The organism is Armatimonas rosea (assembly GCF_014202505.1).
Lineage (GTDB): Bacteria > Armatimonadota > Armatimonadia > Armatimonadales > Armatimonadaceae > Armatimonas > Armatimonas rosea.
Map to the genome: position 1 here is coordinate 1 of NZ_JACHGW010000005.1, position 56,323 is coordinate 56,323.

Here is a 56,323-nt window from a genome sequence, read left to right on the forward strand (position 1 = left end):
TGATGCTCGGTCTATGAGAAAGTGGGAACTCTTGAGGCTTCTGCGGTGTCCGCTTTTAATAAAAAGCTCCGGCCTTCAGGCCGGAGTATTTTACTGCCCGCCTCATTGCCCGCCCGTCGATCCCCGCCGCCGCCCCACCACAACGAGTGCTACAGCGCTCCCAGCCGCGCAGAGATAGGCCACTAGATCGCCGATCTGGCTCGCAAGGCTCCGTTCCGTCAGGGGGAGAACGCCTCCCGTGACCGCTCCGGTCTGGCCCAGATCCAGCGAGGCGATGACTTTCCCCTCGGGGCTGATGATCGCCGAGACCCCCGTGGCGGCGGCGCGGACGATATAGCGGCGGTTCTCCACAGCACGGGTAATCACGATACCAAGATGCTGGTAGGGGCCGGCGGTCTTACCAAACGACGAGTCCGAGGTGGGCTGAACCAGAAGCTCCGCGCCCTGCTGCACCTCCTGGCGCGCCACCCACGGCAGCACGGACTCGTAGCAGATGATCGTCCCCACTTTCGTGCCATTTGCCAGCGTAAAGACTGCGGGCTTGCTTCCCGGCACGTGGTTCCACTCCGGGGTCGCGCCAAAGCGGGCATAGATCGGGCCCAGGACCTCGTAGAGCGGAAAGAACTCGCCACCGGGGACGAGCACTTGCTTGTCGTAGCGGCCTCCTGTGCTCCCATCGGGCCGCAGGTGCCAGACCGTGTTGGTGTGGGGCCGCGCCTCACCCGAGCCAATCAGCAGGTCTGCTTTCGTCCGAATCGCCAGCTCCGAGAGGTACTTACTGCGCCACTCCGCCCCGATCAGTGGTCCTGCGGCAGCTTCCGGCCAGACGATAAGCTGTGCTTTTGCCCGCTCCGTCAGCGGTGCGTAGTCTGGGACGCCGTCGGATGCCTCCCGCCCTCCCTGAAGTGCTGCCACAGCTATAGTATTACTGGCTTGAGCTTTATGTGCGCTGAAGTCTTGCAGGTCAAACTTGACCGCTGTAAAAAATCCCCAGATCCCGATGCTAACAAAAATAATGCCTGCAAAATAGACAGGCTCCTTTGATCGGGACTGCCATGCCTCGGCGAGTTCACCATTGACCAGTGCGATGGCAAACGAGAGCAGCCACTGTCCGCCGATACTGACGAACTGGAGCCAATACAGGCCGCTACCATGCGCTTGGCTCACAGCCAGGATCATCCACGGGAAGTTCAGGGTTCCGAGACTCCGAACGAGCTCAAAGGTCACCCAGCCCGCCGCGAAGGCAGCGGGGCGGATTGGGGCGGGGAGCTTGGGAAGCGCCCAGCCCGCGAGCGCCGCAAAGATCGCGAAGAAGCTGCCCTGAATCGCCGCGAGGCCGATCCAGGGGAAGAGCTTGTCGGCGGGGGTGGTGCCGTTGAGCTCGGAGATCCAGTAGACGCCGGTGAGAAAGATCGTGAAGCCGAGCCAGAAGCCTAAGCCTCCCCGGTTGGAGCGGGGGGGCTGGAGAGCCTGCGGCTGGAAAGGGCGTGCCGCCCATAAAAATCCCCATGGCCGGAACGGCCTTTGTGTCGGAGCCTGCGACGACAGCAAGACGCCCCCGTTCATGGGGGCGATCAAAGGAGTGGTCAGCGCCCGGTAGAACGGAACCAGCGCCACCCAGGCGAGGGGCCAGAGGTTTGCATTGGGGAAGGCCAGCACCAGCAAGACGCCGGAGAGGGGAGCACTCAGCCAGCTCCAGTTACGCGGTTTCACTCGGGAAGTATAGCACGGACCGAGAGAATCCCTGGCGTCCCTGGTGCAAGTGCCGCCACGACCTTGCCATCGGAGCGGATCAGGGTCGTGAGTCCCGTGGTCGCAACCTGCGCCACGGGACGCTGGTTCTCCATGGCGCGCAGGATCGCCTGGTCCCGGTGCTGGGCGAGCTCGGCGCTCTGGCCAAAGCTCTGATCCGACGTCAGAAACAGCAAGAGCTGGGCGCCTGCCTTGGTGCTCTGCGAGGCCACCCAAGGAAAGGCACTCTCAAAGCAGATTCCCACGCCGATCCGCTGGCCCGACGGAAGCGTGAAGACTCCAGGGGCCGTGCCGTGACGAAAGCTCTCGTGGTGGATACCAAATGCGGCGTAGACCCCCGGAATCCAGCGCTGGAAGGGGTAGACCTCGCCAAAGGGTGCCAGGCGACGCTTGGCGTAGCGCCCGAGCTCACGGCCCTCGCCGTCGATCAGGAGCGCGAGGTTGGTGGGGCGCTGGTCAGGGCCGTCTTCGTAGAGCCCGACCAAGAGGGGGATGCCCAGCTCCCGAGCCAAGGCGCAGAGGCGAGTCGTTCCGAGCTCGGTTGCCGCGCCCTCGGGCCAGACGATCAAGTCGGGGTGGCTCCGTGCCGCTTTTCGGGAGAGAGCGAGGTAGGTCTCGTAGGCGTTAGAGTCGGCGCGCCCGGCCTGGATCAGCGCGAGGTGGAGAAAGCGCTGGCGGTGCGGGGTGGGGCGGGGAATCAGCGCGAGGGCGATAGGGATCAGGAGCACGAGGGCAAAGCGGCCCCGGCGCTGGAGAGCTCCCTCCGCCAGTGTCGCGGAGGTGAAGGCGATCAGAAAACCGAGGCATGGTGCGCCAAGCCAGGTGACCGACGTCGCCAGAGGGATTGCGCTCGGGGCAGCGTGGGCGCTGGCAAGCGTGAACCAGGGAACCGCGTAGGTGCCCAGGCCACGGAGCCACTCAAACAGCGCCCAGAGGAGGGCAAAGACAAGCGGCCGTAGCGCGGGGAGGCAGCGTGGCAGGCTGAGGCCATTGACGAGCCCGTAGAGCGCAAAGAGGGCACCCGGAAAGAGCGGGAGCAGGAGCCAGAGCGGGACGGCCAAGACACGCACCCACTCGGCCCCCAGCAGAAATAGCGCGACTCCAAAGAGATACCCCGCCAGCGTTGCGGAGCGGCGCGTGGAGGAGAGCGTGTAGAGCAATCCGGGCGCGACCCAGGCAAGCGGCCAGAGGCTTAGGGGGGGAAACGCGAGCGCCAGTAGTATCCCTGCCAGGAGCGCCAGCCCGGTGGCTTTCATACCCGTGCCCGTCGGGTCACCGGGTCAGCTCCTGCCGAAGCCAGGCCCCGACCGCTGCCAACCTCACGGGATCAACCCCCGTCGCGATCCCCTGGCCCTCCAGAAAAGCCACGAGGCGCTCGGTGGCGAGGTTCCCCGCAGCCCCCGGTGCAAAGGGGCAACCCCCGAGCCCGCCCACCGCACTATCGAAGCAGCGTAGCCCATAGTCCAGCCCCAGCGCGACTCCCGTCAGTGCCTCCCCGCTAGTATCATGGAAGTGCCCCGCCAGCCGTGCGGGCGCAACAACCTTCGTGACTGCTTCCAGTAGCGCGGCAAAGTCCGCACGGGTTGCGCGTCCCAGTGTCTCTCCCAAGGCGAGCTCATCGGCAGCTGCCAGCCGCTCGGCGACACGGACGACGGCTTCGGGGGCGATATTGCCCTCATACGGGCAGTGGGTGACGGTCGAGAGATAGACCCGGACCCGGAGGCCCGCTGCCTGAATCTCGGGGATTAGTGCCGTAAACTCCGCCAAGGCCTCCGCGACACTCCGCCCCGTGTTCTTTTGCGAAAAACTCTCTGAGGCCGCCGTAAACAGGCTCACGGTCTGGACGGCGGTCTTGTCCAGTCGCTCCCAGCCCTTGCGATTGGGGATCAACACATGGCGCTGGATGCCCGGAACGGCCTGCACCCCCGCGATCACGGCCTCACTGTCCGCCATCGCCGGGACGAGCCTAGGGTGCACCAGCGCGCCCACCTCGATCTCCTGCAACCCTACATCGGCGAGGCGCTCGATCAGCGCGACCTTGGTGGCGGTGGGGAGGAGGATCGGCTCATTTTGTAGTCCATCCCGTGGGCCAACCTCGACCACTCGAACCGTATCGGCGATGTCCATAGGGCTATTCTACCCGCTCAGCCCTCGATCACCCGAAAGTCTCGCAGGCGCTGGAGTGTCTCGGCGACGATCTCAATCAGCCGAATCAACCGCTCTTGCTCGGTCACGACCCCGTAGGTATCACAGGTCAGCAACCCTGGCCCCAGCTCCAGCACAAAGCGCTCCGAGAGCAGCGCCTCCCGGTAGCCAGGAAGCGCCAGCAAGCTCTCCGCCACGAGTGCATGGCTCGTCGCCAGCTCTGTCCCTTGATTCGTCCGCTCCAGACGAAAGGCGAACGGCTTCCGCAAAACACACGCCGCCCCCACCCGCGTCATCGGAATCAGGCTCGTCGGCTCCACCTCAACACGGAGTGTCCACGGAGGCACAGAGACTAACACATGCTCATTAACAAAGAAATCGCCGGGCTGATACTGCCCGGCGAAGTGTTCCGCGGTTCGTTGCCAAACGAGTATTCGAGACACACGAAGCCTTACTTGATGACTTGAAAAGTTACTGCTCCCTGGAAGTCATCATGATCTTGTCCCTGAGGGCTTTCGCAGGCAAAAATAAATGTATACCCACGTGATTCACTTACGTTGATATCACTGAAATCAAAATCAACTGTGGCTTCGATTGATCTTTTTTCTTTTTTTGTTATGTTGAATTCCCATTTGAATGATTTATCGAAATATGAAGATTTAATGGTTTTTGCGTTGCTGTTATCTATATTTGTCACAAAAAGTAGTGTTTTATGTTGTACTAAATCCGGGTCTATGTCTTTTTCGAAGTTCATTTTTAACGTTATTTTTGTTTTTCCTGATGGTTTTATCTTTATTTTTGAGGCAAATGGATGCCTTGTGAAGAGGCCTCCGCCATCAGGATTGACATCGTCTCCTCCCACAATAATAGTAATGGGGAGATGGGGGCCGCCATGAAGGCGAAACTCATTGGTAGAGTCTTGTTTGCGTTGTTGTTCTGTCATAATAGATACTCCTTGAAATGCTTCACTAAGCCCTGGAGAGGTAGTAAAGTGCCTTCAACCACATTTACATGGTAGTGTTCCGCTAAATTTTGTTGTACGGACTCTTGGATGCGATTATAACGATCATCCTCTGATAGTGCAATAGGAGTGTTTTGTTGACTGCGGATCGTCTCGAGCTTTCCGATACAGCGTGCTAAGGTAGCTGATGGTGCTTGGATCTGGTTCAAACAAAAAAGAAGATAGAGAAGGTTTGTGACCATTCCAAGGCCCGTCTCTCCCTCAATATCGATTCTTAACTCTAGTGCCTGGCAAAGAAGTGCAAGTGCTTCGGAAGAACGTCCACACTCCAGAGCTATTATGCCTAGATTATTTAGGGTATAGAGTTCGGTTAATCCATCTTTTAGCTGGTGGCTGAGTACAAGATTCTCGCGCAGGATGGCTTCGGCATCATCAAGATGCCCCGCACGCATCTGTACAGTGCCCAAGTTGAACAGTATGCTAACTAGACGCTGAGGGTGAGGATGAAGTCTGTAGTAAGAGAGGCTCTGCTCCAGATAGAGATGTGCTTTGTCGTAGTCGTGCTCATCACTGGCAAGCGTTCCTAGGTTTCCTTGCATCACAGCCACTTCTGCCGCGTCTTTCTCCGCCGCAAAAAGTTCCAGAGCTTGCTCCATATCTGCTTTAGCCTCTGGTAGACGGTGTAGGTTCATGGCGAGAGAGCCGCGTGAGCGTAAGGCATGTGCACGTAGCAGTGGTGGTGCATCTGGGAAGGCGGTGAGAAGCTCCGTGAGGCGGTTGTGGCCCTCGACCAGATACTCGCGGATAAGCCAGAACCAGAGAATAGACTTTGCAAGACGCAGGGAAAGCTCGCCATTTTGGGGTTTTGCCAAGGCGGCCCGCAGATTCGGATGCTCTGTCTCTAGCCTATCTAGCCAGGCTTTCTGCTCAGGGCCGCGGAGATGGGGCTCGGCTTCTTCGGCGAGGGCGGTGAAGTGCTCTAGGTGGCGCAGGCGGAACGTGGAGAGCTCGTCGGCTTCTTGGAGCTTCTCTAGACCGTACTCGCGGACGGTCTCTAGGATGCGGTAGCGCTCATCAGAATCACTGTCACGTAGCAAGAGAGACTTGCGGACGAGGCCAAAGAGAGCATCGAGGACAGCATAATCGGGGAGGGTATCGTCGGAGCAGACCGCCTCAAGCGACTCCAGCGTAAAGCCACCCGCAAAGACCGAGAGCCGCCGCCAGAGGATGCGCTCCTCGTCGGTGAGGAGGTTGTGGCTCCAGTCGAGAGCGCCGCGGAGGGTCTGCTGGCGGGGGAGGGCGGTGCGGCTGCCCCGTGTGAGAAACCTGAAGCGGTCCTCCAAGCGCTTCTCGATCTGCTCTAGCGAGAGCGCGCTCATCCACGCTGCTGCCAGCTCCAGCGCGAGGGGGATGCCGTCTAAGCGGCGGCAGATTCGGGCGACACTGGCACCGTTGGCGGTGGTCAGGCGGAAGTTCGGGGACGTGGCCGTCGCCCGCTCCACAAAGAGCTGAATCGCTTCATAGCGTAGCAGTCGAGCGGGCTGGGTGAGTGTCTCGGGGGGGAGGGCAAGGCCGGGCAGGGGCCAGGCGACCTCGCCAAAGAGCTCCAGTGCCTCGCGGCTGGTGGCCAGAACCGTGACCGCGGGACAGTGGGCCAGTACCTGCTCCGTGAAGCGCGTGGCGGCGGCGACGACGTGCTCACAGTTGTCTAGGATCAGCAGGAGCTTACGCGGAGCCAGGTGGGCAAGGAGTGTCTCCAGCAGGTCTGCCCTCGCATCCTCCCGCACCCGAAGCGCCGCCGCGACCGCACGGGGAAGCAGGGCCTCATCTGCGACAGGGGCGAGGTCCACAAACCAGACCCCACCCGGGTACTCCATCAGGAGCTCATCCCCCACGCGGAGCGAGAGGCGTGTCTTGCCATTTCCACCTGCGCCAAGCACCGTCAGGAGGCGGGTTTGGGATAAGAGCCGCTCGACCTCCGCGCATTCTTTTTCACGCCCAATAAAGGTGGTCAGCGTCCGTGGCAAGTTATGAGGAGGCAGTGAGGCACTCGCAAGGGGAGGGAAGTCGGTGGGAAGGCCTTGTGCGACAAATTGATAGAGGCGCTCAGGGCGCTCCAGGCTACGAAGCTGCTGTGTGCCGAGGTCTTTGAGCTGCGTGGCTGCGGCAGGCTCCGCTTCCTCGATGAGCCGAGCGGTCGTCTCGGTGAGGACAAGCTGCATCCCATGACTGAGCTCCAGAACCCGCGCCGCCCGGCTGAGCGCCAGCCCAAAGTAGTCGCCGTCTCGGTACTGCGCCTCGCCCGTGCTGAGAACCGTGCGGATGGCAAACGCCTCGCCAAACTCCTGGAAGAGCGCCTGCTGAAGCGCGACTGCCATGTCCCGCGCTGCAAGCGCCGTGGGAAAGGCGATAAAGAAGCCATCGCCCCGTGCCTTGAAGACATCCCCTTGATAGCGTGCGCTGAGCTCGTGGACACGGGCATCGTGCCAGGCAAGACGCTCACGCATGAGTGCCCCATTCTCCTGCCAGAGGCGAGTGCTCCCCACAATATCGGTACACAAAAATGTCACCGTGACAAGTTTGGGATCAAGCTCTCGGGCCATGAGGCTAGTATAGCGGGAAATGGCCTTGCAGGCATAATACCCCTATGATAAAATTTGACTCGCGCCGACATGGCTCAGCGGTAGAGCAGCTGTTTCGTAAACAGCAGGTCACCGGTTCGAATCCGGTTGTCGGCTTATCTACGAAGGGGGGGATTCTGCCCCAGAATCGCCCCCTTCGTTCGTTTTTGACAGTATCTTGCATGGCAGTAGCAGCACCGCTTTCGATGTCTGAAATGAGGTGTGCGTACCGATCCATCGTTTAAAGCAGTAGGCTAATGGCGGATCCATGCCGGTTGTGAACACCAGGCCCCACTCGTTCCCCCAAGTCTTGCCGGTAGATCAGGCACTCGCCATTGCGGAACAAAATTGGGCATACTCTGCCCATGGGTACTCTATGGATGCATCCGTGGGAGCTGGAGCCTTTGCTCCTCCCGCATATCTCTTGGCTGGAAAAAGTGGTTCGGCCGCTTGTGGTCTATGGGTTTCTTCTGGTGGCGTTTCGTTTCTCGGGTAAGCGTGAGCTGGGCCAGGCCACTCTCTTTGATTTCCTAATCCTGCTGCTGATCTCCAATGTGGTGCAGAACGCGATGATCGGTGATGACAACTCCATTGGGGGCTCGTTTGCAGGGGTGGCGGTGCTGCTGACTCTCTCGTGGGGGCTCAATAAAATCACGGCGCGCTCGCCGCTGCTCCGCAAGATTCTGGAGGGCTCCCCGACTCTCTTGGTCCACAATGGCCAGGTCCTCGACAAGGCCATGCGCAAGGAGAGTGTGGCCATCAACGACCTGCTCACGGCGTTTCGGGAGCAGGGGATCGCCTCCGTCTCCGAGGTACGCTACGCGGTACTGGAGCTCGATGGCAAGATTAGCATCATCCGCAACGATGCCCCCGTTCCCATGAGCCGTGAGGACTGCGTGGTCGAAGAGATTCGGGTGCAGGCAGCGGGACTAGAGCCGACGGCTTAGGCGTAGCCCCAGGGTGAGTGCGGAGCCCGCATCAATGGTCTGCACTCCGCGGCCCGAGCGGTCATCGAGCTGGAACTGACGGCCAAACTGCCAGCCGAGAATCAGCGCGGCCGTGGTGTTTCGGTGGGTATAGCCCGCCTCGAAGCCACTGGTAAAGCTGGTCTCGCGCACCACTCCGTCGCGCACCGCCGCTTGGTCGGAGAGGCGCCAGGCGCGGCGCACGTCGAAGCTGGTGACACTGGCGAGGCTCCAGGTGCGGCTAAGAGTCTTGGTGGCACGGAGCTCCTGGCCCTGGAAGAGTACCCGTAGGTCTTGACGGGCTTGCCAGTCGAGGCCAATGGCGGGGATGACGAGAAAGTCGGTGTCCGCCACTTGGGAACGTAGCGCGACGCCATAGGTCCAGGTGAGGCCGGGGCGGGCCACGTGGCGCTCCCCAAGGATCACTCCCCCGGCGATACCTCGGGAGAAGTCTCCTCGCGCCGAGGCGGAACTGTCCACGCTGAGGCCCACCACGCGTGAGCGGGTCTTGCTGCGCGGCGTGAGAAATGTCGCGCCGAGCCGAACCTGTGTGGCATCCTCAAAAGGGTTTGCTGCTCGCGCGAAGTCGAAGGTGCTCCGGTCCACCCGCAGGGTGAGGTTCTGGGTCTGCTTGAGGCCCGGCTTGAGCCAGACCGCATCGAGTGTGGTGCGGTTTACCGAGGCACGGCGATCCAGCCCCGCGAGCTCGGCACTCGCTGTCTGCTGGTGGCGCAGGCCGACGGTCAGGGTGGGCTTGGGGATAAAGAGGGCCGCGTTGGCGCGCTGTGGTTGGAGAAATGACGGGTCCATCGTAAAAAAATCCCCTGATCGGCTAAGACCAGGGGGAGTTGTCTTATCAAAGTGAAGAGCAAATCAAGGAAAAGTGACTAGTTGTCCGCCAGGACGATCGCGGTGAGCGCTTGGTCGACGCTGGGATCGCCCACAGCGACGGCGGTGCGAATCTGACCCGCGGCGAGGCTGAGTGTCCCGCTATCGATGGCGACGGTCTTAGTCCCGGCGGGGGTGATCCGCACCCGGTAGTTCCCAGCGGGCACGGAGAGATAGGGGGAGACTCCCTTGAAGGGGATATTGGTCAGAGTCGGAGGGACGACACTCAGGACGGCATCGGGGACGGTGACATAGATATCGACATTGCCCGCACCCGGAGCGGAGTGCACCAGCCGTAGCTTGACATTGCCTGCCGCAGGTGCCGTGTTGTTGTCCGAGAGAACCAGCGGCTCGATACCGGCCAAGCGCCCGACCGCCAGAACCGTGGTGTCTTTCCCGGTCTCGATGGGGACATTGGCATTGATGACCGACGAGGTCGTCCCGGCGGCATTGACCTTGATATTGCGAGTCCCGGAAAGTAGCGCGAGGTACGGCGACGACGCCTTATAGGGGACACTGGCGAGCTCCCGGTTGTTGTCTACCAAGACATCTACCAGGGGGGCATTGGGCGAGGTGTGAACCACACGGAGCCGCCCAACAGGAACATTGGAGCTCGAGCCACAGCCCGTGAGCGCAAGCCCGAGAACCAGCAAGCCAAGTTTTGTTGTGAGAGAGCGCATTGAGTGCATCTTCCTTTCCTGATAGTTTAATCGCAATATTTTAATCGCGAAAATTGTATCACGAATCGAAACGCATTTCCCGAGATGCAGTTCCCAAAAACGAAGAATTTTTTGGGAGGCATGCCCCTTCCTGGCGTTTGGGACTCGGAGAGCCATAATAGCGGTAGTATGCGTCTTGCCTTTGCGATTCCCTGGCGTGATCTGGGAAGCTGGCTCTTTGAGCACCTGCCTACGGAGCACACCGGAGAGCTGCTCTTTGCCGCCCCGGAGCCCCACCCTGATCGCTCACCGCGTGCCAGCAAGCTCCCGCCCTATCTTGCCGAGTTCTTCTGCCTGCTCGGGCGAGGCTACCGGCTCGCGCACTACGACACGGTCTTCACCTGGGAGCTGCGCTGCGCCCTGGCGACACTTCTCCTGCGACGTCTCCAGCGGGCGAAAACGCCCGTGATCGTGGTAGGGCCGATCCTCAAGGGGGGCGTGCGAAAGTTGCTCCCGCTCCTCCGGCCTCTCCTCGCCGATGCCGCGAAGATTGTCTGTTTCTCCTCGGCGGAGCGCGACGACTACGCGGCGCTCTTGCGGCTCACGGCGGAGCGCTTTGTCTTTCTGCCGACCCCGTGGGCCGCGCCCGACGATGTTCCCGCTCCCACAGATGGCGGTTTTGCGCTCGCGCTGGGGCAGTCAAACCGGGACTATGCGACTCTCTTTCGTGCTGTGGCGGGGCTGGCGCTGCCCGTGACCGTGGTCGCTGCCGATGAGACGCCGTTTGGGGGAGAGGTGCCGCCGCCCAATGTCACCGTGCGCTTCAACACCGACCACAACACCACCAACGCCCTGATCGCCTCGGCGCGCCTGCACGTCATCCCGCTCCATCCCACCGGGTTCTCGTCGGGGCAGACCGTCTTGCTCCGCGCGATGGCGGCCCAGAAGCCCTGCATTGTCAGCCGTGTGGCGGGGGTGACGGACTATATAGACGAGAACCAGACCGCGGTGCTCGTCCCGGCGCACGACGAGCAAGCGCTTCGGGCGGCTCTCACGGCACTCTGGGACGACCCTGTGGAGCGCGAGCGGCTAGGGAAAAACGCCGCCGAGGTGGTTGCCGAGCGCTTCGGGTTCGCGGGATTTCTCAAACACCTGCTAGAATTGAGCTAGTCGCCCCGGAGAACGAGTCTCCGGGCTTACGAGGGCGACGGCTGCCTGCGCAGCCAGGAAGAGGAGTCTGTTGCGACCTGCTGCGTTTTTTGCGGACTATGCCGCCAAGCCGGAGCGCCTGCTGATCGGGCTGATGAGTGGCACGAGTGTCGACAGTGTCGATGTCGCGCTGGTGAAGCTCGCTGGCAGTGGGCGTGTCACGGAGGCGGAGCTGCTGAAGGCTCTGGACTTCCCGATCCCTGAGGCACTTCGTAGTCGCATTCTCGCCCTGAGCCATGGTGAAGGCAACGCCGAAGAGGTCTCCCAGGTCTCGGTGGCGGTGGCCGAGCTCTTTGCCGAGGCGGTCCGCGCGCTAGGTGCAGGGAAAGTCGATGCTATCGCCAGCCACGGTCAGACCATCTCCCACACGCCGCCCCCCCCGCCCCCACATGTGGGGGAGCTTGGGGGCGGCGCGACCCTCCAGATCGGCAGTGCGGCGGTCCTGGCGCAGCGGCTTGGTGTCCCCGTGGTCTCGGACTTTCGGAGCGCGGATGTGGCGGTGGGGGGGCAGGGCGCGCCGCTGATTCCTTATGTCGACTGGTGCCTGCTCACGCACCCCACCAAGGCGCGCGCGATCCAGAATATTGGGGGCATTGGCAACGTAACCTTCCTGCCGCCCAACGCCACCCCCGACCAGGTTGTCGGCTTTGACACCGGGCCGGGAAACATGCTCATGGACCGGGCCGCGCAGTGGGCGAGCAACGGCGATCTGCGCTGCGACACCGACGGCAAGCTCGCGCTTAGTGTGGAAGAGCCGGACTACGAGCTTCTGGAGTGGCTCCTGGAGCACCCGTTTCTGGCGCAAAAGCCACCCAAGTCCGCCGGGCGGGAGGAGTTTGGTGAGAGTTTCTACAAGGAAGTGTGCCGCCGTGCACAGCTCTCACCAACATCGCTGGAGCAGCAGGTACTACGGCGCTACCTGCCCTTTTCCCGAGGCACAGAGCTCATCCCCGAGAAGCTGGTGGCTACCCTGACCTGGTTTACGGCGCTCTCGATTGTCGATGCCTACGAGCGCTACCTGCCGCAGCTCCCCGATGAAGTGATTGTCGGCGGGGGCGGGGCGCGCAACCCGGCGCTGATGCAGTTCCTCCGCACCAAGCTCTCCCCGGTCCCGGTCTTGACCCATGCGGAGCTTGGAATGGACGGCGACTCGAAGGAGGCGCTGGCGTTCTGTGTGCTCGCCAATGAGACCCTTCTCGGCAACCCGGCGAACCTGCCGAGTGTCACGGGCGCGGCACGGCGGGTGACACTCGGCTCGGTGACCTTTCCCTAGGGCAGGTTCCCGCTGTAGAGCCGGACGCGGGTGATGGTCCCGACAAAGCTGGGGAGGTCTTTATCCGCCACCTTGGAGCCCGCATCGCCCCCGATCTCCATGGGGTTGGTAGGATCGCTGGTGATAAAGCGGTGGAGCGGCCCCGCCGCCACTTCCTTGCCATCCACCGTGAGCGTGAGCCGCTGGTCCGGGGTGATGCGTGCCAGCAGAACCACGGAGCGCCCGACAAGGCTCTCTTTCCCCACAATCTGCGAGCGCTTGCCCTCCGATGTGACCGTGAAGACAGGGACGCCTCTCTGGACATGGAGGCAGTAGCCAAAGCGCTCGCCGCCCCGCGCCAGGATCACACCGTCGGGCTTCTCCGCCGTGACGGTCGCCTCGATTGCCCAGGCACCGACATTGGGCCGGAGCGCGGGCGTGCTGGGGATGCTGATGAGCTTGGTGCCATCGAACTTCTGCGCGTCTTTCCAGTCCAGCACCCAGGCATTGCGTGGCGCGACAAGTCCGGGGGCTGCCGTGGCGGCAGCCGCTCTGGGCTTGTCGGCGAAGGGGGGAATCTCAAAGCCAATCGCCTTGCGCTGGCGCTCGAACTCCTGCTCCAGGGCCAGGCGAAGCCCTGCGGCACCGGGGTCGCGCGCGAGGTTCTTGGTCTCGTAGGGGTCGGCCTTGAGATCGAAGACCTCGGTCCACTCCGGGTGCTCGGGGAACTGGATCAGCTTGGCGGACTCGGTGCGGACGGCTTGGGTGGTGGGAGCGGAGAAGCCCTGCTCGAAGAAGTAGGTGTAGAAAAACGCCTTGCGCCAGTCGGGCGGGGTCTTGCCCATCAGGAGGGGGACCAGGCTGCGCCCGTGCATCTCCTTGGGGACGGGCACTCCCGCCAGCTCCAGCACGGTCGGGGCGATATCGACATTCAGCGCGAGCTGGTCGAGCTTCTGTGTCTTCTGGAGCCGCTTGGGAAGACGCACGAGCAGAGGAATCCTTAGGCTCTCGTCGTAGGCCGTGCGCTTGTCCCCGAGGCTATGCTCGCCCAGATAGAAGCCATTGTCCGACGCGAAGATCACCACGGTATTGTCATCGACCGCCGCCAAGAGCCGCCCGACACAGTCGTCCATGGCGCTGATGCAGCGGAAATAGCCCCGGTTGAGCGCCGTGGACGGGGTTGGGGTGGCACTGGGCCGGCGCTCTGCGGCGTAGATGGGGGCCAGCCCGAGGTTCGGGACGGGGCGTGCGCTGTCGCTGGCGTAGTCGTTGGCGTGGCGCTCAGGCGGGGAGAAGGGGCCATGTGCGGTCTTGAACCCTAGGATCAGAAAGAACGGCTTGCCCGCGCTCTCCTTCACAAACTGCAGCGCAAAGTCGGTCGAGACATCGTCGATCCAGCCTTTGGTGGGGGTGTCCTTGCCATCGACCACAAATGGGCAGTCGTCGTACTTGCCCTGCCCGATAAAGCTGGCCGCGAAGTCGAAGCCGGGGCGCTCGCGCTGGCTGCCCATGTGCCACTTCCCGACATAGCCCGTTCGGTAGCCCGCCGACCGGAGGAGCGTCCCCACGGTCACGTTCTGTGCGGAGAAGGGCGTGTGGTTGTTGACAATCCCATTGGTGTGGCCGTACTGGCCCGTCAGCAGGGTCGCGCGGCTGGGAGCGCAGAGTGAGTTGACCACAAAGGCATTGCGAAAGCGCGTCCCCTCCGCAGCCAGCTTGTCTAAGTTCGGGGTCTTGAGCCAAGGGAAGCGCCCGCTGGCACCCTGCTCGCGCTGCACCACACTCAGTGCGTCCCAGCGCTGGTCATCGGTGTAGAGCACGATAATATTGGGTTTATTGGAGGATTGTTTCATGGCTGATTCTACACCAAAAGACCATTTTGAAGATGGGCTGAACAATCAAGTGTCCAAAAGGAACTAAGAGACGAGGAGGAGTGCAATGCAAGCAACCAGACAGCGACAACCCACGCAGGCTCTGCCGAGGATCATCTCAGGGAGCGTGTGCGACCCCCAAGGCAAGCCCGTGCCGACCGCGCGCGTCTTTGTCCAGTATGGGACTACCTACCAGGGCTACAGCGGACCCGGCGGGGAGCGCGGTGTCGGGGATGTGGTCGAGGTGCATCCAGACCCCCAGGGCCACTTTCGCTTCACCGAGCTCCCCGCCACCTACGACACGATCACGGTCTTCGCCCAGCGCCCCGGCGGCCCTCTGATAACCCTGGAGCGCGGCGGCTTGCGCTTTGGAGGCACACCCGAGTCCCCGTTTGACGCACCCTTCGACCTCGTTCTCCCCGATTCTGGTGCGACCCTCACCGCGACTTTCTTGACGCCCGAGGGCAAGCCCTCAGCAGGGCGCTCCGTTGTGCTGGGGATCGGGATGCCCGCGCTGTTCTACCCCGGGCAGGGCAATCAGCGTGTATGGAAGAAGGAGCCGCAGCTGACCCTGCTCCGCCTCCTCCAGCCCACGCAGACAACGGACTCCCAGGGGCGGGTGCGCTTTACAGGGCTGCTACCAAACAACTACACCCTAGGGGAGAAGATCGACTCGGGGTTCCCAGGCGTCCTTGCCCGGGGGATTCTCGTGCCGGAGAATCAGGAGACGCGTGTGGTCTTTCGGCTTCCGAAAACGCCGCAGTGGGGAGCCGACTATCTCGCGGAGCTGGGGCGCGGCTGGGCGTTTCGCCTGGGGAATGCGGTAGGCAGCGGTATGTCCGGGGCAGGCAGCGGAGGGTTTCAACTTCCCCCGCAGGCACGGGGTGTGGTGACGATCTGGAATCGGGGAGATTCCGAGCTGGAACCCGTCGGATGGCGACAGCAGGCGACGGTCTTGGTATCGTCGCTGGTGCCTCTGGAGGGAGTCGCACGCTTCTCCCGTGTCTGGCATGGGCCGGGGCAAGTCCGTGTGAAGGTGGTCGATGCGCAAGGGAAGCCCCGCGCGGGGGTGACCGTGACGATGGCCCCCCGCGGGACGGCCACAAGCAACGCCGACGGCGAGGCGCTCTTTACGGAGGTGCCGGAGGGGCGCTACAACATCGTGTCCGGAGGCGCACTTGGGGCATCGCGAGCTGCTCAGTCGGTCACCGTCAGCGCGGGCGAGCGTACGGAGTGCCGGCTGGTCCTCGATCCCAAGAAAGTCCCGCAGCTGGGGCCGTCGCCGGAGCAGCGGAAGCAACTGGAAGAGTGGGGGAAAGCGCCAAAACGCACCGTGACCCTGCGCTGCGAGACCCTAGACGGGAGGCCGCTGGGTGGGGTTGCGGTGGGGGTGCGAGGCTTTCCACGTTTTTCTTCCTTGCGGTCGGATGCACGGGGGCAGCTACCCGTTGCCTCGCTACGCGCGGATCAACCCGTGACCGTAGAGCTCTGGTGCCAAGGCTGGGAAGGGGAGCTCACGCTTCCGCCTGGGGTGACAGAGGCGAGAGCGGTCTTGAAGCCGAGGGCATTTCTCACCGGCCAGGTGACTCTCGCCGGCAAGCCCCTGAGCCGCTGGCCCGCGGGACAGGTGGTGGTTCGTGCCGTGGCGGAGACGCCGAGCCAGGGAGTATTGGTCCCAGGATTAACCCAAGAGGCCACTCCCCAAGCCGATGGCCGCTTTGCCTTCGATCTAGCCCCCGGAACCTACAAGCTCCAGGCAACCGTGGACAACCTCTGGAAGACCCCCGAGCGCACGGTGCGCTGGGACGGAAAATCGGCCCCTCTTACCCTCGATATCCCGATGCCAGGCCTGCCCATGACCGTGGCCGTTCGTGACAAGGCAGGCAAGGCTCTGCCCTCGGTTCGGCTGGAGCCCGCTCCCCCAGAGGTCGAGTTCCGCACGGATGAGGCGGGGCAGGTGACCCTTGCCGGGCTTGTCGCGGGGCGGCATACGCTCAAGGTGGTCGGGCGCTCAGAGACCGTGACGGTGACTGTCCCCCCGGCGCTGAAGTAGGCGCAGCACCTCGCGGCCCTCGCGACCGGGAAACGCGACCGTGGGCGTCTCGGAGCGCAGGAGGGTGAAGTGCTCCGCAAAGCGCGTGTCGAGCTCGTCGAGCGTCGCGTTGAACGGCGGGCCAAGGCTCGGGTCGGGATCGTCGCGCGGGTTGAGGTAGAAGATCCCCAGCAGCAGGCCGCCGGGCTTGAGCGCCCCCGCCACTGCCTGCACGTAGTCGTCGCGGCGCTCCCGGGGGATGGCGCAGTAGCACGTGTGCTCGTAGACTGCATCGAAGGCACCGTGGTACTCGCTCGGGAGGGCGAAGAGGTCCCCGACCACAAAGTGCGTGTTGGGAAACGTCTCGACTCCCGCAAACGCGCTGGGCGCGAGGTCCAGCCCGATCACGTCGTCCGCGCCCGCCGCCGCGATCGCCCGCACATCGTGGCCGCGCCCACAGCCGGGGACGAGGACCCGGCCCTGGAGAGGGGCTTGGGCGAGAAATTCCACTAGGGCAGGGGCAGGGGCGCCCTTGTCCCACTGCGTCTCGCCCGCTTGGTAGAGAGCTTCCCAGTCGGTTGTCATGCCCCCAGGATACCCGAGCCGCGCCTACCGCCGCACGAGGCGAAAGGCGAAGTCCCGCCCAAGCCCCTGCTGGTAGGCGAGGGAGATCCAGAGCAGGGCAAAGGGCTCCAGGAGGCGTGCTTGGGTGAGCGGGCCGGCGTCCTGTGGCTCAAAGCCCAGCGCCTGTGCCAGCGCGTGGGCGACCGCCTTGGCCTCGGAATCGTCGCCGCAGTAGAGCATGGTCGCGGCACCGTCAGGGTAGTGCGGGTTGGCCATGTTGTCAAAGCCGGTGGTATTGAAGATCTTCACCACACGCGCCCCGGCCGCCCACTGCGCCACCAGCTCGCCGCCGGAGGTCTCGTGTCCGTGGGTGAGACCCGCGAGCTGGGGCTTGAGCGGGTTGGTGGCATCCAGCACGAGCTTACCGGAGAGTGGGCCTAGCGATCCAATCGCCGCTTCGGTAGCGGGCCAGGGGGTCGCCAGAAGGATCACATCGGCCTGCGCGGCGGCCTCGGCGGGTGTTGCGCGGGGCGCAGGGAGCGCCTGGTACTTCTCGCTCTCCGGTTCCCGGACACCAAAGATAACGTCGTAGCCCGCGTCTACCCAGCCCCCGCCCAGAGTCGCCCCGACACTGCCGGCACCAATGACTGCAATCTTCATCTTCTTCTTACTCCCCTAGCGCTGCGATAATCGCCCGCGCTGTCTCCGCCCCCGAGAAGTTCTGCTGGCCCGTGATCAGGTTGCCATCGCGCACCGCAAACCCACGCCAGAGCCCGGCTTGAATGTAGTTGGCCCCGAGTGCCTTGAGCTCGTCCTCGATCCGCCAGGGCATCAGGTGCGTCCCGTGCGGCAGAACTCCGTAGCTCCAGACCGCATTGTCGGCGAAGTCCTCCTCCACGTTGGCAAAGCCGGTGACGGTCTTCCCCTTGACCAGATACTCTCCCGAGGCGAGCTTGGCGTAGCGCAGGATAGCCGTGCCATGGCACAGCGCGCAGGCGAGCTTTCCGGCCTCGTAAAACGCGACAAACTTCTCGTGGAGCGCGGTCGCACTCTCAAAGTTCACCATCGGTGCCTGCCCACCGGCGACCACGATTGCGTCGAAGTCGGCGACCGTGAGCGCACTGACCGGCTTGGTGTCCTCAACCAAGGCGGCGAGGCTTGGGGTGGCGATAAAGCCCATGCTGATCAAGTCGCTGGACGAGTAGCCGCTCGGGTCACGCGGATCGCTCATGGCATCGGGGACGCACGGGCCGCCGCTTGGGCTGAAGATCTCGACCGCGTAGCCCTTCTCGGTGAGCTCGTAGTAGGGGTGGGTGAGCTCCGCCCACCAGAAACCGACGGGGCCGCCGGTGGTGGGGGAGACAGCGGGGTTGGCGATAACAAGGGCGACACGCTTGCGGCGCGTCGGGGTGACAGTGTTGGGGTCTTTAAGGCTCATGGGGTTTACTCCTTGGGTTTTGTGATACCCTCCTACAATCGAAACCCGCAAGTACGCACTTTTTAGGAAGGTAGTACCCAAATAGAAACTAATAGTCCCAAGAACTCAGGCTGTCGTGAGCGTATCCACGGCTGTCCGGTTGAGACCAGCCTGGAGCTCCTGAGCGGCAAGTGGAAGCCACGCCTGCTCTGGAAGCTCTACCAGCAAGGGGTGGTGCGCTTTGGGGAGCTGCGCAAGCAGCTCCCTGAGATCACGCCCAAGATGCTCACCCAGCAGCTCCGCGAGCTGGAGAGCGATGGGCTAATTACCCGCACGGTCTACGCCGAGGTGCCGCCGAAGGTCGAGTACCGGCTGAGTGAGCTGGGGAGCACGCTCGGTCCGGTCCTCGACCAGCTCGCGGTCTGGGGAGTGGCGCACCACGAGGCGATCGTGCGCCAGCTTGCCCAGCCCTGAGTGGGGGGGCTCAGGGGCGACTGGGCGCGATGGTGATGGTCCGTGTCTCCGCGTTCCAGGTCGCGGTCTGGTCTGAGGCCAGCTCGATAAACTCCAGAGGCACGAAGAGCGTGCCGCCTCGCACTTCGGTGGGGCTCTCCAGGCGAATCCGCTGCCCGTTTTTCTCGACCCAGCGGCTCCCGACCGCATTGCTGAGCTTTTTGTCCGGCACGGTCAGGGTGTTCTGTGTGGCATCGTAGCGGTAGCTGAAGCGCGCGACCCGTGAGAGCTGCTCCAGCGGTACCAGGACATCGTCGCCGCGCATGTACGGCCGCGCCGCGCCAAAGGGCTCGTCGCGGCCACTCACCCGCAGGGCGATCCGGTCTTGGCCTTGGCCTCGGTCTTGTCCTTGACCCCGATCTTGGCCTCGGTCTCGGTTCTGGTCGTTGCTCCGGTCGCGCTCCCGGTTGCGTGCGACCGGCGGACGGTTCGAGCCGGAGGCGGCGTTGGTCGTGATGCTGACTTGCTGCCGGGGCTCGTCCCAGTCCACGCTGGCCCCGAGCGCCTCCCCGATAAAGCGCAGAGGAACCATCGTGCTCCCGCCAATTCGCATCGCGGGGACGCGCAGGGCCACGCTCTGGCCGTTGACCATCGCGGTATTGCTCCCGAGCGTCAGCTGGATATCGCGCTGGCCCATGTGTGCTTTGACAGTCTGGGTCGCCTCGTTCCAGCTAATGTCCGCTCCGATCTCCTCAAGGACGCCACGCAGAGGAACCAGTATCCGGCCATCGCGGCGCTGCGGGTGCGTGTCTGCGAAAGCGACCGAGTTCCCATTGACCCGCACCGAGATCTCTTGGGCCCGTGCTGATGCCTGAAGGAGGGGAATCATCCCCAGTGTTGCGATAGCAAGTGCTATCGATGTTTTTCGTCGTGTCATTGTAGTCTCCTTGGCACTACGTATGGTCGGGAGGAGTGCAAGGTTCCTTAGGAAATGCGAGTGTGCTATCCTGAGCCCATGAGCGATCCACAAAAGCGAGTCGGGCTGATCGGGCTGGGCCTGGTGGGCTCGGCGCTGGCGGAGCGGTTTCTGGCGCACGGCTACCAGGTGGTTGGCTACGATCTCGACACCGAAAAGCGCAAGGCACTGGTCGAGCGGGGCGGCATTGGAGCGGGGAGCCCCGCGGCAGTCACGGAGCGGGTGGAGCGGCTCGTGCTCTCACTTCCCACAACCGAGGTGGTTTTAGACGTCCTAGGCGGAGCTTCCGGGATTCTCGCCGCGAGTTCGCTGCCCACAACTATCCTGGACACCACCACAGGCGACCCGAGCGAGACCGAGGCACTGGCGGCGGCACTGGCCACGCGGGGAATTGCCTACATGGACACGGCGATCTCCGGCTCCAGCAAACAGGTGCGTGGCGGCGAGGCGACCCTCCTCGTGGGGGGCACTCCCGCCGCCTACGCCGCCAGCGCCGACCTCCTTGCCTGTGTCACCGACCGTGTTTTCCACCTTGGTTCCGCCGGGAGTGGGAGCCGTGCGAAGCTGGCAACCAACCTGATTCTGGGACTCAACCGCGCCGCCCTCGCCGAGGGGCTGGTCTTTGCGGAGGCACTGGGGCTGGATCTCGCGGTATTTCTTGACGTGCTCAAAAACTCTCCGGCGTACTCCGTGGCGGTGGACATAAAAGGAGAAAAGATGCGCACGGGCGAATTTACCCCTGAGTCGAGGGTCCTACAGCACAAAAAAGATGTGGGGCTGATCCTGGCCGCCGCCCATGCTACGGGGCAGGAGCTACCCCTGAGCCAGGTGCACCACACACTCCTTACCGAGGCTGTGGAGGCAGGGGAGGGCGAGCTCGACAATGCGGTTATCATTGAGGCAATTCGGAGGAAACGACGATGAAAAAGCAAGCGATTTTGACACTGGCACTTCTCGGCATGCTCGTCGCGGGCGCGGCACTCCCCCAGCAGAAAGTGGACCGGGAGACAAAGGTCCGCGACGATAAGAAAAAGCTGGAGGCGAGCGGCTACTGGCACTACAACGACCTTCCCGCCGCGTTTGCGGAGGCGAGGGCCACGGGCAAGCCCATTGTCGTGGTGCTACGCTGCATCCCCTGCGAGGAGTGCGTGAAGCTCGACGACGACGTGATCGAGGCGAATGCGCAGATGAAGGCGCTCCTGGATAAGTTTGTGCGGGTGCGGCAGATCTCCACCAATGGCCTGGATCTCTCCCTCTTCCAGTACGACACCGATCAGAGCTTTGCGGTCTTTCTGCTCAACGCCGATGGGACGATCTACGGGCGCTACGGGACACGCTCGCACCGCACGGAGTGGCAGGGCGATGTCTCGGTGGAGGGGATGGCCAAGGCGCTCGAAGGGGCGCTGGCGCTCCACAAAGACTACCCGAAGAACAAGGCCAAGCTTGCCGCCAAACGCGGCCCCGCCCCGGAGTTTGCCAAGCCCGAGCTGTTTCCGTCGCTGCGGGCCAAGTACACGCCGTTCCTCAACTACGAAGGGAAGGTAGTGCCGAGCTGTATCCACTGCCACCAGATTAGCGATGCCCAGAAGGAGCTCGCGATCCAGCGCCACCAGCTCACCGACTCCGTGCTCTACCCCTACCCGCACCCCAAGTCCTTCGGCCTGATCCTCGACCCCAAAGAGCGCCCCACCGTGCTCAAGACCGCTCCCGGCAGCGATGCCCAAAAGGCGGGGCTCCTGCCCGGGGATGTGATTGCCACGCTCGACGGCCAGCCGCTGCTCTCCCTGGCAGACATGCAGTGGGTTCTCAATACCACGCCTGCCAGCGGGGCGAGCCTGACATTGGGGATCGTGCGGGCGGGCAAGCCCAAGACATTGACCCTGACCCTCCCCGATGGCTGGCGCAAGCGCGACGATATCTCGTGGCGGGTGAGTACCTGGGGGCTACGCCGGGCCGCGCTCGGCGGGATGAAGCTCGATCCCAACCCGGGAGGCCAGGGCCTGCTGGTGGCCAATGTTGGGCAGTACGCGCCGCACGACCTCGCCAAGAAAGCCGGCGTGCTCAAGGGGGATATCTTGGTGGGCTTCGATACCTTCACCAACCCCACCCGCGAGGTCGAGCTGATCGCCCACGCCCTCCAGGTCAAGCGTCCCGGCGACACGGTTCCCCTGACCCTGCTCCGCAACGGCCAGACCGTCAAGACCAGCTTTGTGCTGCCGTAACCCGCGCGAGCTGGAAGCTCCAGAGCCAGCGCATCGTCTCGACGGTCTCTGGCTTGGAGCACCACTCTAGCGGGACATGAAGGCACTGCTCCACGGAGAGCTTCCAGTCCGACTGGGCTAGCTCCCAGGAGTAGTCGGGCTGGGCGAAGGTGTCGAACCAGCGCCGCAGGACCGCGTCCTCATGGGCCGCGCGGGCGTCCTCAGGCCACCAGAGGATGAGAAAGTACGCCAGATCGTAGGCCGCGACTCCGTAGGTCAGCGACCAGTCAAAGGGCTGCCGGTCGAGAAAATAAACGGGCGACTCGGCAGCTTTTGGCGTGAGGATATTGGTGGAGTTGAGGTCGCCGTGGAGCAGGCTCATCCCGACCGGGTGACTCCAGCGCGCACGGAGGGCGGCTTCATGGGCACCAAAGCGCTCGGCAAAGGCGCGACCCGTTGCCTGCTCCAAGGGGACGACTCCCGGACGAATCTCCGCAAAGTAGCGCTCCCAGGTCGCGTTATCGGGGATAGGCTGCGCGCCCGTGTGGTGCCGGTGCAGCCGCCCCAGCGCCTCGGCGACGGCGAGGCCATATTCAAGCGTGGGAGGCGCATCGCGGCGGTTGTGGTGGGTCTCGGAGAGATCGTCGAGCAGGAGATGGTAGCCCACCGCCGGGTCGAACTGGGCATCGTAGCAGCGCACCAGAGGCGGGTCGGGGAGGGTGCGGTAGTCCTGGGTGTAGAACGCCACCTCGGAGGGCCCAAATGTCTCCCCCAGGCAGAGCTTGAGACGAAGCGATTTTTGCTCACCACTAGCGAGCGTGACGGTCAGTGGCACCTGGCTCGACCAGTTGCTCGACTCGGTTCGGGCGACAAAATCCACCACGGGCTCGTTGAGCACGGCGCTGAGCCAGCCAAGCGAGAGCTCGTCCGCACTTGTTATGACACGCAACTTCTCTTCTCCTTGGGGTTACTGTAGCATAGGGCCAACCAAAATTGGGATTGCGGGTATGCTCTAGAAAGTTACGAGGAGGAGGAAAGCGTCATGGATGTCGTTGTAGGAATCGTGATCGGGGTGATCGCCTGGATTCTGGTGCGCTGCGTGCTCACTGGGTTCTACACGGTCGATCAGAACCAGCGTGCGGTGAAGACGGTCTTCGGGCGGGCGCAGCGGGTGGGGGAGCTGACCACGCTCGACGATCCCATTGCGGAGTCGCTGACGGCGGACCAGCGTGAGCGCTACACCTACCCGCAGGTGCAGGTGATCCCGCCCGGCGGGCCGTACTTCAAGTGGCCCTGGGAGCAGATCCATAAGGTCTCGGTCGCGACGGAGACCGTCAACATGGCCTACGATCCCCAGAACCCATCGGCAAACCAGATGGGCACTCTGCTGGAGGCGGTGACCAAGGACCAGCTCAACACGGGGCTCACCGGGCAGATTCGCTTCCAGGTCTCGGAGCGCAACCTCTATGCCTATATCTTTGGGGTGACCAACCCGATCGCCCACGTGATGGGCTACTTTGTCTCGGTCTTGCGTGAGCGGATCGCGACCTTCGAGGCACCCGCGGCGGCCAACCACGACGAGACCCTCGACGCGGCATCGGTGGAGGGAATCTCCATCAACGACCTGCGCAAGAACCTGCGCGACCTCAATGAGCACATGGACCAGGAGTGCCAGTGCTCCGCAGCGCGCTACGGAATTACCCTGGACGCGTCCCTGATCACCGGGATCGACCCGCCCGCCGAGGTGGAGTCCGCGCTCGCGGCGATCAACACGGCCCACAACCATGTCTCGTCGGATATCAGCCTGGCCACCGCCGCCGCCGACCAGCGCATCGTGGAGTCCCGCCGCGCGGTCGAGATCGAGACACTCAAGGCCGAGGCCGAGGTCGAGCCCCTGCGACGGCTAGCCGCACAGCTCACCGAGCTCCAGGCAACGGGCAAGTCCGCGATGCTCGCCTATGTCCGCAATGCCAAGCTCGCGCTCTTTAGCAACGCTCGGCGGGTCATCACGGAGGTGAAGCCATGATCCTGGTCTACGCGATTGTAACCTTCTTTGTCCTCCTGATCGGGGGACCGATCCTGCTGGGCGTGGCGCGCCTGCTGGGAATCTATACGATTGTTCGCGAGCGCCGCTGCCATGTCTACATGCTCTTTGGGCAGGTTATCGGCACGATCGACGAGCCAGGGCTCTGCTTTCTCTGGCCGCGGCTGGGCTGGCGGGCGCTCCTGATCGCGGGCTTTGGCAAGTGCCACGTGATCGACCTGCGCCTCGACCAGGAGTACCTGCGGAGCGCGCCGGTCAACTCGGAAGAGGGGGCTCCGATGGGCATTGGGATCTGGTACGAGATGTACATCAGCGATCCTGTGGCCTATCTCTTCAAAAACTCCGACCCACGCGGCTCGCTGGCGGCCAATGTCAGCAACTCCACCGTGCGCTGTCTGAGCAACCTCCCACTGGCTCGGATGCTGATCGACCGGCATAGCATGAGCAAGACGGTCCGTGATGAGGTGACCCCCAAGTCCCACGAGTGGGGCTACAAGCTGGGCTCGATCTACATCCGCAAGGTCCACTTCCGCGACCCGGAGATGATCCGTCAGATTGAGAGCAAGGTGGTCAACCGCCTGCGCCAGGTCACCGCGGCGATCAAGCAGGACGGGATCAACCAGGTGAGCATCATCACCAGCACCGCCGAGCGTCAGGCCGCGGTCGAGTTTGGAAAGGCCGCCGCCGTGCGCCCCGCGATTGTCGGAAAGGCCATGGCTGAGATCAGCGCCGACCCCGAGATCGCCTCCGCGCTGTTCGAGCTCTTGGAGACCCAGCGCATTGTCGAGAGCGGTGCCAACCTCACCCTGATCCAGGGGCAGAGCACCGCCAACGACCTCATGACCGGCTTGCTCGCGTCAATCCCCGGCAACGAGTCGGCGGCGGCTCCCGCCAAACCGCCCGTCAAACGGTAGCCGGGCGGATCGCGTGGACGGTAAACGTCCCGCTATGGGGCGCGTTGCGCCGCCTCCTCGTTCCTCGTCGGTAGTTTGGTGCGGGATCTTGTCCCGGCATCAAATGTCATCGAGAAACCGAAGCTGGCTTCGGTACTCGCGGAGGGCGGGGAGGTCGAGGGAGGCGAGGAGGTGGGTCTCTTCACTCCCCGCATCGGCGAGAATCTCTCCGTGCCAGTCCACGAGCAGGCTGCGGCCGGGGAAGGTGAAGAAGGGGTCGGTGCCGCAGCGGTTTACCCCCAGAAAGTAGGCCTGGTTCTCGATCGCACGGGCCTGCAGGAGCCGAACCCAGTGGTGGGCACGCGCCGCGGGCCAGCTCGCGATCACGAGATAGAGCTCGGGGCGGCAGATTCCCGCGACACTGCGAAAGACCTCGGGGAAGCGCAGGTCGTAGCAGATAAAGGGCGCGACCGTCGTCTCACCCCAGCCAAAGACCGCCCACTGCGAGCCCGCTTGGTAGATCTCCCCCCCGACCCGAAAGGGCTTGAGCTTGCTGTAGCGGTGCAGGAGCTTGCCATCGGGGCCAAAGACCAGCGCTTGGTTGCGCTTGCCAATCGCCGCGCCCCCCACCAGCGTGATCTGCCAGCGCTTGGCGAGCTGCGCCAGAAACCGACTGGTCGGCCCCTTGTGTGGCTCGCTCGCCTCCGGGCTCATCGAGAATCCCGTCGCAAACATCTCCGAGAGCACGACCAGGGTGCCCGGCTCCGGGCTGGCCTCGGTGAGGAGCTGCTCCACCTTGGCGAAGTTCGCCTCGCGATCCTCCCAGGCGATATCGAACTGAAGGGCTAAGACTTTCATGATGGGTCCTCTTGGAGATCGTAGGCACCGCCGTGCTTGATGTGGTCGAACTGGTTGTCGGGGACGACCTTGATATTGGTGTGGAGCGCCTTGTTCTCAAAAAAGCTGCGGCTGCGCTCCGGAATCTCGATCCCGTCCCAGTCGGCAAACCAGCCGCACCAGTGGATCATCGCGATCATGGGGCGGGGCTGGTCGGTGCGGTTGGGCATCCCGGCGTGCCAGAGGCGAATATCCCGAAGGACGACCGAGCCGCGCTTGACGGTCGGCTGGATCGGGGGATGTTTCTCACGCCACGCCGCCAGGTGCTCATCGGCGACCCGCGCGGAGCCATCGCCGTGGAAGTAGTGCGTGTCCTTGTGGGTGCCTGGCCAGAGCTGAGTCGCCCCATTCTCCGGCCCCATGTCCACGACCGGGACATTGATGACGATTCCAAAGGTTGGGGTGGCGTGCTCCAGCCCCTGCCAGAGCTGCGCGACATCGGGGTGGACGGGCTGAAAATGCTCGCCGGGGAGCGCGGTGTTGCCGGAGTAGAAGTTGTTCTTGACACCGGGGCCTACAATCGCCTTGGTGACCTCGATAATCTTCGGGTTGAAGAGCACATCGTCGAAGAGATACGGCGCAAAGGGCGGCGGTGCTTGCTGGATATTGCCCTTGTTGAAGTTAAAGGGCACATCGGGCCGCTGGAGGATCGCCGCCACATCGGCGAGCATCTTCTCGCAGAGTGTGTCGCAGTGGGCGGGGTCGATCACCTCTTCCAGGACCACAAAGCCATCGCGGCGGAAGCTATCGAGGAGCGCTTGTAGTTTCATCGTGAGAGTTCTCCGAAGATCGCCTGTGCGAGGCGGGTGTGCGCCTCGGCCTCCAGGTGGACGCCATCATGGATACTGACCGAGACCACGCGGCCGGCATCGAGAAACTCCCAGCCATTGGCCTCAGCCACCTCGCGGTAGAGGGGCGCGAGCGCCTGGGAGAAGCTGATCGCGCGCTCGTCGGTGAACTCCACAAAGAACTTGATGGGCAGGCGTAGGGGCGGTGGGGCGACAAGGAGCACGCGCGCCCCCGCCTCGGCCCCGAGCTTGCCGATCTGCTCGACCGCATCCGCGGCGGCATCGGGCTTGTGGCGGAAGCGGGACTTGGCATCGTTGGTGCCCAGCATGACGATCAGCCAGTCAAAGGGCCGGTGCGTGTCCACGGCGAGGGGAAAGGTCTGCTTGCCATTGCGCAGCGGGATCAGGGGATCGTCGAAGCCCGTCGTCCGGTTGGAGACTCCCTCCTCGATCACCTTCCAGCCCTCCCCCAGCAGGCACTGCAAGACCCCCGTCCAGCGTGTCTGATCGTCGAAGCGTGTCAGGTCCCGTGGGCTCGCCCCCCAGGTGTTCGAGTCGCCGTAGCAGAGTAGCGTTTTCATATCGTACGAATGATAGCGCAAAAAAAGCGGCAAGGGCTTCTATGGTAGAATCCTGCTATCGAATCTAAGGAAATGCCAATGATACCGTTTTCCCGTTTGACCCGACGAAGTGCCGTCGCGATCGTGGTTGCTAGCGGACTGTGTGTGGGTAGTTTGTGCGCTTTTAGTCAGGCAAGTGTTTCTCTAACTACATCTGCGCAAGAATGGGAGGGTGTGGGTTCGGTTAAAGAGTTTGATCTGGTCACAAGTGATGTTGAAACTCTTAAAATTAATAAAGTTCGTGGCTCTGTGATGAATCTTGGTCGACTTGTGGTCTATAAGTCGAGAAACCCAGAGGCGGGTGGGATTCAGTTTCGTCTGGCGAGCCGCTACAATCTTTCACTGGTTGACCTTGAGTTTATTACGGTAGATGAAGAAGGTGTTGACTTAGAGAAGATCGATGCGGAGCGAGCCATTCTCGGCCTGAGGACAGTCATCCCAGACTTTAAGGTCGGTGCGGACCGTCCTGTTGCTTCCTCTGACCTGACCGGGGCACTTAAAGACAAGCCCGTGACCGATTTTATCGCGCTGTTTGAATCTAAAAAACTCGTTCTCTTGGTTCGTGAGGTGAGCTCGGGGCGGTATCTCTCCACGGTGACTCTCGTCAGCCGGCCACCGTCTACCGAGGGAATGCCTCAGAGTGGAAACTTTATTCCGCCGCCGCCGAAGAAGCCTCGCCCGGTGGACATTCCGCCTGTGGCTTCTATCCTGCCTTAAGTGATGAGCGATTCCGTCGGGGGGAGCTTTCAGACCCACTCTTTTCTCTTCTCGGATATCGAGGGGAGTACACGGCTCTTGGAGCAGTTTCCGGAGCCGATGCGCCAAGCCCTGCAAGAGCACGAGGCGCGGCTGAGGCGGGTCTTTGCCCAGTACCAGGGGGAGGTGTTTAAGACCCTCGGCGGTGCGTTTTGTGTGCGGTTTGACCAGCTCCAAGCCGCAGTGGGGGCGGCTCTGGACAGTCAGCAGTGCGTCAAGGGGCTGGCTGTGGTCGAGGGGGAGCCGCTTCAGGTACGGATGTCGGTCCATGCCGGGCTGGCGGAGGCACGCGACAACGACTACTTCGGGCCGGCGCTCAACCGTACCGCGCGGCAGCTTGGCGTGGCCCATGGCGAGCAGGTTCTCGTCTCTGAGGCCGCCGTGCGCCTGCTGGGGGAGGGCTTACCGGCGCACGCCTCCCTGAGGGACCTGGGAAAGCACCGCCTCAAGGACCTGGGGCCGGCGGAGACCATCTACCAGCTCTGCCACCCGGAGCTCGCCGATACGTTTCCCCCGTTGCTCTCGCTGGCCGCCGTGCCCAACAACCTTCCCCAGCCCGCCACGGATTTTGTGGGGCGTGCAAGCGCGCTCGCCGAGGTGCGGGAACAGCTTGGGCGGCACAGGCTGGTGACTCTGGTTGGTCCTGGAGGCATTGGAAAGACCCGACTGGCGCTTCAGGTCGCGGCGGAGGCCTTGGAGCAGCTCCCCGATGGCGCGTTTTTTCTCGACCTCGCCGCGCTCTCCGACCCGAGCCTCGTGCCCTCGCTGCTTGCCAAGACCCTGGAGCTTCCGGAGCAGTCCGGCAAGACGATCGAAGCGGCGCTCCACGAGTATCTCAAGCCACGGACACTCTTATTGCTCTGGGACAACGTGGAGCACCTGCTGGAGCCCTGTGCAACGTTGATCGGGCGGCTCCTTCAGGTCTGTCCCGGTCTCAAGGTCCTGACCACGAGCCGCGAGCTGCTTGGTGTCTTCGGGGAGCAGCTCTACCGGGTGCCGTCGTTTGGGGTGCAGGAGGCCACCGACTTCTTTGTCGCGCGTGCACGGCTCCACCAGAGCAGCTTTGTGGCGACGGGCGATTCTTTGGGGAGCATTCGTGGGATCTGTGCGCGTCTCGAAGGAATTCCACTTGCCTTGGAGCTCGCTGCGGCGCGTGTGCGCACCCTCTCGCCGCAGCAGATCGAGGCCCGGCTCGACGATGTCTTCCGCCTGCTGACCGGGAGCGGTCGTGAGACGCTTGCTCGTCAGCAGACCCTCCAGGCCCTGATCGACTGGAGCTACGACCTTCTGAGCGACGACGAGCGCCAGCTGCTGCGTCGCTTGAGCGTCTTTGCAGGGGGCTGGACTCTGGAGGCGGCGGAGGCGATCTGTGGGGGGAGCTCGCTTGACGCCGCGGAGGTTCTTGACCTGCTGACGGCCCTTGTCGAGAAGTCGCTGGTGATGGTGGACGAGGTCGGGGGGGTGTCGCGCTACCGCCTGTTGGAGGTGCTGCGGCAGTACAGCAACAAGCGCTTCCTCGCTGAGGAGCCTGTCGACCAAAAACAGGTGCTGGAGCGGGCCTACCAGAGCTGGTTTATGGAGCTCGCACGTCGGGCCGCGACTGCCTTGTACGGGCCCGACCAAGGTCACTGGATCAAGGTCCTGGAGGCCGATCACGATAACCTGCGCTCTGCCCAGGATATCGGCGGAGCGACGACGGTCGCTCTCACCGCCGATTTGGTGGGCTTCTGGTGGCTCCGTGGGTACATCACCGAGGGGCGGCAGCGGCTCCTGCGCGCACGAGAGCGCTACCCAGAGCTCCCCTCCGAGCTACAGGTCCGCTTACTCGCGGGGGCGGCGCTGTTTGCGGAGAAGCAGGGGGACTATCAGGAGGCCATTACGCTCCAAGAGTCCTGCCTGGCGCTGGCGCAGCAGCTCGGCAACAAGACCGAGGCCGCGCGTGCGCTGGTGAAGCTGGGGCAGCTTGTCGCGGCACAAGGCCAGCCTGAGCGTGCACACACCTACTACGAGGAAGGACTCCAGCTCTTCCGCGATGCCAACCAAGCACAAGGGGAGGCCTGGACCCTGAATATCCTGGGGATTCTTGCCTTCCAGCAGGGGGATCATGAGCGGGCGCACCACTACTACCAAGAGAGCCTCGCGCTACAGCGGCGCCTCGGAAACCCGGAGAACATCGCCGCTTGTCTCAACAACCTGGGGCTGCTGGCGCACCACCAAGGGTTTCTGGAGAAGGCACGCGCCCTCTACGAAGAGGTACTACAGATCCACACCGACCTGGGGGATCGCAACAATCTCGCCGCGACTCTCCACAACCTGGGCTCGGTGGCACGGCAGGGGGGAGAGCTGGCCCTGGCTCAGCAGCGCCTTCGTGAGGCACTGGCACTGGAAGAGGAGCTGGGGGAGCCGCGGGAGCGCGCCAGCACGCTGATCGAGCTCGGGGCCGCGGTCTACGGCGACGGCAACCCCACCGCTGCACGTCGCCTGCTTGCCGAGGGGAGTGCACTAGTTCGGCAGTACCAGCTCAAGGGGAGCGCGCCGGAGCTCCTGGAGCTCTGGGCACAGATCGCCCTCGACCGAGGACAACGCACGCAGGCAGCGACCCTCGTGCAGGCGGCCGAGGCGCTTCGTCAAGAGCTGGGCAAGCCCCGCTCCGTGTGGGCACAGCGTGAGTACGAGCGCCTCCAAGCGGCACTAGTCGGGGAGACAGCACACTCTGCGCAAGGCTGGGAGGCCCTACTCCAAGAGCAAGAGCAGCAGGCGCTACAGAACCCGTGAGAGGATCGCGAAGGTCTTTTCGTCGAGCTTCATCACATCGGGGATGTTGTAGCGGCTCCCGGTGCGGTCGGTGAGGAGGATGCGCCCTCCGCCCACTTCCTGGATCGAGTCCTTGAGGTTCTGAACGGAGAACTTGCGCTCGCCCTTGTCGGTCTCGACCTCGAAGTTGACCGTGTCGTACTCTTTCTTGACCTTAGTGACCTTGCGGATGGTCGGCACGAAGTAGCGCCGCTCTAGCTCTTCGTCGACGATCGCGCGCGAGCTCTCATCGAGGCCCTTGAGGGTCTCCAGCATCCCGATATCTTTATCCTTGGCATCGCGCAGGCCGATATACTGGTCCTGGAGCGAGAGCGGGAAGGCCCGTGCGATCTGGCAGATCAGGTAGGTCCGCTCGTAGCCGATCCGCGGGTCGGCGATCGTGGCGCGGACCGCACTTCCCCCCGTGCGAAAGAGAGTCACGGTCTTGGGGTCGAGGAAGATCAGGTCAAAATCGGTGTTTGCGTTGGGTTCCATCTAGTCCTCCAGAACCAGGTTCTCGGCCTTGAGCTTGTTGACTTCCATCTGCATCTCGACCAGCTTGCGGAAGATACCGTTGTCCTTCTCCATCAGCTCGGCGTGGGTGCCCATCTCGGCGACTCGGCCCTTCTCGATCACCACCAATCTATCGGCGTTTCTTAGGGTGCTGAGGCGGTGGGCGATGGCGAAGGTCGTGCGGCCGGCGATCAGGCGCTGGATGGCCTCTTGAATCTGCTTCTCGGTCTCGGTATCTACGGAGGCGGTGGCTTCGTCGAGGATCAGCACCTTCGGGTCGTGGAGAATGGCGCGGGCGATAGAGATGCGCTGGCGCTCGCCGCCGGAGAGGCGTGCGCCGCGCTCCCCGACCAGGGAGTCGTAGCCATCGGGGAAGCGCAGGATGAAGTCGTGGGCATTGGCGGCCTTGGCGGCGCGCATGATCTGCTCACGGGTGGCATCGGCCTTGCCGTAGGCGATATTCTCGGCGATTGTCCCAGGGAAGAGGAACGGCTCCTGTAAGACCACGCCCATCTGGCTTCTTAGGTCCTGGAGCTTTACCTTCTTCATCTCGATGCCATCGATTAGGATGCGGCCCTCGCTGGGATCGTAGAAGCGGGAGATCAGGTTGATGATGGTGGACTTGCCCGCGCCGGAGTGCCCGACCAGCCCGATCATCTCGCCCGGCATGACATGCAGATCGACATTCTCCAGCACGCGGCGCGCCTTGTCGTAGCCAAAGCTGACATTCTCAAAGACCAGCTCGCCCTTCATGTTGGGCAGGGGCACGGAGTCGTTGGTGTCGGCGACATCGGGCTGGGTGTCCATCACCTCGAAGACACGCTCGGCGCTGGTGAGCACGCGGCCCAGCCAGTCGGCGATTCGGGTCATGCCCTGGAGCGGGCCGTAGAGCTGCCCCAGGTAGTAGAAGAACATGTTGAGGGTGCCAAAGGTGATCTGGCCCGCGATCACCTGCTTGCCCCCGACATACCAGACAATAAAGCCGCCGCTGGTCATGAGAAAGCCCAGGATCGGCAAGAGAGTCGCCCACCAGTTCTCCAGGTCGAGGTTGGCATTGTAGAGCGCGCCCACTTTATCGTGGAAGCGCTTCATCTCGCGGTCCTCTTGGGCGAAGGCCTTCACGACGCGGGTTCCGTTGAGCGCGACCGCGATACTGGCGGTCATCGACGAGCGCAGGTTCCAGAGCTTCTCCAGGCGGCCCCAGAGGAACTTCCAGATCTTGGTGGTCCCTAAAATCACCAGTGGCACGGGGATCAGCACCAGGCACGCCAGCCACCAGTTCTGGGAGAAGACAATCACCAGGGTGCCGATCAGCATGAGCCCATTGACCACGAGCATCTGGAGACCATCGACCAGGAAGTTATTGAGCTCGTTGACATCGGAGGTGACCCGGTTGAGGAGGGCGCCGGACTGCCGCTTGTCGTAGTACGAGAGCCCGAGCTTCTGGAGGGTGGCGTAGGTCTCGGTGCGGATCTGCTTGGTCATGGTCAGCGAGAGGTACGCCGTCAGCCGCGCACGCACGATCCCCAGCACAAGGCCCAAGACCGTCGCACCGATCATCACCGCCACCCAGTAGATCAGCCCCGCAGTTCGCACGCTCTCGGCGATCTGCTCACGCGGCATCAGGACATCGTCGGTGAGGTTCTTGACAATAATCCCCGGCAGGAGCTGGAGGCCCGTGCCCCCGATCATCAGGATGGTCACCAGGATCGCCTGCCACTTGTAGCCCTTGGCGTAGCCCAGGAGCCGTGTAAACGTGGCGCGCTTGTCGAAACAGAAGCGGCAGACATCGCTATCTTTCGGAAGCGCACGGCTACACTTAGGGCAGAGCTTCTCCACTTCCTCAAGCTCGGCATCGGGGAGGTCGCGGCCCTTGGCGATCGCCTCCATGACACGGGCAACCCCGGCCATGCGCCCCCCCAGCGGCGTGGTGTAGCGTGCCAGCTCGATCACATCCGAGCCCTTCTGCACGGTCAGCGCCCCACCGCCCACGAGAGACTCGGTCTTGGCGCCCTTGATCTCGCTCACAGGGATCATGAGATCGAGGTGGGCCGTGGAGCCATCGGGAGAGAAGACACGGATCGCGTCGGCATCCATGGTCACCCACCGCTCTCCGATCACGCCGCTGGTGTTGATATCCGCCTTGACCGCAAGAGTGAGGGGATCTGTTCCGTGGCCGTTCCGCTGGGCCTTGAGCGCCGCCTCAACCGAGGCGGGAAGCTCTTCGAGCATTGCCATAGGGAACAGTTTACCGCCGTCTGCTCCATTTGGGGAGATATTTTGTCAATTTTGTTTACTTTAAGTTTGCAATAGCGCTTTCTGGTTTGCTGAGCGTGAGTTCTGTGTATAATCTCCCTGTAGGGCATTGAGTAGTAGCGTCTCCGCCTGAGGCGTAAAGGATGGGGTTCTCATGAGTTTCTCACGTTTCTCGACAGCACGCGGCACGCTGGTCGCACTCACGCTTCTAGGGCTGGCCGCGCTCCCGCAGACAGCACGGGCACAGTCGCTCACGACACTGTTTGCCAGCAACAATGGCAACAACTTTGGGGGAGGGGTGTTCTTCGACCTGAATGCCAACAAGGCGGTGACGATCAGCCGTCTCGATCTCAATGTCGATACGGTAAATGCAGGCGCACTGGTGGCTGTGGGGGCCACCGTGAACATTGAGGTCTGGACACGCACGGGAACCGTGGTGGGCGCTGAGACCAGCAGCGCGGGCTGGACCCAGATTGCCACCGGTACGGGGAAGGCGGCGGCGACCAACTCTCCCACACCGATAACCCTTACCTCTCTCACGAGCCTGCTCATCGGGCCGGGCGTGACAGGAGTTGCCATTCGTAACGTGGACTTTTCGCAACAATACACCAATGGCACCGGAGCCAACGAGACCTACTCCAACGCCGACATGACCGTCACGGGGCGCTCCGCCACCGCAAGTACATTTCTTACCGCTGGCACGGTCCGCACGCCGCGTGTCTGGAATGGCACCATTGCCTACACCCTGGGCACAGCGCCCGAGCCCGGCACGCTGGCTCTGGTCGCCCTTGGTATGGTCGGTGGACTGGTGACGCGGCGTCGGCGCAAGTAGACACACCCGCACCGCTTACAGACGCCTCGGCAAGTGCCGGGGCGTCTTTGTTTGTGGATTCTTACATTGCGCTCTAAAGGAAAACAGTGTTACTTAGCTATATTGCCTAAGCACTAGGCTAGGAACCACTCCGAGAAGGACATTGACTACATGGGTTTGCCTCTCTTTTCGACCACGCGTGGCACGCTTGCCGCACTCGCACTTTTAGCACTCGCTGCGCTTCCGCAGTCCGTACAGGCACAGACGACAACACAGGCCTTTAGCTTCACGGGAGCGAATCAATCGTTCGTGGTTCCCGCGGGCGTGACCAGCCTGACGGTCAAGCTCTGGGGCGCTGGCGGCGGTCGTGGTGGCTCTGCTGCCTTCGTCACGGGCTTGCTCTCCGTTACCCCGAGCGACACTCTCACCCTTATTGTCGGGGGGGGGGGGAGCAACAGCTGTTACCGGTGGCTTCGGGGGCGGCGGCACTGGTACACCTGGCTTCGGTGGTGGTGGTGGTCGCTCTGCGATTCGGCTCGGAAGCACGGAGCTTGTTACGGCAGGCGGTGGCGGCGGAGATACTCTTGGCGGTGGGGGCGGTCTCGCCACAGGGGGGAGCGGCAGCGGCGGTGGCGGCGGCACGCAGTCTGCCGGTGGTGCAGCCGGTGGTGGCACTTCTACGGCAGGCAGCCAGTTCCAGGGAGGCAATGGTGGTAGTCTAGGTGGTGGTGGTGGTGGCTACTTTGGTGGCGGTGGCGGTGGCCTGAATAGGTCCGGTGGTGGTGGCTCGTCGTTTCTGAATAACCTGACTGCCTCGGGAGCCAGTCAGGCGGGAGCCAATGGCACGCTCAGTAGCGTTGCCCCCGGCGGCATAAGTGACCCCGACTATGTGGCGGGCGTTGGCTGGGGTAATGCTGGTTCCGCGGGTGGCGACGGTCGCATCGTGCTGATCTACACGCTTGCCGGGACCTCCGCCCCGGAGCCCGGCACGCTGGCTTTGCTTGCGCTGGGTATCGTCGGTGGGGCTTTGGCGCAGCGACGGCGCAAGTAGCGTCCTTTCCAACCGTCTTTTAGGCGGCCTCCTGCCCCCCACGCGTCTGGGGCAGGAGGCCTTTTCGTTGACGCAAATCGCCATCCTGGTATATATTACGGCGACTAAGTAATAGTAGCAGTGCCGACGTATGCTGGTGTGTGGCTCTGCTGACCAAGGATCTCTCGATGACGCTCTCTCGCTCTCTTCGCCCTGCTGCCCGGCTTCGCTGCCTCGCTCTCTTAGGACTGGCCCTTCTTCCCCACACCGCACACGCCCAGACCTTTATCTCCAACGACATCAACCAGAACCTCGCGACCAGTGGCTCGGGCAACAACCTCAACGACAACCAGACCAAGGCCTACGGTTTCACCACGGCGGCGCTCTCTAACTTTCAGTTTACGTCGGCGACCATCTCCCTAACGCTTGTCACGGGGACAAACAACACGGTCTCGGGAGGAATCTACGCCGATAGTGGGGGCAACCCGTCTAGCACCCAGCTTGTCGCCTTTAACACCGTCTCTGTCTCCAGTGGGGGCGTCAACTACCGCACCTTCACTCCGGTCAGTACGTTTCAGCTCACCCCCAACACGACCTACTGGGTGCGCTTCTTCAGCACCACCGCTGGAGCCGGAACCCAGTGGAACGCGGTTCCCAGCACCTTCCCCACCGCTACCGGGGACTACAACGGGCTGGTCACGCTTCTTGGCTACAAAAACAGCAACACCAGTGGGGCAAGCTGGGGGACGAGCACGCTGACCAATGGCATCACCATCACGCTCGTCACCCTGCCCGAACCCGGAACCTTTGCGCTCCTCGCACTGGGCTTGGTCGGCGGAGTCATCGCTCGCCGCCGCAAGTAAGCCTGCCTATGCCGCCTAATGGAATGGGGCGTCTGCAGTGGCGGGCGGCGGGTAGAGCGGATCGGCGAGCCCTGCCTGCAAAACCTTGTACAGACTTTGTACAGATTTCCTTGTTATAATGCCAGGTGAGTCGGTTTAGCCTTCGGTGGGTTGCCACCTTGGCAGACGCTACTACCCTTACTGTCCAATGGTGACGGGGTAGGGCAGAAAGAGTGAATCAATAGACGTTATCCTGTTTCATTGTCCCTCCATGCGTGGTGACGCTGTTCTCAATTGCTGATATTATTTCGGCATGTCGGGATTAACTTATACCAAAGCATGCGCCACCTCGGGAAGACTATTGGCCCTCACGGGATTGGAGCCCAGCGAGTTCAGAACTCTACTGCCCTACTTTCAGAGTGCCCTAGAAGCGCACCTAGAGAACGTCACCGTCGAGGGCAAACAAAGAGAGGGAAAGAGCTTTTCCGTCTACAAAAATGCTCTCCTGCCTACCACGGAGGATAAGTTGCTCTTCGTTCTGACCTTCGTCAAACAGAACCTCATTCAGGAGGTCATGGGAGCACTTTTCGATATGTCGCAGCCTAAAGTCAACGACTGGCTACAGCTCCTTGTAGTGGTCCTCAGAGAAGCACTTCGCCAAAGTGGCGATGCTCCCAGCAGAACCGTACAGGAGCTCAAAGCAAGCGTGGAAGCAGAAAACAGCCCCCTTTTTGTCTGGACGTTACGGAACGTCCCGTCCCCCGACCAACCGACCAGCAGCGTCAACGCGATCTTTACAGTGGAAAAAAGAAGCGCCACACCCTCAAAAATGCGATCCTAATAGATGAGGACTGCCGAATTGTGCATCTGAGTGAGACGGTCAAAGGCACGATGGCTGACAAAAAGATCGCTGAGTCGGTGGGCTATGAGTTGCCTGCCGATAGTGCCGTTCTACAGGATCTTGGTTTTCAAGGATTTGAAGTTGCTGATGTGGAAACCCTGATGCCCCACAAGAAACCTCGTGGGCGTGAACTGACTCCATTTGAGAAAGCTGTCAATCGTATCATCAGTCGCTCTCGTGTCTACGTGGAACACGCCATCTCTAGTATCAAGCGGTGTCGAGCCGTTCGTGACTCTCTACGCCTGATTCGTGCCGAGATGTCGGACATGGTAATGGAGATTGCTTGTGGTTTGCATAACCTGCGTTTGCGGCTTTACCCCTGGCAAAAAGTCCCTATGCCGGGAGAGCCTTGGTGAATCAGGATAACGTCTAATGGTTTTTTCGCGCTATATTGCAACTCGCGGCTTTCTTGCCGCCCTGACCGTGGTTGGCCTCGCCGCCCTTCCACAAACCGCACAGGCACAACGCATCTCCGGTGTTACGGCATCATCGAATATGGGGTCTTTTTCAAGTACCAATATTGCAAATACGGTAAATGGTGTCGGCTTGGACTCCCTTTCACTAACGGCAAACCATGCCGTGGCTAACTTCGGCGATTATTGGTTAAGCAGTTTCGGTGCTGCGACGGGGATCATTGATTTTGATCTTGGGGGGCTCTACGATGTGTCGGGATTTTCCTTCTGGAACGCCCGTGATGTTGTTCAAACCGAAACAGGCATCCGGGGAGTCGCTGTGACGTTCTCGACGAATGGTAGTAGCTTCTTTTCCGCTTTAGGCACGCCAACAGAGTTTGCACAGGCGACCACTTCCAGCGCCACCAATGCGCCCGAGATCTTCTCCTTCTCTCCGGTCAGTGCAAGCTATGTGCGCTTCACGGTGACCAGCAACTGGGGAAACCCCAACCTAACAGGCTTTAACGAGGTCGGGTTTAGTGGCACCGTCTCCACGCCTTCGTCGGTTACCCCTGAGCTTCCCGGTGCGATGCAGCTCCTTCCCGCGCTGCTCCCGGTTGCGCTGATCGGTGCCCGCAAGCGCTTCAAGAAAGCCTAGCCCGCGCCCTTAAAGTTAAGACAAAGGCTCCGAGGGTTGCGAGACCCTCGGGGCCTTTTCTGTTTTCTAAGCGAGCGAGGGAGCATCGCTTGTAATCGCATCTCCTTCAGCAGCAGTTGCCGATCCCTTTGCTGCAAATGTATCCACATTTTCTCAAAATGCATCTCCATCTCCTCGAAATGCATCTCCATTTGTTGCAATCGGATTGACGATTCTTTGCTAGATAGATACAATTGCTCCATCTCTTGGAAGGAATTAAGAAAACGATGGGATACAAACGACGTACCTCTCTCGCACTGGAAGCGGCTCAGACACGACGAGACAATTTAAAGAAGATCGACCCCGCTCTGGACTTAGGCCATGGCAACACGCTTGCTGCCTACGAATCGGAGATCGTTGCGGTGCAAGCAAAGCTGAGTGCCTACAACCAGATCCTAGCCGCCGCCGATGATGCGCTAAATCAACTACAAGACGCGGAGAAGACCCTTAAGAAGCGCTCCACGCGCATGCTGGCTGGGGTGGGAGCGGCGTTTGGTAAGGAGAGCAGCCAGTACGAGATGGCAGGCGGAACCAGGGAGGGCGGCGGGTAGGCATCCCTCACGGAATACGGCAAGTCCTGATACTCCAGTATGTTAAAAATCATATCTAAAGTACAGAAGCCAAAGTACGACAATCTAATTGACATAGAGATGTCGTTTTTGATATACTCATGTGAGTTTAGCTAGGTGGGTTACCGCCTTGGCAGACGCCACTACTCACACTAGTCAATGGTGCCAGGGTAGGGCAGAAAGATGGACAAATGAATTTTTCGCGCTTTGTTTCGGCCCGTGCCACGCTGGCCGCCCTTGCTCTGCTCGGAGTAGCGGCCCTACCTCAAGCCGCACATGCACAGACGTATGTAGGAAGCTGGGATCTCGCTCTGATCCCTAATGGTGTCTGGACCTGGACAAATAACCCGATCTGTCTGACCGGTCAAGAAGCTGCTGCGATGCTTTTTGGCGGAGTGGCTTCCGACTACTACATCTCCACAATAGACAGCAACCCGCTCAACATCAACCACAGCGCTTGGCTTGATGGCTATGGAGATACTCAGTATCTGTTCACACCGGCTAGTGAGTCCTTTAAGAAACAGACAGGGACAGGCTATAGCGATCCCGGTGCTATTGGATCCGCTTACTCCGCATACGTTCGTGACAATGCTCCTTTTGTTAATCCTGCTGGCACAAATGTGAACTATGCCTTTCGCGTCACGGCACCCTCGTCGGTGACCCCTGAGCTTCCCGGTGCGATGCAGCTTCTTCCCGCGCTGCTCCCGGTTGCGCTGATCGGTGCCCGCAAGCGCTTCAAGAAAGCCTAGTCCGCGCACTCAAAGTTAAGACAAAGGCTCCGAGGGTTGCCATGGCCCTCGGGGCCTTTTCTGTTTTCGAAGCGAGCGCAGTGCTCTCTCGGGTGTTTGGCAAGGGCAGCAGCCCGTACGAGATGGTGGGGGGAACTCGGGAGGGCGAGGGGTAGGGGCGGTATAATTTGAAGTGAATAAGGGAGACCAAACCAATGACCCTGACACTTGAGATACCCGACGACCTACTTCCCCGTTTGGCTGCCATGCCCGAGAAAGATCGTCAGAGCTACACGCTGGCTGCCCTACGCTTGGCGGCGATCTATGGGCCGACTCAAGAACCCGATCCCGTTTTTACCTCTGAGCAGCTTGCCAGTATCGGGCGAGGGCTAGAGCAGCTTGATGCCGGTGAGGGTATCGACGGCGATCTGGTCATGGCCGAGCTCTACGCTGAAGCGGGGCTGGAAAACCCGCCCGTGTTCAACCGGGGCAATCCCCGCAGACGTCGCGCATGAGGCGTGGCCCTGGTGGCGGGCCGTTGCGCCCCTTGGCTCCACCTCTGGTTCTTGACTTCTCCCCAGAAGGACGTGCCGCGCTTCGCCAGGCACAAACCTGGCTCAAGGGGTTCTCCACCGAGGTTCTCCAGCGGTTCACCACGACGCTTAGCCACGAGCTAAAGGCGCTCTGCAAAGCCTGTGCCGTGAATCCGCCAACACAGCCTCATGAGCAAGCTACGATCTACTACTCACGTCCTGTTTTTGCCCATCGGTTTCAGACGGGTAAGACGAAGACAAAGCGCTCGTCGTCTGGCGTCTGGTTTGTGATCTTTGATCTGCAAGACACCAACGGCGATGCCCGCCCCGATCTCCTGCGCATTGTGACGATCTTTCATGCCGCCAGTCAAGCACCTTGGGACGAGCAAGGCGAGGAAGAGAGCGCTTAGCAGCTCACGCAGAAGCGCTCCACGCGCATGCTCGCCGGGGTGGGAGCGGCGTTTGGTAAGGACAGCAGCCAGTACGAGATGGCGGGGGGGACCAGAGAGAGCGGCGGGTAGCTGGCCCCCTGACCTCCACACGGGGGCGATTCCCAAGCCCCATCGGGTACAATGGCGCGACGTGATTAGAAAACGCACTGCGACGATTGTCTCCGTGCAGGCACTCGCCGCACCGGGGCACTATGTCCTTACCTTCGACGACCCCGAGACGGCGCGTGATGCCCGGCCCGGCCACTTTATCGCGGTGGGCGCGACCACGCCCGCTAACGCCGGAAGCTCGATCCTGCGCAAGCCCTTCTCGATCTATAAGGTCGATCCCGATGCCGGCCTCTGCACGATCCTGTTCTCGGTCTACGGCCCCACCACCAGCACGATGGCGCTCTACAAGCCCGGCGACAAGCTGGACTTCCTCGGCCCCCTCGGAGGGCGCGTCTTCGATGCCGACCCCCAGGCCGCTGTCCACCACGTGATGGTCGGAGGCGGCTACGGGGTTCCGCCGCTCAACTTCCTCGCTAAGACCATCAAGGCCGCCAACCCCAGCGCCAAGGTCACCCTGATCTACGGAGCCCGAAGCGCGAACCTGCTGGTCGGCGACGACGGCCTGCGCGAGGCGGGGGTGGAGATCATCGCCTGCACCGACGATGGCAGCCTCGGGGTGAAGGGGCGCGTGACGGATGGCCTCGCCCCCCTCCTAGCTCCCCCAATCTTGGGGGCGGGGGGGGCAAGCGGGGGGGCGTGTGTCTATACCTGTGGCCCAACCCCGATGATGCGCGCGGTCGCGGAGCTGTGCATGGCACATAACACCCCCTGTCAGGTCTCGATGGAGACACCCATGCCCTGCGGCATTGGAATCTGCGTCGGGTGCGTCCTCAAGAAAGCCGACGGCACCTTCTCACGCACCTGCACCGATGGCCCGGTCTACCCGGCGACGGAGGTCACATGGCAGTAAACCTGGAAGTGAAGATCGGCTCGCTGACCATGCGAACCCCCGTGACCACCGGCTCCGGCACCTTCGGCTTTGGCTCGGAGACAAAAGACCTCGTGGACCTCTCGAAGCTGGGCGCGGTCTGCGTAAAAGCCACGACCCGTGAGCGGCGCCTGGGCAACCCGCCCGCCCGCATGTGCGAGACGGCATCGGGGGTGCTCAATGCCATTGGGCTCCAGAACGGTGGGATCGAGAACTATATCCTAGAGAAACTCCCGTATCTGAGGCAGTTCGATGTCCCGATTATCGTCAATGTCCCCGGCGAGAGCCCCGACGACTTTGCCTATGTCGCGCGGCGGCTCACGGAGAGCGGGGGGGCGGACGCCATCGAGCTCAATATCTCCTGCCCCAATGTCTCCCACGGCCTCGACTACGCCACCCAGCCGCACCTAACCGCCGAGGTGGTCGCCGCAGTCAAGGCCGTCACCGATCTTCCCATCATCGCCAAGCTCTCACCCAATGTCACCGACATTCGCCCGATTGCCAAGGCCGCGGAAGACGCCGGCGCGGATGCGATCTCCCTCATCAACACGGTGATCGGGACCGCCATCGATGCCCGCAAGCGCACCTTCAAGCTCGCCAACAAGACCGGGGGGCTCTCCGGGCCGGCCATCAAGCCCATCGCGCTACTCGCCGTCTACCGGGTCGCCCAGACCGTGAATGTCCCGATTATCGGCATGGGCGGGATCATGAACGCCACCGACGCCGTGGAGTTTCTGCTGGCGGGCGCGACCGCTGTGGCCGCGGGGACAGTCAACTTTGTCAACCCGCTCGCCGCCATCGAGATCGCCGATGGGATCGCGGACTACCTGGAGAAGAACGGCTTCACCGATGTCCATGAGCTGATTGGGGCGGTGCAGTAGTTTCGTTCCGCGAACTTTCTGCGCGAGCCGTTTGTTGTCTATCCCGTGGAGGCTAAGAAATAAAATGAGTACCATCCTAACGTGGAGCCGTATTGTTGAGTTTGCGACCACGGGCAACCCCAAGCCCGCCCGCATTATCGAGAAGACCGAGAGCGAGTGGCGTGCGCAGCTCACCCCCGAGCAGTTCTATGTCACCCGCCAGCACGGCACCGAGCGCGCCTTTAGCTCCGAGCTCTGTAGCCGCTTCGAGCCGGGGATATATGCCTGTGTCTGCTGCAACACGCTTCTCTTCGACTCCGCGGAGAAGTTCGACTCCGGGACCGGGTGGCCGTCGTTTACCCAGCCCATCGACCCGAGCGCCGTGGCCTACAACCTCGATGTCTCCCACGGGATGCAGCGGATCGAGGCGGTCTGCAACACCTGCCGGGCGCACCTAGGGCATGTCTTCCCCGATGGCCCCGCGCCCAGCCGCCTGCGCTACTGCATGAACGCGGTCGCGCTCAAGAAGCAAGAGGCAGCGCCCACCGCGCCCGCAAAGGCCCCAACCCAGACCGAGCTCGCGACCTTCGGCGGCGGTTGTTTCTGGTGCACTGAGGCGGTCTTCCAGCAGCTCCGTGGGGTGCATGCGGTGGTCAGCGGCTACTGCGGCGGCCACGTGGACAATCCGACCTACAAAGAGGTCTGTGGCGGGCAGACGGGCCATGCGGAGGTGATCCAGGTGACCTTCGATCCACAAGAGATCCGCTACGCGGACCTCGTGGCGATCCACCTGGCGACCCACGACCCGACCACGGCGAATCGCCAGGGCGCGGATGTGGGCACCCAGTACCGAAGCGCGATCTTCACCCATAGCCCGGAGCAGGCTGAGATTGCTCAAGCCGTGATGGAGCAGCTCGCACCGGCCTTCGATGCGCCGCTCACCACGGAGCTCAGCCCGCTGGCGACGTTCTATCCCGCCGAGGCGTACCACCAGAACTACTACAACACCAACCCGGGAGCGGGGTACTGCCAGGCCGTGATTAGCCCGAAGCTGCAAAAGGCCCGCAAGCTCCTCCAAGACCGGCTGAAGTAGCCAAAAGAAAGCAGGGGAGGGTGGGCAGAGAGCCCGCCCCTGTTTTTTTGCACGACTGGGTACAATAATACCTAAACTATGCCTTACCGAAGTCTGCCTATCGGGGACAATGCCCCGGAAGAAGTCCACGCCGTGATCGAGATCCCCCGGGGCTCGTCGAATAAGTACGAGTACGATAAAGAGCTTGGGGTCTTCAAGCTGGACCGCCCCCTCTACTCGCCGCTGTTCTACCCCTTTGACTACGGCTGGATCGCGGGGACCATGAGCGCCGATGGCGATGCGCTCGATGTGCTGGTGATCGGCTCCCACCCGACTTTTTGTGGCTGTGTCGTGAACTGCCGTCCCCTAGGCGTGCTGATGATGCGCGATGAAAAAGGCGCCGATGAGAAGATCCTCGCCCGGGTTGCCCACGACCCGCGCTTCCACGGTGTGCGCAAGCTTGAGGATGTCCCCGAGCACTATTTGCGCGAGATCGAGCACTTCTTCGATGTCTACAAGACCCTGGAGAAAAAGAGTGTCCAGATCGGGGAGTGGATGGATGTCGATCGGGCAAAAGAGATGATCAATACCTGCCGCCTGATCCACAGCGCGGTCTAGATCGCCCCCGTTTTGATCGCCCCGGTTAGAGCGGGGCGTCTTACTGTCCTCGTCCCTCGGACACAAAGGGCGCTTCGCGCCCATGGGCGGAGCCCTTCGTGTCGGAGCCTGCGACGACAGCGAGACGCCCCGCTCTAACCGGGGCGATCAAAACCGGGACGATCCAAAGACAACAACGATAATGATGCGTGACGAACTGCTCACTATTTTAGAGAACTTCCCCGGAAAGCGGGTACTGGTGGTCGGCGATCTGATGGCCGATGAGCACATCTGGGGGCACGTGAACCGGATCTCCCCCGAGGCACCGGTGCCGATTGTCGAGGTGGAGCGGGAGACCTTTGTCCCCGGCGGCGCGGCCAACACGGCGGCGCAGCTCGTGGCCTTTGAGGCGACTGTCTTTGTGGCGGGCGTCGTGGGCGACGATGCCGCGGGGGGGAAGCTCCGGGAGGCGCTGACCACCCTCGGGGCCGATGTGCGCGCGGTGGTCACGGCCACGGATCGCCCCACTACCCGCAAGACCCGTGTGACCGCGGGCTCCTACCAGGGTGCCCAGCAGATTGTCCGCGTGGACCGGGAGAAGCGTGCCCCCCTAACCCCGGAGACCGAGGCGGTGCTGCTCGCGGCCTGCGAGGCGCTCCTAGACCAGGGCTGTGATGCCTTGCTCTTCTCCGACTACCTCAAAGGCGTCCTCACCGAGACCCTCGTGGCGCGGCTGACCGCGGCGGCACGGGCGCGGGGGATTGTCGTGACGGCCAACCCGAAGCCGGCCAGCGTGGGGTTCTACAAGGACGCGGACCTGATCCAGCTCAACCGGAAAGAGGCCGACGAAGCCAGCCGCACGACTCTGTTTGAGTCCCTCGACGACACGCTCTTTCACGAGGCCGGGGCACGCCTGCGCGAGGCGCTGGAGGTGCGAAACCTGCTGGTCACCCGTGGCGCACGTGGCCTGACGGTCTTTGAACCCGAGCGCTTTGTCGATGTGGGAGCCGTTCCCGTGGAGGTATTCGATGGCACGGGGGCGGGGGACTCGACCATTGCGGGGATCACGATGGGGCTCGCGGCAGGGGGGACGATCGAGCAGGCGGTCCGGCTGGGCAACGCCTCCGGTGGTGCCGTGGTCCGTCACGTGGGAGTGGTTACCGCTCGCCGCGACGAGGTTGCCGCGCTGCTCTAAGTACTCTAGGGCGGACTGAGCCAGCCCGTGGCATTGCCGACCGTCTGGCCGCTCTCAGGGCGCGTGTCGAAGAGCAAGAGATAGAGGCGCTCGTTCTCGATGTAGCCCAGAACGAGGTAGGGGGCATTGGCGTAGCGGCCCTGCTCTGCGAACCGCTTCAGGTCGGGGAGCGATTTTGGGGAGAGTGTCTTCGTGCTCTCGCGGAGCTCCGCGGCGGTCTCCGAGTCCAGCGGCATCCCAATCGGCCGACCAAACTCCCCGCCAAAGAACACCTTGGCGATCTGCGGCCGGATGAGCAGATCATCGGGGGTGACTCGGAACTCATCACGGATGGGGACGATCCCTAGCAAGAAGTTGGGGTGGGCACCTTCTATCGCTTGGAGCTGGCGCTTGAGGGTCTTGGCGGCGAGGGTTGCTGCCGTGCGAATGCGCTCGTCGCGCTCCTTGAGCCGGTCCTTGTCCAGCGAAGCACCCTCACCCGTGACCAGCTTCGCGTTGCACCAGACACAGCCCGCCGCGCGGGTGACATGGTCGCCGCCCACGCCCGTGGAGAAGGTCGCTTTCTGCGCAAAGTCATTGGCGTAGCGAACGACCAGGCGCAGGAGCCGCACGCCCTTGATATCGACATCGATGCTCTGGGGATGCAGGCGCTTAGCCCCGCCCTCGTTGGTCACCACGCGCCAGAGCGACGAGCGGATGGCATCGGAGCGGAAGAGAAGCTTGGTGTCGCCGTAGACCTCGAAGTAGCAAAATCCCGTCCCCAGCTTGGACTGCTCGTCGTCGCGGCCCACGGTTGCCTGGAAGCGCAGGAACTTGCCCTGGAGGGGAATCGACATCCCGCAGAGCTCCCCCGGCCCCGAGGGATCGTCCTTGACATCCACCGACATCGCGTGCTCAAAGCGCTCACCCTCGACAATGGCCTTGCGCGGGCTATAGACCAGGTTGCCATCGTAGCGCACGGCGGGGTGTTTAAAGAGACTCTCCAGCCAGACATCTCCCCGAGGGCTCTCCAAGGGGTTGACGGGGACAATCGTGGTGTCGGGGTTGTCTTGCGTATCGGGGGAGTCTTGCGCCAAAGCGGGCAAGGAGAAGGAGAGACCCAAAACGGCAACAGCGAAGCAACGACGCGTCATGGTAAGCCTCCGCAAGAGAAGAAAAGATCAATCCGCCCGGCAGGACTCGAACCTGCGACCTTCGGCTCCGGAGGCCGACGCTCTAATCCGCTGAGCTACGAGCGGGAAGGGATTGAAACCGCAGTATACCGCTGGATTTTTCTCCCTGCAACCGCGCTGTGGGGCGTAAAGCGCTATAATGCGTCCGATGGCGGCACCCCTCTGGCGTTTTGAGTTTCTGGGAGACTTTCGGGCGACCCGTGACCGCACAACCATCACCCGTCTGGAGTCGCGGCGGGCACTGGCACTCCTGGCGGCCCTCGCGCTCTCTCCACAGCGCCGGCAAACCCGTGAGGAGCTGATTGAGCGTATCTGGCCCGATGCCCCCTTGGAGGCCGGCCGCAATCGCCTCAAGCAGGCCCTGGCATCGCTGCGCCGCCAGCTAGAGCCGCCGCCCTTGCCCCCCGGGAGTGTCTTTGAGGCGGATCGGTTTAGCTTGGGGCTGCGCGCGGGTGCCGTCACCACCGATGTCGCCGAGCTGGAGCAGGCGCTGAGACGCCAGGACTTCCCGCGCGTGCAAGCCCTCTGGCGGGGCGAGCTCCTGCCGGGCCTCTACGAAGACTGGGTGCAAGACGAGCGTGAGCGCCTCAATGCCCTCTACGCACGCGCTCCGGTACTTCTTGAGGAAGCAGAGCTCCTCGCGGCGCTGGTGCCCGACGAAGTGACGACGCCCCCTGCGCCCTCGCGTAGGGTGGAGCTCCCCGTGCAAGTGACCCGCTTCTTTGGTCGGGAGACCGAGCAGACGACTCTCCACGCACTGCTTCAAGACGACCGCTGGGTGAGCCTGACGGGACCCGGCGGAATCGGCAAGACACGCTTGGCCATTGAGGTGGCACGCGGCTGGATAGGCGGGGATGTCTGGTTTGTTCCGCTGGCCGAGGCCAGCCAAGGAGCACACTTTGGAGCCGCACTGGCAAGTGCCCTGAAGCTACCCCTTCGCGCGCAGACCGACCCACTGGAGCAGGCTCTGGCTTTCTTGGGTGTGGGGCCTGCGCTCCTCGTACTGGACAATGCGGAGCAGCTTGTCGCGCAGGGGCTTGCGGGGCACTTGGAGACCCTGCTGGAGCGCTGCCCCGGAGTCAGGCTCCTCGTGACCACCCGCCAGGGACTAGGGGGAGGCGCTGAGCGTCTTTTCCCGGTTCCTCCTCTCCCCCTGCCCCAGAGTGAGAGTCTGCTGGAGCTGGCGCAGCTCGCCTCGGTTCAGCTCTTTTTAGATCGGGCACAGCGGGCTCGGGCCGATGTGGGCTTGACAGCGCGCAACGCCGCTACCTTGGCGACACTCTGTCAGCGCCTCGATGGGATTCCCCTCGCGCTGGAGCTGGTGGCTGCCTGGGCACAGGCACTGAGCCCCGGCCAGATCCTCGCTCGCTTGGAGGCAGGGGATACGGTCGTGACCACCAGCCGCCGACGGGGCGGGCTGGAGCGGCATCGCTCCCTCCACCATGCCTTCGACGGGAGCTTTCAGCGGCTCTCGGGGGGCGCTCAGCGCTTCTTTACCCAGCTCTCGGTCTTTCGGGGCGGTGGGACTCTGGAGGCTGCCGGTGCGATCTGTGACGAGCCCGACGCCGCGCTTCTCCTCACCGAGCTCGCCGATGCCTCCCTGGTTCAGCTGCGCATGACCGAGCAGGAGGAGCTGCGCTTTGTCCTCTTGGAGAGCCTGCGACAGTTTGCCGCGGAGCGCCTCACCGAGTCAGAGTTGACTGCCCTGCAGGAGCGCCACGGAGCCTACTACGCCTCCCTGGCCGCACGTGCCGCCCGGATCGAGCCGCCGCACGACCAAGCGGAGTGGCTGAACGTACTTCAGGAGGAGTGGGACAATCTTCGCGCGGCCCAGCAAGTAGCCCCCCTAGAGCGTGCTCTACAGCTCCCCTGTGTCCTCACCGACTTTCTCCTGCTTCGTGGCTATGTTCAGGAAGGGATTGCCTGGCTAGAAGCGGCGCTCGCTCGGCCCGATGCTCCACGGGAGCGCGCGGTGCAGGCGCGTGCCCAGCTGGGGGCACTCACACCGGATTTTAAAGGAATCCCCCATGCGCGGGCACTCTTGGAGGAAGCCTTGGCGCAAGCGCGGGAGCACGGGCTCGTTGCGACCGAGGCCTTTGTGCTCTTTCACTTGGGGCGGCTGGCCTACCTACGCTACGACTTGCCGGGGAGCTGGGAGTGGCACGTACAGGCACGTGCCCTGCGGGAGAGCCTCGGTGAGCCCGGTCCGCTGGCACTCTCTGTCTATGCGCTTGCCCAGCTCGCCCTCCGGCTGCCCGAGCCCCCCGAGCCTACCTGGGAGCTCCTCCACCGCGCCGAGGCACTCGCGCGGCAGGCAGGGAGACAGAGCACGCTGGCTGAGATTCTCTACGAGAGTGCTTGTGTCGTAACGGCCGAGGGCGATATCGAGGGAGCGTTCCCTCTACTGGGAGCGAGCCGCACCCTCGCACGTCAGCTGGGGAGTGTCCGTCTGGAAGGCAAGATCCTCAACCACCTAGGCGAGCTCCGACGGCTCCAAGGAAATTTTGCCGAGGCGATGGTGCACTACCGCGCGGCTACACAGATCTTTAACCAGCTCCGTGAGAGCGGGGTCACCCATGTCCCCATCTGGAACCTCGGCTGCTGCTTTGAGGCGTCGCAGGACTGGGAGCGCGCCCTTCTCCTCCTTGCCTGCTCCGCAAAGCTCCTCGACTCGGTCGGGCGGCCCATCGACGATGAGAGCCGTGGGGTGCTGGAGCAGTACCGCCAGAAAGTGGTGGAGACATTTGGCCCTGCCCGCGCCGAGGCAATCTACGCCCGCGGCTACCGAATGACGGTCGAGGAAGCCCTTGCCCTCACCGAGAAGTAACCCCGTCAGACTCTCCTTACGTTTCCCTTACACCCCCTTGATACGCTTGTTTCATGCACGCAAGCAAGTGCTATAGGGAGGTTTGCAATGAAACAGAAAACGATGTGGATCGCGGCGCTGAGTCTCTCGGCACTGCTCTTAGGGACACTGGCAGTGCCGACGACGGCATCTCAAGGGCAGCGCAAGCAGCGCGGTGAGAATAACAAGCAGGGGGAGAAGAACAAGCGCGGTGAGGGCGACCAGAACGGAGCCAAGAACGGTGGAAAGGGGCGCCGAGGGAAAGACAGCGATAAAGACGATAAAGAGGACAAGGCAAAGGGTGCCCTTCCCGAGGTCCAGAGCTTTATTCAAGGGCTACCGGCTTGGGGCGATGTCTTCTTGCAGGCGCCTATCGAGCAGCACGGTACCCAGACCTTCTCGAAGGAGCAGGTGGGGGGCGTGACCTACAATGTCCAGCACATCCCCACGACACTCCAGGCGACCCCGCAAGATATCGTCCTCTTCGAGCCCGCCGATGGCTTCTGGTTGGGCGCACTGCTCCAGGAGACAGGGCTACGGCAAGGGATCGGGGCGCAACAAGAGCTCCCGGTGACACCCGAGCAGCGTGCGCCCCTGCACCTCTCCAGCAACCTATTGCTCAGCAGCGATGCCATTACGGTAGCCCGGCCCTCGCGCTCCGCTGTCCAGGAAGCGATCGGTGAGCTGGTGCGCAAGGCGATGGCGGCAGGGAAGAAGAACAAGGGCGATGACTTTTCCGGGAGCTTCACCGCGCAGGTGGTGGAGAACAATAGCACCGAGCAGACAGCCTTCTCCCTGGGGCTCAGTGCCAAGTACCTGGGCTCCAGTGTCAAGGCCAAGCTCGCCTCCAAGAAATCGGCGACCCAGCGCACGCTGACCATTCTCTGCATCCAGAAAGCCTTCACAGTCCAGACCGACCTGCGCGGGGAGCGGGGAGCGGATGCCTTTTTTAGCGATGCCTTCACCGAGCAAGACCTGGGGCAGCTTCGCAAGCAGCGGCTGATCGGGGAGAACAACCGCCCAACCTATATCTCCGCGATCACCTACGGCCGGATGATTCTCTTCTCGCTGACGACCACCAAGGACATCAGTAGCCTCAAGGGAAAACTGGCAGCGAGCCTGAACCTCGCGGGAAAGAATGGCGCAAGCCTCGATGTGGAGGCGAGCGATCTTCTCAAGGACTCCAGTACGCAGATCGATGTCTTCTCGGTGGGCGGACCACAGGCGGCGAGTGAGGCCCTGATCCGCTCGGGCAAGCTGGGGGATTTCTTTAAGGCTGAGGTGCCGCTCAATACGCTGACCCCGATTGGCTATACCGTGCGCACGGTCAAGGACAACCAGCTCGCCGCGATGCTCCAGACCACCCAGTACGACCTGACCGACTACGCCGCTCAGGCACCGACCAGCGCTCCTCTCTACCGGGTGACCTCGTTCTTTAAGATCACCAACTCTAGCGACGGGGTCGGTGACAACAATGTGGAGTGCTACGGGGAGGTGCGGATCAATAGTGAGAAGGCATGGGAGATTCCCAGCAGTGCCGCCGAGCAGAACAAGAAGCAGGCCGGACAGACCATTGATCTCTCTTTTGCACTCCCCGGAACCCGCCCGACAAGCTACTACCAGACCTCAGCCGCCTCGTTTGTGCTCTCGGGATTTCTCAAGGACTCGGACAAGGCACTCAATGGAGCCGATGACACGCTCTACTCGTTCAACCTGACGCTCAAGCCCGCTGAGCTGGCAGGCAAGGGGGAGGTGATCTACAAAGGACCCGCAGCGGAGCTCCACATCCGGGTGGAGAAGGTCTAAGAAGAAGGGAATGCAAGGGTGCGCGGCGAATCGGCTTGCATGCGCACTCTTGCTCTCTCTCTTCTCACTCTGGCCGCGCTCTGTAGCGCGCCCGTGGCCTCGCTGGCCCAGAATGTCTACCCGCTCACTCCCGACTCGCAGCCTCAGGACGGTGTTCCTAAGGGGCGAACGGAGAACAGCAAGTTTGTCAGCACCAAGTGGTTTCCCGGCACGGAGCGGAGTATGCGGCTCTATATCCCGGCCCAGTACGATCCCAAGAAGCCCGCGTGTGTTCTGGTGATGCAAGACGGTGGAGGCTTCCGGGACACGACCGTGCTGGACAACCTGATCGCCAAGGGGGAGATACCCGTGACCATCGGGATCTTTATCACCCCCGGTGTGGTTCCGCCCCCCAACGACAAGGCCCTGCCGCGCTACAACCGCAGCTACGAGTACGACTCCCCGACCGACCGCTACGCTCGCTTCCTGATCGACGAGGTCCTCCCCGAGGTGGGCAAGAAGTACAACCTCTCCAAGGACCCCAATGATCATGCCATCGCGGGGGGCTCATCGGGGGGGATCGCGGCCTTTACCGCTGCCTTCTTCCGCCCCGATGCGTTCCGGCGCGTGATTAGCTTTATCGGCTCCTACACCGACCTGCGTGGCGCGACCAACTACGGCGCGCTGGTGCGCAAGTTCGAGCCCAAGCCGATCCGGGTGTTCCAGCAGGACGGCAAGAACGACCAGGATATCTACTCGGGGAGCTGGCCCATTGGCAACACCGATCTGGCCGCGGGGCTGAAGTTTGGTCGCTACGAGACCGTCATGGTCTGGGGCGAGGGCTCCCACGATGGGGTCCAGGCCACCGCGGTCTTCCCCGATGCCCTGCGCTTTATCTGGAAGGGCTGGCCCGCCCCGGTTGGGGTTGCGACCGACACCCCGCAGCCCATCACCAAGATTGTCACTGCCGCCGACCCCTGGCAGCTCTCCGCCGACACCACCCCGATCACGTCGCTGGCGAGCGATGCCACCAAGCTCTGGCGGCTGAGCGGGCCCATCTCCGGCGCTGCAACCGGCCCTGATGGACGCTTGTTTACGGCGCTTGAAGCAAATGGGCGCGTGTTGATCGAGCCGGCAGCGGGCGGTGGAAAGAAGACCGAGGTCAAGATTCCCGCGCCACGCCAGATCGTCGTGGGCAAGAACGGCAATGCCTATGTCACCAGCGCGGCGGGCAGTATCTGGCTGATCCCCGCCGACACTAAGCTCAAGCCCAAGGTCGTCGGCACGGTGCCCGATGCCAGCGGGATCACGCTTGTCCCCGATCAGACCCTGCTCATGGTCTCCAGCGCGACCGAGCGCTATATCCATGCCTTTGTGATCCAGCCCGACGGTACCCTGGCGCACCAGCAGCCCTACCACGAGGTCTATGTCAACCACGGGGAGACCAAGTCCAACGCGGGGGGAATGGTGACCGACACCAACGGCTGGCTCTATGTCGCGTCTCCCTTTGGCATCCAGGTGCTCGACCAGGCGGGGCGTGTCAATGGGATCATTGTCAACCCTTCGACCGAGCCCACCACCCAGCTTGCCTGGTCGGGGAGCACGCTCTATGCGCTGACCCAAGACGGCAAGGTCTACCTCCGCAAGACCAAGGCGACCGGCGTCCAGCCCTCCGCCGAGCCCATCAAGCCGCCGGCACCGCGGCTGTAGCGCCGGGTAATAAATTGCCCGGCAGAAGGAAGGGAGCGTCCCGAGGACGCGCAGAGACAAGCGCTCTCCGCGCCCACGGGGCGCTCCTCACTCTGTGCCGGGTAATTTATTGCCCGGCAAATCCCCGGTTCAGGTAAAATGCGGGCATCATGAACCCTGCCATTCTTGCCCTCCCGTTTCTCCTTCCTCTCACCCCCGCCCAAGCACCCTCACAAAGCCCGCTGAGCGGCCTTGCGCTTCGTAGTATCGGCCCGACCCTGACCACGGGGCGCATCGCGGATGTGGCGATCGATCCGACCAATCGTAGCATCTGGTATGTCGCCGCGGCATCCGGGGGGCTGTGGAAGACCGAGAACCGCGGCCTGACCTTCACCCCGATCTTTGATACCTACGGCTCGTACTCGCTAGGGTGTGTGGCGATCGATCCTAAGAACCCCAGCACCATCTGGCTCGGGACGGGAGAGAACGCATCGCAGCGGAGTGTCGGCTTCGGCGATGGGGTCTACAAGTCCACCGATGCCGGCAAGACCTGGCAGCGGGTGGGGCTGGAGAAGTCCGAGCACATCGGCAAGATCCTGATCGACCCCCGCAAGCCCGACACGGTCTATGTGGCGGCGCAGGGGCCGCTCTGGGCACCCGGCGGCGACCGCGGGCTCTACAAGACCACCGATGGCGGCAAGACCTGGAGCGCGATCCTGACGGTCTCGGAGAACACGGGAATCTCGGACATTGTCTTCGATCCTAAGAAGCCCGACCGTATCTACGCCTCGGCCTACCAGCGGCGGCGGCACACAGGGGTGCTGATCGGCGGTGGTCCGGAGGGAATGATCTACCGCTCCGACAACGGGGGCAAGAGCTGGAAGAAGCTGGACAAGGGGCTCCCAACAGTCGATAAGGGCCGGATCGCGCTGGCGGTCTCGCCCCAGAAGAGCGATGTGGTCTACGCTCTGGTCACGGCGGCGGGCAAGGAGGGCGGCTTCTTCCGCTCTACCAACAAGGGCGAGAGCTGGGAGAAGATGGGCGCGTTTGGCCCCAGCGATGCCCAGTACTACGCCGAGCTCTTCCCCGATCCGTTTACCTTCGATAAGGTCTGGGCTGCGGACACGCTCTTTCAGCTCACCACCGACGGCGGAAAGACCTTCACGGGGCAGCGCTTCAACACGCATGTGGACTACCACGATATCGAGTTCGACCCGACCGACCCGAAGCACCTGATCCTGGGCTGCGACGGTGGCCTCTACGAGAGCTATGATGGGGGAGCGACCTGGCGGCACTTCAACAACCTCCCGCTCTCGCAGTTCTACCGCATCTCGGTGGACAACACGAGCCCGTTCTACTTTGTCTACGGCGGGATGCAGGACAATGGGACTATCGGGGGACCCGTGCGCTCCCTGGCACCACAGGGGGTCCGCACCAGCGAGTGGCTCACGGTCGGCGGCGGCGATGGGTTCCAGTCGCGGGTCGATCCTACCAACCCGGATATTGTCTACACGAGCAGCCAGAACGGAAACTTCTCGCGCCTCGATAAGAAGACCGGTGCTGTGGTCGGGGCGAGCCCACGGCTTCCCCTCACGGAGCGCGGGCGCTGGAACTGGGACACGCCCTTTATTATCAGCCCCCACAACCCCAGCACACTCTGGATGGCGGGCAACCGGCTGTTTAAGAGCGAGGACAAGGGAGTCACGTGGAAGCCGCTCACGGGCGACATCACCCGCAATATCGACCGCAACACGCTCCCGGTGATGGGGAAGGTCTGGGACGCCGATGCGGTCAACAAGCACCGTAGCACGACCGACTTTGGCGTGGCCAGTAGCTTGGAGGAGTCGCCCAAAGTGAAGGGCCTGGTCTATGTCGGCACCGATGAGGGGCTGATCCAGATCTCGGAGGACGATGGCAAGACGTGGCGAAAAGGGGAGAACTTCCCCGGCGTCCCGGCCATGGCGACGGTCTCCGATATCTGCGCCTCCCAGCACGCGCCCGACACGGTCTACGCATCGTTCCATGACTTCCAGCACGGGGACTTCAAGCCGTACTTGCTCAAGAGCCTGGACCGGGGCAAGACCTGGACCAGTATCGCCGGCGATCTTCCCGGCCGGGACTTTGTCTGGACGATCGCGGAGGACCCGCAGAACCCGAAGCTGCTCTTTGTGGGCACGGAGTTTGGCCTCTACGCGACCTTCGATGGCGGCGCGCACTGGCTGCCGCTGAAGAACGGGGTCCCGACAATCGAGGTGCGGGATATCGCGATCCAGGCCAAGGCGAGCGATCTGGTAGTCGGAACCTTTGGACGCGGTGCCTACATCCTCGATGACCTCAGTCCGCTCCGCACACTCGCCACCGACGGCATCCCCACCGCGCCCACACTACTCCCGAGCCGTCCCGCCGCGCTCTACCCGGACCTGAGCTACATCCGCGCCGCGCCGGGGAATGTCAGCTTCCCCAACCCCTGGCCGACCTACTTCACCTACTGGCTCCCCACCGAGGTGAAGGGCAAGCTCTCGGTGACGGTTCTGGACAGCAAAGACAATGTCGTGCGGGAGCTGGAGGCCCCGACCACGCCAGGGCTCCAGCGGATCGGGTGGGACCTGCGCCAGCCCGGTGCCAACCGCTTCGCCCCCGGTCGGACGCTCGCGCCCGGCACCTACACGGTCCAGCTCATCATCGACGACAAGACTGTCTCCACCCAGAAGCTAGAGGTTGTCGCGGGGGGATAGCACCATGCGCGACGATCCCCTTCCGGCTCTCTTAGCCGAGCTCCGAGAGAAGACCCAGAGCTACGAGCTGCATCAAGTCCGCGAGGCAATCGTGGTCTTGGTAGGACAGCGTGCAGTCGAGCCGCTGCTCGGTCTTCTCGACGACAAGGCAGAGGGTAGCTCCTGGGACGTTTGCCGAATCCTCGGCATTCTTTGGGATCGTCGCGCTGTAGAGCCCATTGCGGTGCGCTTGGATCGGCTTGGCTGGGAAGGGCCACTAGCGCTGGGAAGGCTAGGAGGAGCACGTGCCTCAGATGCGCTCCTCCAGAGTCTAGAGACCCAAAAAGACCTTCGGATTCCCACGATTCGTGCGTTTGGTGTGCTACGAGAAAAACGCGCCATCCCCGCACTCATCAAGCTCCTGCCTGTCGGCCATGCTCATATGTTCGCCTCTGAGGGAATCGGGGACCTTGATCTGGGTGACAACGCGGCAGCCAGCCTTGCCCAGATCGGAAAACCGGCACGTGAGGCACTCCTAGAGCCACTACAGCACCCCGATCCCTTTGTCCGGGAGCGTGCCGCCACTGCCCTGGTCGGGGCGAAAAATCCTCGCGCCACGCCGCAGCTTCTCAAGCAGCTCGATGACGACGTTCTCCCGGCGCTGGCGGCGGCACGCGCTCTTGCCGCGCTCAAAGAGAAAGCCGCTGTCGCGCCGCTCCTGCGCTGGCTAGAGCGCCCCAGCAAGAGCCGCTTCCCTGCGACTGCTGTTGGGTGCCTCGGAGAGATCGGCGACCCTCACACCTTTAGCCCCCTGCGTGCGGTAGCCGAAGGAGCCGAGAGAGAGCTGGCGGCAAGCGCCACCGATGCCCTCGGAGGAATCCGCACCGACGAGTGCTTTCGCTACTTAACCCAGTGCCCTGAGGATCTTAGGCTCGTC

51 protein-coding genes and 2 tRNA genes (1 of these 53 cut by a window edge) are annotated in these 56,323 nt (G+C 62.7%); 32 read left to right on the plus strand and 21 right to left on the minus strand.

Annotated elements, in window-relative coordinates:
- Positions 1 to 102 precede the first annotated feature (102 nt).
- The 6 genes from lnt (HNQ39_RS23410) to HNQ39_RS23435 all read right to left on the minus strand — a co-directional run bounded on the left by lnt (HNQ39_RS23410) (position 103) and on the right by HNQ39_RS23435 (position 7,461).
- Positions 103 to 1,713, minus strand: a complete 1,611-nt coding sequence (lnt, locus tag HNQ39_RS23410; RefSeq protein ID WP_184202687.1) for an apolipoprotein N-acyltransferase — start codon at positions 1,711 to 1,713, stop codon at positions 103 to 105.
- Entirely contained in the window at positions 1,710 to 3,008 is a 1,299-nt protein-coding gene (lnt, locus tag HNQ39_RS23415) for an apolipoprotein N-acyltransferase (protein WP_184202689.1), read from the minus strand. The genes lnt (HNQ39_RS23410) and lnt (HNQ39_RS23415) overlap by 4 nt, the downstream gene beginning before the upstream one ends.
- 16 nt (positions 3,009 to 3,024) lie before the next feature.
- The gene (locus HNQ39_RS23420; RefSeq protein WP_184202691.1) at positions 3,025 to 3,879 is read right to left on the minus strand and encodes a hydroxymethylglutaryl-CoA lyase; all 855 of its coding nucleotides are present in this window, start codon (positions 3,877 to 3,879) and stop codon (positions 3,025 to 3,027) included.
- A 17-nt stretch (positions 3,880 to 3,896) separates the two neighbouring features.
- Positions 3,897 to 4,256 carry a hypothetical protein gene (locus tag HNQ39_RS23425; RefSeq protein WP_184202693.1) on the minus strand — a complete coding sequence of 120 codons (360 nt, stop codon included), beginning with the start codon at positions 4,254 to 4,256 and terminating at the stop codon, positions 3,897 to 3,899.
- Positions 4,257 to 4,348: 92 nt separating this feature from the next.
- The gene (locus HNQ39_RS23430) at positions 4,349 to 4,840 is read right to left on the minus strand and encodes a hypothetical protein (protein WP_184202695.1); all 492 of its coding nucleotides are present in this window, start codon (positions 4,838 to 4,840) and stop codon (positions 4,349 to 4,351) included.
- On the minus strand, positions 4,837 to 7,461 hold the full coding sequence (locus HNQ39_RS23435; RefSeq protein WP_184202697.1) for an ATP-binding protein: 2,625 nt from the start codon (positions 7,459 to 7,461) through the stop codon (positions 4,837 to 4,839). Before HNQ39_RS23435 ends, HNQ39_RS23430 begins: the two co-directional genes overlap by 4 nt.
- Positions 7,462 to 7,524: 63 nt before the next feature.
- On the opposite strand from HNQ39_RS23435, the gene HNQ39_RS23440 reads away from it, so the two are divergent.
- Both HNQ39_RS23440 and HNQ39_RS23445 read left to right on the plus strand, forming a co-directional pair.
- Positions 7,525 to 7,596 (plus strand) — tRNA-Thr (locus HNQ39_RS23440).
- A 248-nt stretch (positions 7,597 to 7,844) separates the two neighbouring features.
- On the plus strand, positions 7,845 to 8,426 hold the full coding sequence (locus HNQ39_RS23445) for a DUF421 domain-containing protein (RefSeq protein ID WP_221290276.1): 582 nt from the start codon (positions 7,845 to 7,847) through the stop codon (positions 8,424 to 8,426).
- On the opposite strand, the gene HNQ39_RS23450 is transcribed toward HNQ39_RS23445, so the two are convergent.
- The gene (locus tag HNQ39_RS23450; protein WP_184202699.1) at positions 8,409 to 9,254 is read right to left on the minus strand and encodes a hypothetical protein; all 846 of its coding nucleotides are present in this window, start codon (positions 9,252 to 9,254) and stop codon (positions 8,409 to 8,411) included. The two genes, HNQ39_RS23445 and HNQ39_RS23450, sit on opposite strands and share 18 nt — an antisense overlap.
- A 77-nt stretch (positions 9,255 to 9,331) precedes the next feature.
- Complete coding sequence (locus tag HNQ39_RS23455; protein ID WP_184202701.1) at positions 9,332 to 10,012, minus strand: DUF4397 domain-containing protein; 681 nt, start codon at positions 10,010 to 10,012, stop codon at positions 9,332 to 9,334.
- A 168-nt stretch (positions 10,013 to 10,180) separates the two neighbouring features.
- Between HNQ39_RS23455 and HNQ39_RS23460 the strand changes: the two genes are divergently transcribed.
- Together HNQ39_RS23460 and HNQ39_RS23465 are read left to right on the plus strand one after the other, a co-directional pair.
- Positions 10,181 to 11,161, plus strand: a complete 981-nt coding sequence (locus HNQ39_RS23460) for a glycosyltransferase family 4 protein (RefSeq protein ID WP_184202703.1) — start codon at positions 10,181 to 10,183, stop codon at positions 11,159 to 11,161.
- Between the two features lie 70 nt (positions 11,162 to 11,231).
- Positions 11,232 to 12,473 (plus strand): anhydro-N-acetylmuramic acid kinase, encoded by a 1,242-nt coding sequence (locus HNQ39_RS23465; protein WP_221290277.1) that lies wholly within the window; start codon positions 11,232 to 11,234, stop codon positions 12,471 to 12,473.
- On the opposite strand, the gene HNQ39_RS23470 is transcribed toward HNQ39_RS23465, so the two are convergent.
- Positions 12,470 to 14,305 (minus strand): sulfatase-like hydrolase/transferase, encoded by a 1,836-nt coding sequence (locus HNQ39_RS23470; RefSeq protein ID WP_184202705.1) that lies wholly within the window; start codon positions 14,303 to 14,305, stop codon positions 12,470 to 12,472. The genes HNQ39_RS23465 and HNQ39_RS23470 overlap by 4 nt on opposite strands.
- Positions 14,306 to 14,390: 85 nt before the next feature.
- Between HNQ39_RS23470 and HNQ39_RS23475 the strand changes: the two genes are divergently transcribed.
- Positions 14,391 to 16,376: a carboxypeptidase-like regulatory domain-containing protein gene (locus HNQ39_RS23475; protein ID WP_184202707.1), complete on the plus strand. Its 1,986-nt coding sequence runs from the start codon at positions 14,391 to 14,393 to the stop codon at positions 16,374 to 16,376.
- On the opposite strand, the gene HNQ39_RS23480 is transcribed toward HNQ39_RS23475, so the two are convergent.
- The 3 genes from HNQ39_RS23480 to HNQ39_RS23490 are packed head-to-tail and all read right to left on the minus strand — an operon-like array spanning position 16,335 to position 18,357.
- A complete protein-coding gene (locus HNQ39_RS23480) occupies positions 16,335 to 16,940 on the minus strand; it encodes a methyltransferase domain-containing protein (RefSeq protein WP_184202709.1) in 606 nt (201 codons plus the stop codon). The genes HNQ39_RS23475 and HNQ39_RS23480 overlap by 42 nt on opposite strands.
- Positions 16,941 to 16,964: 24 nt before the next feature.
- Complete coding sequence (locus HNQ39_RS23485) at positions 16,965 to 17,579, minus strand: NADPH-dependent F420 reductase (protein WP_184202711.1); 615 nt, start codon at positions 17,577 to 17,579, stop codon at positions 16,965 to 16,967.
- 7 nt (positions 17,580 to 17,586) lie between these two features.
- Entirely contained in the window at positions 17,587 to 18,357 is a 771-nt protein-coding gene (locus tag HNQ39_RS23490; protein WP_184202713.1) for a type 1 glutamine amidotransferase domain-containing protein, read from the minus strand.
- A gap of 159 nt (positions 18,358 to 18,516) precedes the next feature.
- On the opposite strand from HNQ39_RS23490, the gene HNQ39_RS23495 reads away from it, so the two are divergent.
- Positions 18,517 to 18,810, plus strand: a complete 294-nt coding sequence (locus HNQ39_RS23495) for a winged helix-turn-helix transcriptional regulator (protein ID WP_281380348.1) — start codon at positions 18,517 to 18,519, stop codon at positions 18,808 to 18,810.
- Positions 18,811 to 18,820: 10 nt separating this feature from the next.
- Here the strand turns inward: HNQ39_RS23495 and HNQ39_RS23500 are convergent, their stop codons facing one another.
- Complete coding sequence (locus tag HNQ39_RS23500) at positions 18,821 to 19,726, minus strand: stalk domain-containing protein (protein ID WP_184202715.1); 906 nt, start codon at positions 19,724 to 19,726, stop codon at positions 18,821 to 18,823.
- Positions 19,727 to 19,804: 78 nt separating this feature from the next.
- On the opposite strand from HNQ39_RS23500, the gene HNQ39_RS23505 reads away from it, so the two are divergent.
- The gene (locus HNQ39_RS23505; protein WP_184202717.1) at positions 19,805 to 20,689 is read left to right on the plus strand and encodes an NAD(P)-dependent oxidoreductase; all 885 of its coding nucleotides are present in this window, start codon (positions 19,805 to 19,807) and stop codon (positions 20,687 to 20,689) included.
- Positions 20,686 to 21,987 (plus strand): Trx7/PDZ domain-containing (seleno)protein, encoded by a 1,302-nt coding sequence (locus HNQ39_RS23510; RefSeq protein ID WP_184202719.1) that lies wholly within the window; start codon positions 20,686 to 20,688, stop codon positions 21,985 to 21,987. The genes HNQ39_RS23505 and HNQ39_RS23510 overlap by 4 nt, the downstream gene beginning before the upstream one ends.
- On the opposite strand, the gene HNQ39_RS23515 is transcribed toward HNQ39_RS23510, so the two are convergent.
- A complete protein-coding gene (locus HNQ39_RS23515) occupies positions 21,962 to 22,915 on the minus strand; it encodes a phosphotransferase (RefSeq protein WP_184202721.1) in 954 nt (317 codons plus the stop codon). The two genes, HNQ39_RS23510 and HNQ39_RS23515, sit on opposite strands and share 26 nt — an antisense overlap.
- A gap of 93 nt (positions 22,916 to 23,008) precedes the next feature.
- Here HNQ39_RS23515 and HNQ39_RS23520 point away from each other — a divergent pair, with 93 nt between their 5' ends.
- Complete coding sequence (locus tag HNQ39_RS23520) at positions 23,009 to 23,992, plus strand: SPFH domain-containing protein (protein WP_184202723.1); 984 nt, start codon at positions 23,009 to 23,011, stop codon at positions 23,990 to 23,992.
- Positions 23,989 to 24,924 carry an SPFH domain-containing protein gene (locus HNQ39_RS23525; RefSeq protein ID WP_184202725.1) on the plus strand — a complete coding sequence of 312 codons (936 nt, stop codon included), beginning with the start codon at positions 23,989 to 23,991 and terminating at the stop codon, positions 24,922 to 24,924. The genes HNQ39_RS23520 and HNQ39_RS23525 overlap by 4 nt, the downstream gene beginning before the upstream one ends.
- 99 nt (positions 24,925 to 25,023) lie before the next feature.
- Here the strand turns inward: HNQ39_RS23525 and HNQ39_RS23530 are convergent, their stop codons facing one another.
- Genes HNQ39_RS23530 through HNQ39_RS23540 form a run of 3 tightly spaced genes read right to left on the minus strand, consistent with a single transcriptional unit; the run spans position 25,024 to position 27,169 of the window.
- Positions 25,024 to 25,761: a nitrilase-related carbon-nitrogen hydrolase gene (locus HNQ39_RS23530; RefSeq protein WP_184202728.1), complete on the minus strand. Its 738-nt coding sequence runs from the start codon at positions 25,759 to 25,761 to the stop codon at positions 25,024 to 25,026.
- Positions 25,758 to 26,570, minus strand: a complete 813-nt coding sequence (locus HNQ39_RS23535) for a phytanoyl-CoA dioxygenase family protein (RefSeq protein ID WP_184202730.1) — start codon at positions 26,568 to 26,570, stop codon at positions 25,758 to 25,760. The genes HNQ39_RS23530 and HNQ39_RS23535 overlap by 4 nt, the downstream gene beginning before the upstream one ends.
- A complete protein-coding gene (locus tag HNQ39_RS23540; protein ID WP_184202732.1) occupies positions 26,567 to 27,169 on the minus strand; it encodes a GDSL-type esterase/lipase family protein in 603 nt (200 codons plus the stop codon). Before HNQ39_RS23540 ends, HNQ39_RS23535 begins: the two co-directional genes overlap by 4 nt.
- Before the next feature lie 78 nt (positions 27,170 to 27,247).
- On the opposite strand from HNQ39_RS23540, the gene HNQ39_RS23545 reads away from it, so the two are divergent.
- A complete protein-coding gene (locus HNQ39_RS23545) occupies positions 27,248 to 27,925 on the plus strand; it encodes a hypothetical protein (RefSeq protein WP_184202734.1) in 678 nt (225 codons plus the stop codon).
- 3 nt (positions 27,926 to 27,928) lie between these two features.
- Positions 27,929 to 30,739, plus strand: a complete 2,811-nt coding sequence (locus HNQ39_RS23550; protein WP_184202736.1) for a tetratricopeptide repeat protein — start codon at positions 27,929 to 27,931, stop codon at positions 30,737 to 30,739.
- Here HNQ39_RS23550 and HNQ39_RS23555 read toward each other — a convergent pair.
- Both HNQ39_RS23555 and HNQ39_RS23560 read right to left on the minus strand, forming a co-directional pair.
- Positions 30,725 to 31,252, minus strand: coding sequence for a DUF1854 domain-containing protein (locus HNQ39_RS23555; protein WP_184202738.1), 528 nt, complete (start codon positions 31,250 to 31,252; stop codon positions 30,725 to 30,727). The genes HNQ39_RS23550 and HNQ39_RS23555 overlap by 15 nt on opposite strands.
- On the minus strand, positions 31,253 to 33,508 hold the full coding sequence (locus HNQ39_RS23560) for an ABC transporter ATP-binding protein (RefSeq protein WP_184202740.1): 2,256 nt from the start codon (positions 33,506 to 33,508) through the stop codon (positions 31,253 to 31,255).
- A gap of 172 nt (positions 33,509 to 33,680) precedes the next feature.
- Here HNQ39_RS23560 and HNQ39_RS23565 point away from each other — a divergent pair, with 172 nt between their 5' ends.
- From HNQ39_RS23565 to HNQ39_RS23635, 15 genes are all read left to right on the plus strand, one after another.
- The gene (locus HNQ39_RS23565; RefSeq protein WP_184202742.1) at positions 33,681 to 34,358 is read left to right on the plus strand and encodes a PEP-CTERM sorting domain-containing protein; all 678 of its coding nucleotides are present in this window, start codon (positions 33,681 to 33,683) and stop codon (positions 34,356 to 34,358) included.
- 412 nt (positions 34,359 to 34,770) lie between these two features.
- Positions 34,771 to 35,388, plus strand: a complete 618-nt coding sequence (locus tag HNQ39_RS23570) for a PEP-CTERM sorting domain-containing protein (RefSeq protein ID WP_184202744.1) — start codon at positions 34,771 to 34,773, stop codon at positions 35,386 to 35,388.
- A gap of 140 nt (positions 35,389 to 35,528) precedes the next feature.
- Positions 35,529 to 36,230 (plus strand): choice-of-anchor R domain-containing protein, encoded by a 702-nt coding sequence (locus HNQ39_RS23575; protein WP_184202746.1) that lies wholly within the window; start codon positions 35,529 to 35,531, stop codon positions 36,228 to 36,230.
- A gap of 292 nt (positions 36,231 to 36,522) precedes the next feature.
- On the plus strand, positions 36,523 to 37,050 hold the full coding sequence (locus HNQ39_RS23580; protein WP_184202748.1) for a helix-turn-helix domain-containing protein: 528 nt from the start codon (positions 36,523 to 36,525) through the stop codon (positions 37,048 to 37,050).
- Entirely contained in the window at positions 36,945 to 37,466 is a 522-nt protein-coding gene (locus HNQ39_RS23585) for an HARBI1 family protein (RefSeq protein WP_246386085.1), read from the plus strand. The genes HNQ39_RS23580 and HNQ39_RS23585 overlap by 106 nt, the downstream gene beginning before the upstream one ends.
- Before the next feature lie 16 nt (positions 37,467 to 37,482).
- Positions 37,483 to 38,160, plus strand: a complete 678-nt coding sequence (locus HNQ39_RS23590) for a discoidin domain-containing protein (RefSeq protein ID WP_184202752.1) — start codon at positions 37,483 to 37,485, stop codon at positions 38,158 to 38,160.
- A gap of 266 nt (positions 38,161 to 38,426) precedes the next feature.
- Entirely contained in the window at positions 38,427 to 38,750 is a 324-nt protein-coding gene (locus tag HNQ39_RS23595; RefSeq protein WP_184202754.1) for a hypothetical protein, read from the plus strand.
- Between the two features lie 209 nt (positions 38,751 to 38,959).
- Entirely contained in the window at positions 38,960 to 39,517 is a 558-nt protein-coding gene (locus HNQ39_RS23600) for a PEP-CTERM sorting domain-containing protein (protein WP_184202756.1), read from the plus strand.
- A 194-nt stretch (positions 39,518 to 39,711) separates the two neighbouring features.
- On the plus strand, positions 39,712 to 40,011 hold the full coding sequence (locus HNQ39_RS23605; RefSeq protein WP_184202758.1) for a hypothetical protein: 300 nt from the start codon (positions 39,712 to 39,714) through the stop codon (positions 40,009 to 40,011).
- Positions 40,008 to 40,439, plus strand: a complete 432-nt coding sequence (locus tag HNQ39_RS23610; protein WP_184202760.1) for a hypothetical protein — start codon at positions 40,008 to 40,010, stop codon at positions 40,437 to 40,439. Before HNQ39_RS23605 ends, HNQ39_RS23610 begins: the two co-directional genes overlap by 4 nt.
- A gap of 172 nt (positions 40,440 to 40,611) precedes the next feature.
- The gene (locus HNQ39_RS30700; protein ID WP_184202762.1) at positions 40,612 to 41,439 is read left to right on the plus strand and encodes an iron-sulfur cluster-binding protein; all 828 of its coding nucleotides are present in this window, start codon (positions 40,612 to 40,614) and stop codon (positions 41,437 to 41,439) included.
- The gene (locus tag HNQ39_RS23620) at positions 41,430 to 42,338 is read left to right on the plus strand and encodes a dihydroorotate dehydrogenase (RefSeq protein WP_184202764.1); all 909 of its coding nucleotides are present in this window, start codon (positions 41,430 to 41,432) and stop codon (positions 42,336 to 42,338) included. The genes HNQ39_RS30700 and HNQ39_RS23620 overlap by 10 nt, the downstream gene beginning before the upstream one ends.
- 64 nt (positions 42,339 to 42,402) lie before the next feature.
- Positions 42,403 to 43,410, plus strand: a complete 1,008-nt coding sequence (locus HNQ39_RS23625) for a bifunctional methionine sulfoxide reductase B/A protein (RefSeq protein WP_221290278.1) — start codon at positions 42,403 to 42,405, stop codon at positions 43,408 to 43,410.
- Between the two features lie 78 nt (positions 43,411 to 43,488).
- The gene (locus tag HNQ39_RS23630; RefSeq protein ID WP_184202766.1) at positions 43,489 to 44,007 is read left to right on the plus strand and encodes an inorganic diphosphatase; all 519 of its coding nucleotides are present in this window, start codon (positions 43,489 to 43,491) and stop codon (positions 44,005 to 44,007) included.
- Positions 44,008 to 44,188: 181 nt separating this feature from the next.
- A complete protein-coding gene (locus HNQ39_RS23635) occupies positions 44,189 to 45,181 on the plus strand; it encodes a bifunctional heptose 7-phosphate kinase/heptose 1-phosphate adenyltransferase (RefSeq protein ID WP_184202769.1) in 993 nt (330 codons plus the stop codon).
- 5 nt (positions 45,182 to 45,186) lie between these two features.
- On the opposite strand, the gene HNQ39_RS23640 is transcribed toward HNQ39_RS23635, so the two are convergent.
- Both HNQ39_RS23640 and HNQ39_RS23645 read right to left on the minus strand, forming a co-directional pair.
- A complete protein-coding gene (locus tag HNQ39_RS23640) occupies positions 45,187 to 46,314 on the minus strand; it encodes an NPCBM/NEW2 domain-containing protein (protein ID WP_184202771.1) in 1,128 nt (375 codons plus the stop codon).
- A 31-nt stretch (positions 46,315 to 46,345) separates the two neighbouring features.
- Positions 46,346 to 46,419, minus strand: a tRNA-Arg gene (locus tag HNQ39_RS23645).
- Between the two features lie 82 nt (positions 46,420 to 46,501).
- On the opposite strand from HNQ39_RS23645, the gene HNQ39_RS23650 reads away from it, so the two are divergent.
- The 5 genes from HNQ39_RS23650 to HNQ39_RS23670 all read left to right on the plus strand — a co-directional run.
- Positions 46,502 to 49,180, plus strand: coding sequence for an ATP-binding protein (locus HNQ39_RS23650; protein WP_184202773.1), 2,679 nt, complete (start codon positions 46,502 to 46,504; stop codon positions 49,178 to 49,180).
- Between the two features lie 87 nt (positions 49,181 to 49,267).
- On the plus strand, positions 49,268 to 51,004 hold the full coding sequence (locus HNQ39_RS23655) for a thiol-activated cytolysin family protein (RefSeq protein WP_184202776.1): 1,737 nt from the start codon (positions 49,268 to 49,270) through the stop codon (positions 51,002 to 51,004).
- Between the two features lie 39 nt (positions 51,005 to 51,043).
- A complete protein-coding gene (locus tag HNQ39_RS23660; protein ID WP_184202778.1) occupies positions 51,044 to 52,693 on the plus strand; it encodes an alpha/beta hydrolase-fold protein in 1,650 nt (549 codons plus the stop codon).
- A 149-nt stretch (positions 52,694 to 52,842) separates the two neighbouring features.
- Entirely contained in the window at positions 52,843 to 55,407 is a 2,565-nt protein-coding gene (locus HNQ39_RS23665) for a VPS10 domain-containing protein (protein WP_184202780.1), read from the plus strand.
- A 4-nt stretch (positions 55,408 to 55,411) separates the two neighbouring features.
- Positions 55,412 to 56,323 carry the 5' portion of a HEAT repeat domain-containing protein gene (locus HNQ39_RS23670; RefSeq protein WP_184202782.1) on the plus strand. It continues 423 nt past the right edge of the window, so only the first 912 of its 1,335 coding nucleotides appear in the window; it begins with the start codon at positions 55,412 to 55,414; its stop codon lies off the right edge, out of view.

Bases quoted from the DNA above. Each gene is read 5' to 3' on its own strand.
- lnt (WP_184202689.1), bottom strand. From the start codon at position 3,008: ATGAAAGCCACCGGGCTGGCGCTCCTGGCAGGGATACTACTGGCGCTC.
- HNQ39_RS23420 (WP_184202691.1), bottom strand. From the start codon at position 3,879: ATGGACATCGCCGATACGGTTCGAGTGGTCGAGGTTGGCCCACGGGAT.
- HNQ39_RS23430 (WP_184202695.1), bottom strand. From the start codon at position 4,840: ATGACAGAACAACAACGCAAACAAGACTCTACCAATGAGTTTCGCCTT.
- HNQ39_RS23435 (WP_184202697.1), bottom strand. From the start codon at position 7,461: ATGGCCCGAGAGCTTGATCCCAAACTTGTCACGGTGACATTTTTGTGT.
- HNQ39_RS23445 (WP_221290276.1), top strand. From the start codon at position 7,845: ATGGGTACTCTATGGATGCATCCGTGGGAGCTGGAGCCTTTGCTCCTC.
- HNQ39_RS23450 (WP_184202699.1), bottom strand. From the start codon at position 9,254: ATGGACCCGTCATTTCTCCAACCACAGCGCGCCAACGCGGCCCTCTTT.
- HNQ39_RS23455 (WP_184202701.1), bottom strand. From the start codon at position 10,012: ATGCGCTCTCTCACAACAAAACTTGGCTTGCTGGTTCTCGGGCTTGCG.
- HNQ39_RS23460 (WP_184202703.1), top strand. From the start codon at position 10,181: ATGCGTCTTGCCTTTGCGATTCCCTGGCGTGATCTGGGAAGCTGGCTC.
- HNQ39_RS23470 (WP_184202705.1), bottom strand. From the start codon at position 14,305: ATGAAACAATCCTCCAATAAACCCAATATTATCGTGCTCTACACCGAT.
- HNQ39_RS23475 (WP_184202707.1), top strand. From the start codon at position 14,391: ATGCAAGCAACCAGACAGCGACAACCCACGCAGGCTCTGCCGAGGATC.
- HNQ39_RS23480 (WP_184202709.1), bottom strand. From the start codon at position 16,940: ATGACAACCGACTGGGAAGCTCTCTACCAAGCGGGCGAGACGCAGTGG.
- HNQ39_RS23485 (WP_184202711.1), bottom strand. From the start codon at position 17,579: ATGAAGATTGCAGTCATTGGTGCCGGCAGTGTCGGGGCGACTCTGGGC.
- HNQ39_RS23490 (WP_184202713.1), bottom strand. From the start codon at position 18,357: ATGAGCCTTAAAGACCCCAACACTGTCACCCCGACGCGCCGCAAGCGT.
- HNQ39_RS23500 (WP_184202715.1), bottom strand. From the start codon at position 19,726: ATGACACGACGAAAAACATCGATAGCACTTGCTATCGCAACACTGGGG.
- HNQ39_RS23505 (WP_184202717.1), top strand. From the start codon at position 19,805: ATGAGCGATCCACAAAAGCGAGTCGGGCTGATCGGGCTGGGCCTGGTG.
- HNQ39_RS23510 (WP_184202719.1), top strand. From the start codon at position 20,686: ATGAAAAAGCAAGCGATTTTGACACTGGCACTTCTCGGCATGCTCGTC.
- HNQ39_RS23520 (WP_184202723.1), top strand. From the start codon at position 23,009: ATGGATGTCGTTGTAGGAATCGTGATCGGGGTGATCGCCTGGATTCTG.
- HNQ39_RS23525 (WP_184202725.1), top strand. From the start codon at position 23,989: ATGATCCTGGTCTACGCGATTGTAACCTTCTTTGTCCTCCTGATCGGG.
- HNQ39_RS23530 (WP_184202728.1), bottom strand. From the start codon at position 25,761: ATGAAAGTCTTAGCCCTTCAGTTCGATATCGCCTGGGAGGATCGCGAG.
- HNQ39_RS23535 (WP_184202730.1), bottom strand. From the start codon at position 26,570: ATGAAACTACAAGCGCTCCTCGATAGCTTCCGCCGCGATGGCTTTGTG.
- HNQ39_RS23540 (WP_184202732.1), bottom strand. From the start codon at position 27,169: ATGAAAACGCTACTCTGCTACGGCGACTCGAACACCTGGGGGGCGAGC.
- HNQ39_RS23545 (WP_184202734.1), top strand. From the start codon at position 27,248: ATGATACCGTTTTCCCGTTTGACCCGACGAAGTGCCGTCGCGATCGTG.
- HNQ39_RS23550 (WP_184202736.1), top strand. From the start codon at position 27,929: ATGAGCGATTCCGTCGGGGGGAGCTTTCAGACCCACTCTTTTCTCTTC.
- HNQ39_RS23555 (WP_184202738.1), bottom strand. From the start codon at position 31,252: ATGGAACCCAACGCAAACACCGATTTTGACCTGATCTTCCTCGACCCC.
- HNQ39_RS23560 (WP_184202740.1), bottom strand. From the start codon at position 33,508: ATGGCAATGCTCGAAGAGCTTCCCGCCTCGGTTGAGGCGGCGCTCAAG.
- HNQ39_RS23565 (WP_184202742.1), top strand. From the start codon at position 33,681: ATGAGTTTCTCACGTTTCTCGACAGCACGCGGCACGCTGGTCGCACTC.
- HNQ39_RS23580 (WP_184202748.1), top strand. From the start codon at position 36,523: ATGTCGGGATTAACTTATACCAAAGCATGCGCCACCTCGGGAAGACTA.
- HNQ39_RS23590 (WP_184202752.1), top strand. From the start codon at position 37,483: ATGGTTTTTTCGCGCTATATTGCAACTCGCGGCTTTCTTGCCGCCCTG.
- HNQ39_RS23595 (WP_184202754.1), top strand. From the start codon at position 38,427: ATGGGATACAAACGACGTACCTCTCTCGCACTGGAAGCGGCTCAGACA.
- HNQ39_RS23600 (WP_184202756.1), top strand. From the start codon at position 38,960: ATGAATTTTTCGCGCTTTGTTTCGGCCCGTGCCACGCTGGCCGCCCTT.
- HNQ39_RS23605 (WP_184202758.1), top strand. From the start codon at position 39,712: ATGACCCTGACACTTGAGATACCCGACGACCTACTTCCCCGTTTGGCT.
- HNQ39_RS23610 (WP_184202760.1), top strand. From the start codon at position 40,008: ATGAGGCGTGGCCCTGGTGGCGGGCCGTTGCGCCCCTTGGCTCCACCT.
- HNQ39_RS23620 (WP_184202764.1), top strand. From the start codon at position 41,430: ATGGCAGTAAACCTGGAAGTGAAGATCGGCTCGCTGACCATGCGAACC.
- HNQ39_RS23625 (WP_221290278.1), top strand. From the start codon at position 42,403: ATGAGTACCATCCTAACGTGGAGCCGTATTGTTGAGTTTGCGACCACG.
- HNQ39_RS23630 (WP_184202766.1), top strand. From the start codon at position 43,489: ATGCCTTACCGAAGTCTGCCTATCGGGGACAATGCCCCGGAAGAAGTC.
- HNQ39_RS23635 (WP_184202769.1), top strand. From the start codon at position 44,189: ATGATGCGTGACGAACTGCTCACTATTTTAGAGAACTTCCCCGGAAAG.
- HNQ39_RS23640 (WP_184202771.1), bottom strand. From the start codon at position 46,314: ATGACGCGTCGTTGCTTCGCTGTTGCCGTTTTGGGTCTCTCCTTCTCC.
- HNQ39_RS23650 (WP_184202773.1), top strand. From the start codon at position 46,502: ATGGCGGCACCCCTCTGGCGTTTTGAGTTTCTGGGAGACTTTCGGGCG.
- HNQ39_RS23655 (WP_184202776.1), top strand. From the start codon at position 49,268: ATGAAACAGAAAACGATGTGGATCGCGGCGCTGAGTCTCTCGGCACTG.
- HNQ39_RS23660 (WP_184202778.1), top strand. From the start codon at position 51,044: ATGCGCACTCTTGCTCTCTCTCTTCTCACTCTGGCCGCGCTCTGTAGC.
- HNQ39_RS23665 (WP_184202780.1), top strand. From the start codon at position 52,843: ATGAACCCTGCCATTCTTGCCCTCCCGTTTCTCCTTCCTCTCACCCCC.